This is a genomic window from Nocardia miyunensis NBRC 108239, from assembly GCF_001613065.1.
Taxonomy (GTDB): domain Bacteria; phylum Actinomycetota; class Actinomycetes; order Mycobacteriales; family Mycobacteriaceae; genus Nocardia; species Nocardia miyunensis.
Genome location: NZ_BDBQ01000069.1, coordinates 1 through 57,671 on the forward strand (window position 1 = coordinate 1; position 57,671 = coordinate 57,671).

The 57,671-nt window shown below is 68.6% G+C and carries 54 protein-coding genes (1 of these 54 running past the window's edge); 20 read left to right on the forward strand and 34 right to left on the reverse strand.

What is annotated here, in order from left to right:
- The 3 genes from NM2_RS28990 to NM2_RS29000 form a co-directional block, all read left to right on the forward strand.
- On the forward strand, positions 1-721 hold a 721-nt coding region (locus tag NM2_RS28990), incomplete at its 5' end, for a carotenoid biosynthesis protein (RefSeq protein ID WP_067675132.1).
- Between the two features lie 27 nt (positions 722-748).
- Complete coding sequence (locus NM2_RS28995; protein WP_067675136.1) at positions 749-1,486, forward strand: LppM family (lipo)protein; 738 nt, start codon at positions 749-751, stop codon at positions 1,484-1,486.
- 100 nt (positions 1,487-1,586) lie between these two features.
- A complete protein-coding gene (locus NM2_RS29000) occupies positions 1,587-2,768 on the forward strand; it encodes a glycosyltransferase family 2 protein (RefSeq protein ID WP_067675139.1) in 1,182 nt (393 codons plus the stop codon).
- A gap of 161 nt (positions 2,769-2,929) precedes the next feature.
- Here NM2_RS29000 and NM2_RS29005 read toward each other — a convergent pair whose 3' ends face one another.
- Both NM2_RS29005 and NM2_RS29010 read right to left on the reverse strand, forming a co-directional pair.
- Positions 2,930-3,652 carry a hypothetical protein gene (locus NM2_RS29005; RefSeq protein WP_067675271.1) on the reverse strand — a complete coding sequence of 241 codons (723 nt, stop codon included), beginning with the start codon at positions 3,650-3,652 and terminating at the stop codon, positions 2,930-2,932.
- A 102-nt stretch (positions 3,653-3,754) separates the two neighbouring features.
- The gene (locus tag NM2_RS29010) at positions 3,755-4,750 is read right to left on the reverse strand and encodes a methylenetetrahydrofolate reductase (protein WP_067675142.1); all 996 of its coding nucleotides are present in this window, start codon (positions 4,748-4,750) and stop codon (positions 3,755-3,757) included.
- A gap of 167 nt (positions 4,751-4,917) precedes the next feature.
- Between NM2_RS29010 and NM2_RS29015 the strand changes: the two genes are divergently transcribed.
- From NM2_RS29015 to NM2_RS29030, 4 genes are all read left to right on the forward strand, one after another.
- Positions 4,918-6,027, forward strand: a complete 1,110-nt coding sequence (locus NM2_RS29015; protein WP_067675145.1) for a polyprenyl synthetase family protein — start codon at positions 4,918-4,920, stop codon at positions 6,025-6,027.
- Positions 6,024-7,616, forward strand: coding sequence for a phytoene desaturase family protein (crtI, locus tag NM2_RS29020; RefSeq protein WP_084531662.1), 1,593 nt, complete (start codon positions 6,024-6,026; stop codon positions 7,614-7,616). Before NM2_RS29015 ends, crtI begins: the two co-directional genes overlap by 4 nt.
- A gap of 130 nt (positions 7,617-7,746) precedes the next feature.
- The gene (locus tag NM2_RS29025; protein ID WP_084531663.1) at positions 7,747-9,405 is read left to right on the forward strand and encodes an alpha-(1->6)-mannopyranosyltransferase A; all 1,659 of its coding nucleotides are present in this window, start codon (positions 7,747-7,749) and stop codon (positions 9,403-9,405) included.
- Positions 9,402-10,343, forward strand: a complete 942-nt coding sequence (locus tag NM2_RS29030) for a phytoene/squalene synthase family protein (protein WP_067675148.1) — start codon at positions 9,402-9,404, stop codon at positions 10,341-10,343. Before NM2_RS29025 ends, NM2_RS29030 begins: the two co-directional genes overlap by 4 nt.
- A gap of 30 nt (positions 10,344-10,373) precedes the next feature.
- On the opposite strand, the gene NM2_RS29035 is transcribed toward NM2_RS29030, so the two are convergent.
- Positions 10,374-10,742 (reverse strand): Rv2175c family DNA-binding protein, encoded by a 369-nt coding sequence (locus tag NM2_RS29035; RefSeq protein ID WP_067675151.1) that lies wholly within the window; start codon positions 10,740-10,742, stop codon positions 10,374-10,376.
- A gap of 119 nt (positions 10,743-10,861) precedes the next feature.
- Between NM2_RS29035 and pknB the strand changes: the two genes are divergently transcribed.
- Positions 10,862-12,829, forward strand: a complete 1,968-nt coding sequence (gene pknB, locus NM2_RS29040; RefSeq protein ID WP_157121377.1) for a Stk1 family PASTA domain-containing Ser/Thr kinase — start codon at positions 10,862-10,864, stop codon at positions 12,827-12,829.
- Here the strand turns inward: pknB and NM2_RS29045 are convergent.
- The 3 genes from NM2_RS29045 to NM2_RS29055 form a co-directional block, all read right to left on the reverse strand.
- The gene (locus tag NM2_RS29045; RefSeq protein WP_245718270.1) at positions 12,804-13,172 is read right to left on the reverse strand and encodes a hypothetical protein; all 369 of its coding nucleotides are present in this window, start codon (positions 13,170-13,172) and stop codon (positions 12,804-12,806) included. The two genes, pknB and NM2_RS29045, sit on opposite strands and share 26 nt — an antisense overlap.
- Positions 13,173-13,449: 277 nt before the next feature.
- Entirely contained in the window at positions 13,450-13,749 is a 300-nt protein-coding gene (locus tag NM2_RS29050) for a hypothetical protein (protein WP_067675157.1), read from the reverse strand.
- Between the two features lie 26 nt (positions 13,750-13,775).
- On the reverse strand, positions 13,776-15,161 hold the full coding sequence (locus tag NM2_RS29055; RefSeq protein WP_067675160.1) for a class II 3-deoxy-7-phosphoheptulonate synthase: 1,386 nt from the start codon (positions 15,159-15,161) through the stop codon (positions 13,776-13,778).
- A gap of 90 nt (positions 15,162-15,251) precedes the next feature.
- Between NM2_RS29055 and NM2_RS29060 the strand changes: the two genes are divergently transcribed.
- A complete protein-coding gene (locus NM2_RS29060; RefSeq protein ID WP_067675163.1) occupies positions 15,252-15,740 on the forward strand; it encodes a polyadenylate-specific 3'-exoribonuclease AS in 489 nt (162 codons plus the stop codon).
- 52 nt (positions 15,741-15,792) lie between these two features.
- On the opposite strand, the gene NM2_RS29065 is transcribed toward NM2_RS29060, so the two are convergent.
- From NM2_RS29065 to NM2_RS29110, 10 genes are all read right to left on the reverse strand, one after another.
- Complete coding sequence (locus tag NM2_RS29065) at positions 15,793-16,518, reverse strand: lysophospholipid acyltransferase family protein (protein ID WP_067675166.1); 726 nt, start codon at positions 16,516-16,518, stop codon at positions 15,793-15,795.
- Between the two features lie 134 nt (positions 16,519-16,652).
- Positions 16,653-17,738, reverse strand: a complete 1,086-nt coding sequence (locus NM2_RS29070) for an ROK family protein (protein ID WP_067675169.1) — start codon at positions 17,736-17,738, stop codon at positions 16,653-16,655.
- On the reverse strand, positions 17,735-18,280 hold the full coding sequence (locus tag NM2_RS50700) for a hypothetical protein (protein ID WP_174575693.1): 546 nt from the start codon (positions 18,278-18,280) through the stop codon (positions 17,735-17,737). The genes NM2_RS29070 and NM2_RS50700 overlap by 4 nt, the downstream gene beginning before the upstream one ends.
- A complete protein-coding gene (locus NM2_RS29080) occupies positions 18,277-19,551 on the reverse strand; it encodes an ArsA family ATPase (protein ID WP_245718271.1) in 1,275 nt (424 codons plus the stop codon). The genes NM2_RS50700 and NM2_RS29080 overlap by 4 nt, the downstream gene beginning before the upstream one ends.
- A 74-nt stretch (positions 19,552-19,625) precedes the next feature.
- The gene (locus NM2_RS29085; RefSeq protein WP_067675172.1) at positions 19,626-20,063 is read right to left on the reverse strand and encodes an SRPBCC family protein; all 438 of its coding nucleotides are present in this window, start codon (positions 20,061-20,063) and stop codon (positions 19,626-19,628) included.
- 46 nt (positions 20,064-20,109) lie between these two features.
- Entirely contained in the window at positions 20,110-20,505 is a 396-nt protein-coding gene (locus tag NM2_RS29090) for a polyketide cyclase / dehydrase and lipid transport (RefSeq protein WP_067675175.1), read from the reverse strand.
- 10 nt (positions 20,506-20,515) lie between these two features.
- Positions 20,516-21,679, reverse strand: a complete 1,164-nt coding sequence (locus NM2_RS29095; protein WP_067675178.1) for a glycosyltransferase family 4 protein — start codon at positions 21,677-21,679, stop codon at positions 20,516-20,518.
- A gap of 177 nt (positions 21,680-21,856) precedes the next feature.
- Positions 21,857-22,864, reverse strand: coding sequence for a hypothetical protein (locus NM2_RS29100; protein ID WP_067675181.1), 1,008 nt, complete (start codon positions 22,862-22,864; stop codon positions 21,857-21,859).
- A 30-nt stretch (positions 22,865-22,894) separates the two neighbouring features.
- Positions 22,895-23,905: an NlpC/P60 family protein gene (locus NM2_RS29105; RefSeq protein ID WP_084531670.1), complete on the reverse strand. Its 1,011-nt coding sequence runs from the start codon at positions 23,903-23,905 to the stop codon at positions 22,895-22,897.
- A gap of 187 nt (positions 23,906-24,092) precedes the next feature.
- Positions 24,093-24,677, reverse strand: a complete 585-nt coding sequence (locus NM2_RS29110) for a C40 family peptidase (RefSeq protein ID WP_067675184.1) — start codon at positions 24,675-24,677, stop codon at positions 24,093-24,095.
- A gap of 551 nt (positions 24,678-25,228) precedes the next feature.
- On the opposite strand from NM2_RS29110, the gene NM2_RS29120 reads away from it, so the two are divergent.
- Both NM2_RS29120 and NM2_RS29125 read left to right on the forward strand, forming a co-directional pair.
- Positions 25,229-27,040 (forward strand): DEDD exonuclease domain-containing protein, encoded by a 1,812-nt coding sequence (locus NM2_RS29120; RefSeq protein WP_067675190.1) that lies wholly within the window; start codon positions 25,229-25,231, stop codon positions 27,038-27,040.
- Between the two features lie 296 nt (positions 27,041-27,336).
- On the forward strand, positions 27,337-27,612 hold the full coding sequence (locus NM2_RS29125; RefSeq protein WP_040821092.1) for an Lrp/AsnC family transcriptional regulator: 276 nt from the start codon (positions 27,337-27,339) through the stop codon (positions 27,610-27,612).
- Between the two features lie 52 nt (positions 27,613-27,664).
- Here the strand turns inward: NM2_RS29125 and qcrB are convergent, their stop codons facing one another.
- From qcrB to ctaE, 4 genes are all read right to left on the reverse strand, one after another.
- The gene (gene qcrB / locus NM2_RS29130; RefSeq protein WP_067675193.1) at positions 27,665-29,293 is read right to left on the reverse strand and encodes a cytochrome bc1 complex cytochrome b subunit; all 1,629 of its coding nucleotides are present in this window, start codon (positions 29,291-29,293) and stop codon (positions 27,665-27,667) included.
- Between the two features lie 73 nt (positions 29,294-29,366).
- Positions 29,367-30,572: a cytochrome bc1 complex Rieske iron-sulfur subunit gene (gene qcrA, locus NM2_RS29135; RefSeq protein ID WP_174575694.1), complete on the reverse strand. Its 1,206-nt coding sequence runs from the start codon at positions 30,570-30,572 to the stop codon at positions 29,367-29,369.
- Positions 30,569-31,441 carry a cytochrome bc1 complex diheme cytochrome c subunit gene (gene qcrC / locus NM2_RS29140; RefSeq protein ID WP_067675196.1) on the reverse strand — a complete coding sequence of 291 codons (873 nt, stop codon included), beginning with the start codon at positions 31,439-31,441 and terminating at the stop codon, positions 30,569-30,571. Before qcrC ends, qcrA begins: the two co-directional genes overlap by 4 nt.
- 54 nt (positions 31,442-31,495) lie before the next feature.
- Positions 31,496-32,107, reverse strand: a complete 612-nt coding sequence (gene ctaE, locus NM2_RS29145; protein ID WP_084531666.1) for an aa3-type cytochrome oxidase subunit III — start codon at positions 32,105-32,107, stop codon at positions 31,496-31,498.
- A 429-nt stretch (positions 32,108-32,536) separates the two neighbouring features.
- Here ctaE and trpD point away from each other — a divergent pair, with 429 nt between their 5' ends.
- Entirely contained in the window at positions 32,537-33,592 is a 1,056-nt protein-coding gene (trpD, locus tag NM2_RS29150) for an anthranilate phosphoribosyltransferase (protein ID WP_067675201.1), read from the forward strand.
- Between the two features lie 201 nt (positions 33,593-33,793).
- On the forward strand, positions 33,794-34,444 hold the full coding sequence (locus NM2_RS29155; protein ID WP_084531672.1) for a YdcF family protein: 651 nt from the start codon (positions 33,794-33,796) through the stop codon (positions 34,442-34,444).
- A gap of 10 nt (positions 34,445-34,454) precedes the next feature.
- On the opposite strand, the gene NM2_RS29160 is transcribed toward NM2_RS29155, so the two are convergent.
- From NM2_RS29160 to cysD, 8 genes are all read right to left on the reverse strand, one after another.
- Entirely contained in the window at positions 34,455-34,907 is a 453-nt protein-coding gene (locus NM2_RS29160) for a MaoC family dehydratase (RefSeq protein WP_067675204.1), read from the reverse strand.
- Between the two features lie 43 nt (positions 34,908-34,950).
- Positions 34,951-35,553, reverse strand: coding sequence for a TetR/AcrR family transcriptional regulator (locus NM2_RS29165; protein ID WP_067675207.1), 603 nt, complete (start codon positions 35,551-35,553; stop codon positions 34,951-34,953).
- A gap of 225 nt (positions 35,554-35,778) precedes the next feature.
- Positions 35,779-36,702: a hypothetical protein gene (locus NM2_RS29170; RefSeq protein ID WP_157121378.1), complete on the reverse strand. Its 924-nt coding sequence runs from the start codon at positions 36,700-36,702 to the stop codon at positions 35,779-35,781.
- 148 nt (positions 36,703-36,850) lie between these two features.
- The gene (locus NM2_RS29175; RefSeq protein ID WP_067675213.1) at positions 36,851-37,984 is read right to left on the reverse strand and encodes a sulfotransferase family protein; all 1,134 of its coding nucleotides are present in this window, start codon (positions 37,982-37,984) and stop codon (positions 36,851-36,853) included.
- A gap of 13 nt (positions 37,985-37,997) precedes the next feature.
- On the reverse strand, positions 37,998-38,774 hold the full coding sequence (locus NM2_RS29180) for an SDR family oxidoreductase (protein WP_067675216.1): 777 nt from the start codon (positions 38,772-38,774) through the stop codon (positions 37,998-38,000).
- Complete coding sequence (locus tag NM2_RS29185) at positions 38,774-39,979, reverse strand: hypothetical protein (RefSeq protein ID WP_067675219.1); 1,206 nt, start codon at positions 39,977-39,979, stop codon at positions 38,774-38,776. Before NM2_RS29185 ends, NM2_RS29180 begins: the two co-directional genes overlap by 1 nt.
- A gap of 50 nt (positions 39,980-40,029) precedes the next feature.
- Positions 40,030-41,865 (reverse strand): adenylyl-sulfate kinase, encoded by a 1,836-nt coding sequence (gene cysC, locus NM2_RS29190; RefSeq protein ID WP_067675222.1) that lies wholly within the window; start codon positions 41,863-41,865, stop codon positions 40,030-40,032.
- Positions 41,865-42,770 (reverse strand): sulfate adenylyltransferase subunit CysD, encoded by a 906-nt coding sequence (gene cysD / locus NM2_RS29195; protein WP_067675225.1) that lies wholly within the window; start codon positions 42,768-42,770, stop codon positions 41,865-41,867. Before cysD ends, cysC begins: the two co-directional genes overlap by 1 nt.
- Positions 42,771-42,891: 121 nt before the next feature.
- Here cysD and NM2_RS29200 point away from each other — a divergent pair, with 121 nt between their 5' ends.
- Together NM2_RS29200 and NM2_RS29205 are read left to right on the forward strand one after the other, a co-directional pair.
- Entirely contained in the window at positions 42,892-43,836 is a 945-nt protein-coding gene (locus NM2_RS29200) for a helix-turn-helix domain-containing protein (RefSeq protein WP_245718272.1), read from the forward strand.
- A 599-nt stretch (positions 43,837-44,435) separates the two neighbouring features.
- Positions 44,436-45,716: an FAD-binding oxidoreductase gene (locus tag NM2_RS29205; RefSeq protein ID WP_067675292.1), complete on the forward strand. Its 1,281-nt coding sequence runs from the start codon at positions 44,436-44,438 to the stop codon at positions 45,714-45,716.
- Between the two features lie 141 nt (positions 45,717-45,857).
- Here NM2_RS29205 and NM2_RS29210 read toward each other — a convergent pair whose 3' ends face one another.
- Together NM2_RS29210 and ctaC are read right to left on the reverse strand one after the other, a co-directional pair.
- Positions 45,858-46,274: a cytochrome c oxidase subunit 4 gene (locus NM2_RS29210; RefSeq protein WP_067675228.1), complete on the reverse strand. Its 417-nt coding sequence runs from the start codon at positions 46,272-46,274 to the stop codon at positions 45,858-45,860.
- Positions 46,275-46,287: 13 nt separating this feature from the next.
- Positions 46,288-47,316, reverse strand: coding sequence for an aa3-type cytochrome oxidase subunit II (gene ctaC / locus NM2_RS29215; RefSeq protein ID WP_067675231.1), 1,029 nt, complete (start codon positions 47,314-47,316; stop codon positions 46,288-46,290).
- Between the two features lie 542 nt (positions 47,317-47,858).
- Between ctaC and asnB the strand changes: the two genes are divergently transcribed.
- Both asnB and NM2_RS29225 read left to right on the forward strand, forming a co-directional pair.
- Positions 47,859-49,784 carry an asparagine synthase (glutamine-hydrolyzing) gene (gene asnB, locus NM2_RS29220; protein WP_067675234.1) on the forward strand — a complete coding sequence of 642 codons (1,926 nt, stop codon included), beginning with the start codon at positions 47,859-47,861 and terminating at the stop codon, positions 49,782-49,784.
- Between the two features lie 192 nt (positions 49,785-49,976).
- Positions 49,977-51,620 (forward strand): purple acid phosphatase family protein, encoded by a 1,644-nt coding sequence (locus NM2_RS29225; RefSeq protein WP_067675237.1) that lies wholly within the window; start codon positions 49,977-49,979, stop codon positions 51,618-51,620.
- Between the two features lie 195 nt (positions 51,621-51,815).
- Here NM2_RS29225 and NM2_RS29230 read toward each other — a convergent pair whose 3' ends face one another.
- Entirely contained in the window at positions 51,816-52,568 is a 753-nt protein-coding gene (locus tag NM2_RS29230; protein WP_067675240.1) for an adenosylcobinamide-GDP ribazoletransferase, read from the reverse strand.
- A gap of 402 nt (positions 52,569-52,970) precedes the next feature.
- On the reverse strand, positions 52,971-54,884 hold the full coding sequence (gene cobT / locus NM2_RS29235) for a nicotinate-nucleotide--dimethylbenzimidazole phosphoribosyltransferase (RefSeq protein ID WP_067675243.1): 1,914 nt from the start codon (positions 54,882-54,884) through the stop codon (positions 52,971-52,973).
- 150 nt (positions 54,885-55,034) lie between these two features.
- On the opposite strand from cobT, the gene NM2_RS29240 reads away from it, so the two are divergent.
- Positions 55,035-55,400: a ClpX C4-type zinc finger protein gene (locus NM2_RS29240; protein WP_067675245.1), complete on the forward strand. Its 366-nt coding sequence runs from the start codon at positions 55,035-55,037 to the stop codon at positions 55,398-55,400.
- Positions 55,401-55,419: 19 nt separating this feature from the next.
- Here the strand turns inward: NM2_RS29240 and NM2_RS29245 are convergent, their stop codons facing one another.
- Positions 55,420-56,376 carry a helix-turn-helix domain-containing protein gene (locus NM2_RS29245; protein ID WP_067675248.1) on the reverse strand — a complete coding sequence of 319 codons (957 nt, stop codon included), beginning with the start codon at positions 56,374-56,376 and terminating at the stop codon, positions 55,420-55,422.
- Between the two features lie 86 nt (positions 56,377-56,462).
- Here NM2_RS29245 and NM2_RS49430 point away from each other — a divergent pair, with 86 nt between their 5' ends.
- Positions 56,463-56,627: a hypothetical protein gene (locus NM2_RS49430; protein ID WP_157121379.1), complete on the forward strand. Its 165-nt coding sequence runs from the start codon at positions 56,463-56,465 to the stop codon at positions 56,625-56,627.
- Between the two features lie 14 nt (positions 56,628-56,641).
- Complete coding sequence (locus tag NM2_RS49435; protein ID WP_157121380.1) at positions 56,642-56,812, forward strand: hypothetical protein; 171 nt, start codon at positions 56,642-56,644, stop codon at positions 56,810-56,812.
- Positions 56,813-57,083: 271 nt separating this feature from the next.
- On the opposite strand, the gene NM2_RS29250 is transcribed toward NM2_RS49435, so the two are convergent.
- Positions 57,084-57,671, reverse strand: the 3' portion of a protein-coding gene (locus NM2_RS29250; protein WP_067675250.1) for a DUF3043 domain-containing protein. The gene runs 72 nt beyond the window's last position; the window shows 588 of its 660 coding nt (coding positions 73-660); the start codon falls outside the window, past its right edge — the gene reads right to left on this strand; the stop codon is at positions 57,084-57,086.

Below are 57,671 nucleotides of genomic sequence, written 5' to 3' on the forward strand. Positions count from 1 at the left end.
CGTCGGCCGGGACCGGGTGACCGCGGCCGTGGTGCTGCTGTCCGCGATCACCGCGCTCGCGCACGCCTGGGCGACCCGCGGTCCGCGCTGGGCGGCCGGACTGCTGCTGATCGTGTCCGGACTCGGGCTCGCCGCCGAGATCGTGGGCGTGGCAACGGGATTCCCCTTCGGCTGCTACGCCTACGCGCACGACCGGCTCGGTCCCGAACTGGCCGGTGTGCCGCTGCTCGTGCCGCTGGCCTGGACGGGCGGGCTGTATCCGGTCTGGATCGTGGCCGGACTGCTGTGTCCGCCGGGATCACCGCGGGCGCGGACACGTATCCCGCTGACCGCGGTGGGCGCGGTCGGCTGGGATCTGTTCCTGGACCCGCAGATGGTGTCCGCCGGACAGTGGTCCTGGTGCTCACCGCTGCCCGGACTGCCGGGGACGCCGCACATCCCCTGGACCAACTATCCGGGCTGGTTCGCCGTCGCACTGCTGATGGCGGCATTACTGGAACTGCTGGACCGCACCGACGCCCCCGCGGACCGCAGGCCCGCTGTCCCGGTGGCGGTCTTCCTGTGGACCTGGCTCGGCTCCACCCTGGCCCACGCGGTCTTCCTGGGCCTGCCCGCCTCGGCCGGGTACGGATTCCTCGGACTCGGCCTGCTCGGCGTTCCGCTGCTGTACACCTCGGCCCGTCGCATGCCGGTCCGCTCGGCGGGCCATGGCACGATGTGACCCGTGCAGCCGAGTCCGACACCACCGATGCCCGACGTCACGAGCGCACCATCGCGCCGCGGCACGAAGACCCCGACGCGCCGTCGCGCCTGGTCGGCGGTATTACTGCTGGCCATGCTGCTGCCGCTGCTGGCAGGCTGCCTGCGGGTCCAGGTCTCGATGGGCGTGTCCTCGAACGACCGGGTGTCCGGCCATATCGTCGTCGCGGTGGTCCCGGCCAACGACAAGGACAAGGGCCCGCAGCTCAAGGCGCCGGGCACGCTGGCCGCCAAGGTCCGCATCGAGTCGTACAGCCAGGACGGGTACGTGGGCAGTCAGGTGTACTTCGACGATCTGACCTTCGGTGAGGTCGGCGAGCTCGGCGGTCTGTCCGATCAGACGCAGGGCATGTTCACCCTGCAGTTCGTCCGGACCGGCGACCTGGTCACGCTCAATGGCCGCGCGGACCTGAAGTCGGTGCCACCCCAGGGGTCGGACGTCCAGTTCACCGTCGCCTTCCCGGCCCGGGTGGCCACCACCAACGGCACCCGGGAAGGCGATTCCGTGGTGTCCTGGAAACTGCCCGCCGGCGATGAGAGCACCGTGCACGCCGAGGCCAGCTACGCCGACCCGAACACCCGCTCGTTCGCCGGGTGGGCCGGAATCGTCGGCGGTATCACCCTGGCCGTCGCCGCGCTGGTCGCCGTCATCGCCTACCTGAGCCGCAATCCGACCCCGAACTACATCGCCCGGCTGCGCGAGACCCGCACGCGCGAGAAGGTCTGACCCACCGCGAACGTGCGGTGGATGTCACATCGCGCCGCCCCGCGGGGATGTACCTGGCATCGGGGCGGAACGACCGCGGATACCGCGAGAACGGAAACGTATGAGAAGCACTCTGGTGACAGGAGCGGTCGCCGCCGGGACGGCCGTCTCATTGACGGGCTGTGCCCTGACGGTGCTGAACCGGCTCACCGTGCGGCGGCTCGGGGTCGTGGGCCCGCCGGTGATCGAACCGGTGACCGTATGCGTCCCGGCGCGGAACGAGGCGGCGCGGCTGCCGGGCCTGATCGCGGATCTGCGTGGGCAGCACGGAGTTTCGCGGATGCGCGTGTTGATCCTGGACGACGGGTCCGGGGACGACACCTACGACGCGGCGGTCGCGGCGGCCGGAGACGACGAGCGGTTCACCATCATCACCGCGCAGAGCGAACCGCGGCCGGGCTGGACCGGGAAATCCGCCGCCTGCGCCCGCCTGACCGAGATCGCCTGGGCGAGTGCTGATTCCGACGACCCGCCCGCGGGCGCGCTGATCTTCCTCGACGCCGACGTCCGGATCGGGGCGGGTGCGATCGCCGCCGCGGTGGGCGAATTGCGCCGCACCGGTGCGGGATTGGTGTCGCCGTGGCCGCGCCAGCTGACCGGATCGTTCGCCGAAGCGCTGGTCCAGCCGCTGCTGTGCTGGTCGTGGGCCGCGACGCTGCCGGTGCGCCTGGCGGGGCGCAGCCTGCGCCCCGCCACGGCGGTGTCCTGCGGGCAGTTCCTGGCCTTCGACGCGGCCGCCTACCGCGCGGCGGGCGGGCACGCCGCGGTCGCCACGCACGTCACCGAGGATCTCGCGCTGGCGCGGGCGGTACGCCGGACCGGACGACGCACCGTGCTGGTCTCCGCGGGCCGCATCGCGAACACCCGGATGTACCGGGGCGCAACCGAACTCGACACCGGATACACCCGATGGCTGTGGTCGGCCTACGGTTCCGCGGCGGGCAGTGCCGCGGTGGGCGCGACAGCCGCCCTGGCCTTCTGCGCCCCTCCCCTCGCGGCCGTGTTCGGCCGGGGCGTCACCCGCCGGATCGGCCTGCTCGGCTACGCCTGCGCGGTCGCGAGCCGCCTGACCGCCCGCTCCCTGGAATCCGGTGGGGCACTCACCCTCTCGGACATCCCCGCGGCGCTCGCCCACCCCTTGTCGGTGGCCGCCTACCTACGCCTGTCCATCCGCTCCCATCGCCTACACCGATCGGGAACACTCACCTGGAAAGGTCGCACCGTCGCCGAACGCGTCGGCTGATTTCGCGAATCCGATTGCCCGCCTGATCGTTCCGCCGTCGGGTTGACACGACACGGACGACGAACCGCGTGAGAAGTTGCGTGGCAGCCGCAACCAACGGCTGATTCGAACGAATCCGGTTGCCGCCCGGCTGTTTCGCCGGGCGGGCTCGGTGGAACAGGTCAGCTGACCCTGGTGACGCCCACGGTGGGCAGGAACAGGCAGGTTCGGTTGCCGTTGCGCACGGAGCCGAAGACGGCGGCCAGGACGGTTCCCGAGCCGGTGTCGACCGGGACCGCGCGCACGCCGCCCCGGGGCAGTGCCGTGCCCAGGAAGTTCTCGACGGCCTGCTGGGCGAGCGGGCGCATCGCGGGCGGCACCTGCGGCGGCACCATGGACGCGGCCACATCGGATACCGAGCCCATCTGGGTCAGTCCGCTCTGCCCGGTGTTGGTGTTCAACCAGGCCACCTGCATCCCGGAGGTGTCGGCGCCGTCGGGCCCCATCCCGTAGGGCACGAAGGCGAACATCGTGTGCCCGGCCTTGACGGCGGACAGATCCGTGCCCGGCACGCTCACCGTGGTCTTCGGCCACGGGCCGGGCACCGCGCCCGCGATGGCCGGGACCAGGCCCATCGTGCTCCCGTCCGCGCAGAACGCCGAGGCCGACGGATACAGGAACGGATCCATCCCGAACTGCCGCAATCCCTCGATCGCCTGCCGATACGCACCCAGCGCGTCGGTCTGCGCGACAGCGCCGTGCCAGGCCGTTTCCACCGCCGACGCGGCGTCGGCCGCGGACGGGCCCGGTGGCGCCGCCGACGCGGCGGTGAAACCGGTGCAGGCCAGCGCGGCGCAAGCGCCCACCGCACCGGCCACACGGACGAGACTGCGCAATACGGCCATCGGCATTCTCCTAGTAGTCACGGTTCCCGGGTCCTCACGGGTGCGCGTGACTGTACGCGCCGTATCAGCACATCAGCGGTTAATCCGCCCGCGAAACGCCGATCAAGCTTCGACCGGCTTCTGTGCCACGGTGTATCCGAGATTGGTGAGCACCTCGGTGGTGGCCTTGGCGAAGTTCAGCGTGATGAAATGCAGGCACGGCGCACCTTCGGCAATCAGCCGCTGACCGATCTCGGTGGCGATCTCGATACCGACCTCGCGCACCGCGTCGCGGTTGGCCTCGGGATCGTTGCCCGCGGCCCGCTCCAGCCGGGTCATCAGTGCGGTGGGAAGGGGGCGGCCGGACAGTTCCTCGGCGCGCTGCACGGTCCGCAGCGAGGTGATCGGCATCAGCTCCGGGATGATCGGCTTGTCGCCCTGCACCGGATCGAACGCGCTGACCCGATCCCGCAAGCGCAGATAGTCGTCCACGTCGAAGAACATCTGCGTGATCGAATATTCCGCGCCCGCACGGAGTTTCGCGCACAGGAAGCGGGTGTCGTGGTCCAGGTCCGGCGACCGGTGATGCCCCTGCGGGAACGACGCCACCCCGACGTGGAAATCACCCAGATCGCGCACCATGCGCACGAGTTCCTCGGCGTATTCGACGCCCTCGGGATGCCGCTGCCACTCCCCCAGCGGATCACCGGGCGGATCGCCGCGCAGCACCAGCAGATTGCGGATTCCGGCGTCGGCGTAGACGCCCACGATCGAACGCAGCTCGGCGACGCTGTGCGCGACGGCGGTCAGATGCGCGACCGTGAGCAGTGTCGTCTCCTGCGCCAGCTCCCCGGTGACCCGGGCGGTACGGTCGCGGGTGGAGCCGCCGGCGCCGTAGGTCATCGAGACGAAGGCCGGATGCATGCGCTCGAATTCACGTGCCGCACGCCACAGTCGAGCCTCGGCGGCCGCATCACGCGGTGGATTGAACTCCACCGAGAACGGAATGCTGCCGTCGGGCCGCGGCCCCAGACGCCCCACGACGGAGGGAGTTCCGGAAACCTGCGGCGGGCGGGGTCGGCCTGGGGTCGATCGTCCCCGTACGTTGTCGAAACTCACCGACCCAGTGTAGTGGGACGACCTCCCCGCTCGGCGGGGCCGTCCGCCGCGACCGGGGCGAAAGCCGACGCAGTATCGTTCCAATCCAGGGGCGCCCGCGCGTCCGAACCATATGCGTCAGCGTTTTTCACCGGTGCTGTCGCGGTAAGTCACCCTGGGAGGTTCCGTTGTCGGCCGATACCTCGACACGTCCGGGCCCGGCAGCGGATTCCGCCGGGTTGGTCAGCGCCGTCGCCGAGGCGCTGAATCGGTTCTTCGCCACGCGTCGCGAGATCGTCGCCGGGCTGGGCCCGGTCTTCATCGATGCGAGCGAGGCGCTGCAGAACTTCGTGCTGCGCGGCGGAAAACGCACCCGTCCGGCGTTCGCCTGGACGGGCTGGCTGGGTGCGGGCGGTGATCCGGACGGACCGCAGGCCCCGGCGGTACTGCAAGCCTGCGCGGCGCTGGAACTGGTGCAGGCCTGCGCGCTGATCCACGACGACATCATCGATTCCTCGCGCACCCGGCGCGGCTTCCCGACCGTGCACGCGGATTTCGAACATCGCCACACCGACCGCGAATGGGGCGGTGACGCAGGACATTTCGGCATCAGCGTCGGCATCCTGATCGGTGATCTGGCCCTGGCGTGGGCCGACGACATGGTCGCGGGGGCCCGGCTCGACCCGGCCGCGCGCGCCCGGTTCACCCCGGTCTGGGCGGCCATGCGCACCGAGGTGCTGGGCGGGCAACTGCTGGACATCCACGGCGAGGCGGGCGAGGACGATTCGGTGGAGTCGGCGATGCGGGTCAACCGCTACAAGACCGCCTCCTACACGATCGAGCGGCCGCTGCATCTGGGCGCGGCCCTGGCCGATGCCGATCCGCCGCTGATCACGGCCTATCGCACCTTCGGCACCGATATCGGCCTGGCCTTCCAGCTGCGGGACGATCTGCTCGGCGTCTTCGGCGATCCCGCCGTGACCGGCAAACCCTCCGGCGACGATCTGCGCGAGGGCAAGCGCACCGTGCTGATCGCGGAGGCGCTGCGCCGCGCCGATGCCGCCGATCCGGCCGCGGCCGAGTTGCTGCGCAACCGACTGGGCACGGATCTGACCTCGGACGAGGTGAGCCGGTTGCGCGAGGTCATCACCGGACTGGGCGCGGTCCAGGACGTGGAACGCCGCATCACCGAACTCACCGAGCGCGGCCTGGCGGCCCTGGCCGGATGTTCGGCGACGCCGGAGGCCAAGCGCCGGCTCGAGGCGATGGCCGTGGCCGCCACCAGACGCGTCGCATGAGGACGATCACCGGGCGCACCGACCGCGTGATCGTGGTCGGCGCGGGACTGTCCGGGTTGTCCGCGGCCCTGCATCTCACCGGCGCAGGACGCGCGGTCACCGTGCTCGAGCGAGCGGATCATCCCGGCGGGCGGGTCGGGGTGTATCGCGGGCCGGACTATGAGATCGATTCCGGGGCAACGGTTCTCACCGTTCCAGGACTCATCGATGAGGCGCTGGGGGCGGTCGGGCAGGACAGTGTCTCGCGGGGGCTGCGCATCCACCGCCTCGCCCCGGCCTATCGGGCGCGTTTCGCCGACGAGTCGGTCATCTCGGTGTTCTCGGATCCGGAGCAGATGGCCGCCGAGGTGGCCCGCGCCTGCGGTCCGGACGAGGTCGCCCGGTATCGGCGGCTGCGTGCCTGGCTGGCCCGCGTCTACGGGGCCGCTTACGGCGAATTCATGGACACCAACTTCGACTCCCCGCTCGACATGGTCACCATCGCCCGCAAGCGCGCGGCGCTGCGCGAACTGGTGCGTGCGGGAGCGTTCGGGCGACTCGGGCCACGGGTCGGGCGGATCCTGCGCGACGAGCGGCTGGCCCGGCTGTTCACCTTCCAGGCCCTGTACGCCGGGATGGCTCCCGCGCGGGCGCTCGGGGTGTACGGGGCGATCCCGCACATGGACACCTGCCTGGGCGTGTACTTCCCCGAGGGCGGTATGCGCGCGGTGACCGCGGCCCTGGCCGGCGCGTTCGTCGATGCGGGCGGGCGGCTCGAACTGGGCGTCGAGGTGACCGGGATCGACTACCGCGACGGCCGCGCACACCGGGTGCGCACCGCCGCGGGGACCTACGACTGCGATGCGGTGGTGCTCACCGCCGATCTGGGCTCGCTGCCCAGGTTCGGGATCAGCCGGCGGCGTCCGCTGCGCGCGGCGCCCTCGGCGGTCGTCGCGCACGGCACGATTCCGGCCGAGGTCGCCGCGCGGTGGCCCGTGCAGGCCCACCACACCATCGAATTCGGCCGTGCCTGGGACCGCACGTTCACCGAGATCGCCGCGCGACGCGGCCGGGGCCGGACGATGAGCGATCCGTCGCTGCTGCTGACCCGGCCCGCCCTCAGCGATCCCGGCCTGTTCATCGAGCGCGACACCCGGCACGAGCCGTTCTCGCTGCTGGCTCCCTGCCCGAATCTGGTTGCCGCGCCGCTGGATTGGCCCCGCCTGGGCCCGGCCTACCTGCGCGAGCTGCTGGGCGTGCTGGAACAGCGCGGCTATCGCGGCATCGCCGAACACTTCGCCGTCGACCATCTGGACACCCCGCGCACCTGGGCCGATCAGGGCATGATCGCCGGAACCCCGTTCTCCGCGGCCCATCTGTTCCGGCAGACCGGTCCGTTCCGCACCCGCAATCTGCCCCGTTCGGCGGACAACGTCGTCCTGGCCGGTTGCGGGACCACGCCGGGGGTCGGGGTGCCGACCACGCTGCTGTCGGGAAAGCTGGCCGCGCAGCGCATCACCGGTCGCACCGGACCCGATGCGGGCCGATTCCCGGCCGAGCGCGCGCACCGGACCGAATCGCCGAGCGCCACGACGGGAGTTGCCGGGTGAGTTACCGGCATGCCGACATACAATGCGTGCCGACCGGCGCGATAGTGTTCCCGACAGGACTATTAAACTGGCCCGCGACCTACTGACCGCGGTTCCGACCGCACGCGATTCCCGGGGGGAACGACGACCTATGCCGACCCCCGAACCTTCGACCGCCACCGCGGAACCCATCACCACCGCGGCCCCGGACACCGAGGCCACGGCGAGACCGCGCACCCTGGGCTGGTGGCTGCGTTTCGCCGGTGAATTCCTGCGCAGCCCCGAGGGACACGCCGCGTTCCTGGGTTTCTGGGGCTCGCTGATGATCACCCTCGGCGGCCTCGGCGCGGGCGCGGTGCGCCGCAACGACCCGCTGCTGGAATCCGCGCACCTGTCGTGGCTGCGATTCGGTCACGGTTACACGCTGGCGACGATCGTCGTCTGGCTGGGCGTGCTGTCGATGATCGTGGCGTGGGTCCGGCTGGGCCGCATCACGATCGGCTTCGACGACGGTGTCCGGCTGATCTCCGGTCTGCGCAACGGCACCGCACCGGACAGCCCGGTCACGCTCAACGAGTTGCGCGCGATCGTGGGCATCTGGATCTTCCCGCTGCTGTTCGCGGTGCCGATGTTCAGCCAGGACGTCTACTCGTATCTGGCCCAGGGCGCTCTGCTGCGGGACGGATTCGATCCGTACAAGGTCGGCCCGGTGGCCAATCCGGGCGTCCTGCTGGACAACGTGAGTCCGGTGTGGACCACCACCACCGCGCCCTACGGCCCGATCTTCCTGCTGCTGGGAAAGTGGATCACCACCATCACCGGTGCCAACGTCGTGGCCGGGACCTGGGCCATGCGGCTGGTGATGCTGCCCGGTCTGGCCCTGATGATGTGGGCGGTCCCGCATCTGACCAAACATCTCGGCGGTAAGCCGACGGTCGCGCTGTGGCTGGCGGTGCTCAATCCGCTGGTGCTGATCCACCTGATCGGCGGCGTGCACAACGAGATGCTGATGGTCGGCCTGATGGCCGCCGGTATCGCGCTGGTGCTCGAGCGTCATCACGTCGCGGGCATCGTGGTGGTCGCGATCGGGGTGGCGATCAAGGCGACCGCGGGTGTGGCGCTGCCGTTCCTGGTGTGGATCTGGATGATCCACGAACGTGAGCGCCGGGCCGCGAAGAACGAGGGCCCGCTACCACATCCGATCTGGACGTTCGCCAAGATCGGCGGACTGGGCATCTCGGTGTTCGCCGTGGTGTTCGCCGCCGCCTCGGCCGCGGCCGGGGTGGGCATCGGCTGGCTGACCGCGCTGTCGGGATCGAAGAAGATCATCAACTGGCTGTCGCTGCCGACGATCATGGCGCACATCGTCACCTGGTTCACGCCGTGGGCGCTCGAGCCGGTGCTGTTCTGGACCCGGTCGCTGTGCGCCGTCGCGCTGGTGGTGGCCCTGATCTGGACCTGGTGGCGGTTCAAGCTGACCGAGCGGCAGGCCGTGCTGGGCATTCTGATCGCCTTCGTCGCGATCATCGTGCTGTCCCCGGCGGCGCTGCCCTGGTACTACTCGTGGCCGCTGGCGCTGGCCGCCGGATTCGCGATGTCGACGATGACGCTGATGCTCCTGGTCGGGCTGTGCACGTGGTTGATGCTGGTGTTCGAGCCGGGTGGGGCCATCGGGCTGTACAACTTCTGGTACGTCGCGGCGGCCACCTTCGCCGCGGTGGTGGCGGCGTTGTCGCTGCGCAATGTCGACCCGCTGCGATTGCGCGCGGGCTCCGTCAAGCCGACCGGCAGCGTCCGATCACCGCGATGACGATGGTCGCCGCCGCGGAGGTCACGAGCGGGGAGCTGTCCGAGGCCTACCGGCACTGCCGGGGGATCGCCGCCGCGCACGGCCGGACCTATTTCCTGGCGACCCGGTTACTGTCGGCCGAGCAACGTCCGGCCGTGCACGCGCTGTACGCGTTCGCGCGCACGGTGGACGATATCGTCGATCACGAGATCGCCCCGGGCGCAACCGATTCCGCAGCGGTGGACCGGCTGGACCGGATCGAGGAGCAACTGCGCGCGCGGCTCGACCGTCGCGGCCCGCTCGATCCCGATCCGGTGCTGACGGCCGTCGCCGACACCATCACCCGCTATCACATTGCGCCGCAACACTTCTGGATCTTCCTCGAGGCCATGCGGATGGACGTGCCCGGCAGCGCGCGATTCCGGAACAGATACCGCACGATGGCCGAGTTACGCGACTACATGCGCGGTTCCGCGGCCGCGATCGGGTTGCAGCTGCTGCCGGTGCTCGGCACGGTCGTGCCGGTAGCCGAGGCCGAACCGGCGGCCGCGGCTCTCGGCGAGGCGTTCCAGCTGACCAATTTCCTGCGCGACGTCGGCGAGGATCTCGACCGGGACCGGGTGTACCTGCCGACCACCGAACTGGCCGCGTTCGGCGTCGACGAGAACCTCCTGCGGCACTGCCGCCGCAGCGGACGCACCGATCCGCGCCTACGCCGCGCCCTGGCCCACCTCATCGCCGTCAACCGAGCCCTCTACCGCACCGCCACCCCCGGCATCGCCATGCTGCACCCCCGAGTCCGCCCGGCCATCGACACAGCCGCCCTGCTCTACGCCGCGATCCTCGACGAGATCGAGCACGCCGACTACGAGATCTTCACCCGCCGGGTCGTCGTCCCCCGCCATCGCCGTCTCCACGTAGCGGCAGGGCACCTCCCGGGCGCGATCACCCGCAGGTGACGATAACCACCCCTCAGTAGGGCTCGCCGCTCAGAACGGGTCCGCCGCGGCTCGGCGGATCACTTCCCGGGCCAGGGGACCGTGCAGGGCGTCGATGGGGCGACCGGGGAGGGATTCGTCGTCGAGGTAGATCCATTCGAGGATCTCCTCGTCGGTGTATTTCGCATCACGCATGACCGTGATCAGGCCGGTCAGGTGCTTGGCAACGGCGCCGTCGGAGTCGAAGAAGTCCTCGGGGATGCCCGCGATGCCGTCGCGCCGGACCGCGATGATCTGATGATCTCGCAGCATCTGATGCACTCGGGTCACGGCCATACCCAGTTGCTCGGCCACATCGGGCAGGGCGAGCAGGGTCACAGACTCCGGCAGCACGTCATTGCTGCATGGAAATGCGCTCACGCGGACAACGGTAGTCTGCTGTTCGCGCCTATACGATCGGTGGTGCCGCCACCGGGGCGGCCGATGCTCATCAGTGAGAGTGTGCCGCCGTCGGTGGCACAGCGAGAGGTGAGAGCTTTGTGGAAGGCGGAGGACAGCAGTTGATCGGCCAGATGCTGGACGGGCGCTACCGCATCGATGCGCCGATCGCCCGGGGCGGCATGTCGATGGTGTTCCGCGGGGTGGACACGCGCTTGGACCGGCCGGTCGCGATCAAGGTGATGGATCCCCAGTTCGCCGGGGATCCGCAATTCCTGAGCCGCTTCGAATTCGAGGCGCGCGCCGTGGCCAAACTCAAACACCCGTCGCTGGTCGCGGTGTACGACCAGGGCGTCGACGGCGAGCACCCGTTCCTGATCATGGAACTGGTCGAGGGCGGCACTTTGCGCGAACTCCTGCGCGAGCGCGGCCCGATGCCCCCGCACGCGGTGGCCGCGGTCGCCGAGCCCGTGCTGGCCGCGATCGGCGTGGCGCATCGCGCCGGGCTGGTCCATCGCGACGTCAAACCCGAGAACGTCCTGATCTCCGACGCCGGTGAGGTCAAGATCGCCGACTTCGGGCTGGTCCGCGCGGTGGCGGGATCGAATATGACCTCCTCGAGCGTCATCCTGGGCACCGCGGCGTACCTGTCCCCCGAACAGGTCGCCAACGGCAACTCCGACGCCCGCAGCGACGTGTACTCCTTCGGCATTCTGATCTTCGAAATGCTCACCGGCGCAACGCCGTTCACCGGCGACACCTCGCTGTCGATCGCCTATCAGCGGGTGGAGAAGGACGTCCCGAATCCCAGCCGGTTCATCGAGGGCGTGCCGCCGGAATTCGACGAGCTGGTCGCGCGGGCCACCGCCCGCGAGCCCGCGCATCGATTCGCCGACGCCACCGAGATGGCCGCGGAGCTACGCCGCATCGTGCGGGAGCTGGATCTGCCCGCCTACCGGGTTCCCGCGCCGCGCGAATCCGCCGAACACCAGTCCGCCCGCTATCGCCCGGTCACGCCGCAGCATCCCGCCCCCGGCGAACCGGCCACCACCCGGCTCGCGGCCGAACCGGCCGGCTCGCCGCACACCCGCGTGCTGACCACCTCGCATTCGCGTGCCGAGCCGCCGAGCTACCCCGCACGGCCCGAAACGCGGGAGCCCTACTATCCCGAATACGACGACGACCGGAACCGTTCCCGTCGTCGGGTGATGATCTGGGCGGCGATCGTGGTGGCGCTGGCGCTGATACTCGGCGTCGGCGGCTGGTATCTGGGCGTCGAACGCTATTCGGCGGTCCCGGCGATCGCGGGCATGGACACCGCCGCGGCGACCACGACATTGCAGCAGGCCGGATTCTCGATCACGCAGCGCAACAAGGCCTCGGACACCATCCCGGTCGGCGGCGTGGTCGGCACGGATCCGTCCGCGGGCGCGCGGGTGCTCAAGGGTTCCACGGTCGCGATTCTGGTCTCCAGCGGCAAACCCCAGGTGCCGCGGTTCCGCTCGGGCCAGGATGTGCAATCGGTCGAGCAGTCCATCCGCGATCAGGGCCTGGTTCCGGTGGACAGCGGCGAGGTCGCCAGTACCGCGCCGAAAGGCTCGGTGGCGCAATTGAATCCGGTGCCGGGCACGGTCCTGCCCGCGGGCGCCGAGGTGAAGGTGTTCCGCAGCAAGGGATCCGTGCGGGTCACCATGCCCGATGTGAGCGGCAAGAGCGTCGACGAGGCCAAGTCCGAGCTACAGAGCGTGGGAATCACGGTGCAGGACACCAGAACCCAGTTCGACGCGCGGATGACTGCCGATCAGGTGATCGGCACCGATCCGGCCGCGGGAACCACCGCGCTGTCGGGCAGTACGGTGACGCTCATCGTGTCGAATGCGGTGCAGGTGCCCGACGAGGTGGGCAAGAGCGCGAGCAAGGCACGCTCGGAACTGGAGAGCCTGGGGTTCAAGGTGGTGCTGAATCAGGTGTTCAGCACCGATCGCGGCACGGTCCGCGTGCAGACGCCGTTCGGCGGCACCAATGTCGCGCCGGGCAGCACGATCACCTTGACTGTCCTGCCGTTCTGATCGGCGCTCCGACGCTCGCACCGGCCAGCAGGTCCGAACGGCTGATGCCGAGCCGGTCCGCCGCCAGATCGATGGCCTGGCCGAGCACTTCCTGCGAGCTGATTCCGACGACCTGGGACTGTTCCCGGCGTGCCTCACCGCGCGCCACCCGGATCCGGCACCGCCAGATGCCGCCGCCGTGATCGAGCTCCGGCCGTTCGATGACGACCGATACCGTGAGCCCGTCGACGATCGTCTCGTGCGTGACCAACTCGGTGGTGGCGGGAACCGGCCGATTTCCCGCACCGGTCGGATACCGATCCCGCCGCCGTTCGGCTGCGCGTCGGCCTATTCCTGAAAGCAATTCACCAGCTATCGGCATCGCGCGCATCGGGTCCTCCCACTGCAATTCACGCTATTTCCCGCTTTCGGTCCGCCGCGACGGCGAACCAATACTGAAAACCTAACGCACCAGTTCCGATACAGCAACAGTTCAGCTAACCTCAGGTTCCGCCGAATACCCGGATCCTTCACAAGGTTTTCGAAAGCCGCAGGGGCACAAAGAATTACACGCGCCAGCCCACTGCCGTGGACGGCGAACACAGATCACAACCGGGCCTCATGGCCCGGCCGCGCGGCACTCAGGCGACCGCGAGCAACGGGGCTCCGGTCTCCGGATCGTTGATCGCGACGACGTTGTCGGTGGTGAACACGTCCACCGAGACCCCGCCGATACTCGGGCTGATATTCGTCGTCACCTGCGCCGAAAACGCGGCCGGATCGTAACCCCAGGAGATGTTGAAGATCAGCAGACGGCTCCCGTCGCGCAACACCACCTCCGAGGGAATCCCGTCCCGGTCACGGTCGCGCAGCAACCGCAGGATGGTGCGATCGGCGGGATCCACCCGCAACACACCGGCCCCGCGGAATACGACGTTCACCGCTGCTCGCCCCTCCTCGCCGGCGATCAGCGCAGCATCTCGGCGACGAGGAAGGCCAGCTCCAGCGACTGCTGAGTGTTCAGGCGCGGATCGCAGGCCGTCTCGTAGCGATCCTCCAGATCCAGATCGGAGATGTCCTGCGCGCCGCCGAGACATTCGGTGACGTCCTCACCCGTCAGCTCGATGTGCAGACCACCGGGGTGGGTGCCCAGCGCATGATGCACCTCGAAGAATCCCTGCACCTCGTCCACGATCCGATCGAAGTGCCGGGTCTTGTACCCGGTCGAGGACTCGTGGGTGTTGCCGTGCATCGGATCGCACTGCCAGATCACCTGGTGGCCGGTCGCCTGCACCTTCTCGATGATCGGCGGCAGCACCTCGCGCACCTTGTTGTTGCCCATCCGGGCCACCAGCGTCAACCGGCCCGGCTCGTTGTTCGGATCGAGCCGCTCGACATATTCCACCGCCTGATCGGGAGTGGTGCCGGGACCGATCTTGAGCCCGATCGGATTGGCCAGCAGTTCCGCGAACGCGATGTGCGCACCGTCCAGCTGACGGGTGCGCTCACCGATCCACAGGAAATGCGCGGACAGGTCGTAGAGCACCGGATCACCGGCGGCGTTGTACGCCAGCCGCAGCATGGCGCGCTCGTAGTCGAGCACAAGCGCCTCGTGGCTGGCGTAGATCTTGGCCGCCTGCAGACTCGGATCCTGCACCCGGCAGGCGGTCATGAACCGCAGGCCGCGGTCGATCTCCTCGGCCAGCTGCTCGTACCGCGCTCCGGCCGGGGACTGCGCGACGAAATCCCGGTTCCAGTCGTGCACCTTGTGCAGGTCGGCCATGCCCGCGCCGGTCAGCGCGCGCACCAGATTCATCGCCGCGCTGGCGTTGGCGTAGGCGCGCACCAGACGCGACGGATCGTGTTCGCGCAGTGCGGCATCCGCGACGAGCGAGTTCACCATGTCACCGCGGTAGGACCGGAGGCCCTTGGCATCGGTGTCGGCCGAGCGCGGCTTGGCGTACTGGCCCGCGATGCGGGCCACCTTCACCACCGGCAGGCTCGCGCCGTAGGTCAGCACCACCGCCATCTGCAACAGGGTGCGGATATTGCCGCGGATGTGCGGCTCGGTGTTGTCGGCGAACGTCTCCGCGCAATCACCGCCCTGCATCAGGAACGCCTCACCACGCGCAACCTCGGCGAGGTGGCCGCGCAGCTCCTCGACCTCGGCGGGGACGCAGATCGGCGGGACGCTCTCGAGCACGGTGCGCATCCGCTCGGCCTGCTCCGAATCCCAGGACGGCTGCTGCAGCGCGGTGCGGGCCAGTGCGTCGTCGAGCCGACGACGCATTTCCGCGGGGAGCGGAGGCAACTCCGGCAGGCGATCGATCGGTACGTCGACGGTCCAGTTCACCAGACAAGGATAGATTCGGCCGCGAACGCGTGCGAACTCGGAGGTGGGGCAGCTCGCGAACGCGGGGCGAACACGCCGTAACCTCGACCGGTGCGCTACTTCTACGACTCGGAATTCATCGAGGACGGCACCACCATCGACCTGGTCTCGATCGGCATCGTCTGTGAGGACGGACGCGAGTACTACGCGGTCTCGAGCGAATTCGATCCGGAGAAGGCCGGGCCGTGGGTGCGGCGCAACGTGCTGCCCAAACTCCCCGCCCCGGCCTCGCCGGTGTGGCGCACCCGCCGTCAGATCCGCGACGACATCTACCGTTTCCTGATTCCGCGCACCGGCATCGAGCCCGAACTGTGGGCCTGGGTCGGCGCCTACGATCACGTCGCGCTGTGCCAGCTGTGGGGTTCGATGGTCGATCTGCCCACCACCATGCCCCGCTACACCAACGAACTTCGTCAGCACTGGGAGATGGCCGGACGACCGCCGCTGCCGCCGATCCCCGCGGACGCGCACGACGCCCTCGCCGACGCCCGTCACAATCTGGCCAAATTCGAGGCGATAGAAAAAGCGCGCCGCATGTGATGCGACGCGCTCTTCCGGGTGCGACGTGATCGAGGCCCGGGGTGAACCGGATCTAACCGGCCATCGACTCGGGCACCCGATCCGCATCGGGACGGCTGCCCGAGGGCACGCCCTTCTTCAGGCTGGACGCGTAGACGTCCACGTACTCACGCCCGGACATCCGCATCAGCTCGTACATGATCTCGTCGGTGACCGCGCGCTCCACGAAACGGTTGCCGCCCATCCCCTCGTAGCGGGAGAAGTCGATCGGCTTGCCGAACTCCACCGTGACCTTGCGCAACCGCCAGCGGAAAGGTCCGGGCGGGCAGACCTCGTCGGTGCCGACCAGCGCGACCGGAATCACCGGGACACCGGTCTCCAGCGCCAGTCGCGCGACACCGGTCTTGCCCTTGTAGAGCCGCCCGTCGGGCGAGCGGGTGCCCTCCGGGTAGAGCCCTACCACGCGGCCCTCGTTCAGCAGTTTGCGCGCGGTGTTCAGCGCGCTCTCCGCCGCGTCGGCGCCGCTGCGATCGATCGGGTACTGACCCGAGCCCGCGAAGAACCACTTCTGCAGACGGCCCTTGATACCGGGCGTGGTGAAGTATTCGGCCTTGGCCAGATAGGTGATCCGGCGCGGACTCATCAACGGCGTGAAAAGCCAGTCGGTGAACGACAGATGATTGCCCGCGAGGATCACCGGTCCGTCGGCCGGGATGTTCTCCACACCTTCGACCGTCGGCCGATTGAATAGATGCATGAACGGGCCCGGGAATACGTACTTCAGCAGCCAGTAGAACATTGCGTCCTTTCACCCCAGTCTGATTTCCGGGACCGGCGTCATCGCGGGCACCTCAGTCCGATGCCGACTCTACCGCCGGTGATGAGTTGTGACCAAGTTCGCAAGTGGGATTTCACATTACCGGAATACTGCGGTCAACGGCGGGCCCCCGCCCGGCCACCCGAAGCGGTCTCCCGGGTGCTCGAACGTGCGGATTCGCGCCCCGCCGCGGACGCGTCCGCGCCGTCCGCGCCGACCGTCGGCGGCCCCGTGCCCAGCGCCGTGCGAGCCAGTTCCGCGGCCCCGATCATGCCCGCGCCCTCACCCAGCTGGGTGGTGCGGATACGGGCCAGCGGCCGGTGCCTGGCCCCGGTGATCGAGGCCGCGTAGTGCTCGCGGGCCTCGTCCAGGAACAGCGGGGCCGAGGAGCTCACCCCGCCCGCGACGACCACCAGATCCGGGTCGAAGATATCGCTCACGAAGGCCAGGCCCAGGCCCAGCCAGCGCGCGAAATCCGCCAGCGCGTCGAGGGCGACCGGATCCCGGTCCTGCGCGGCGCCGGCGACCCGGCGTCCGGTCAGCGAGCCCGGATCCCGGGACACCTCCCGGGCCAGGATCGTCGAGCGGGTCGGGTCGGTGGCCAGGATCTCGATCGCGGTTTCCACCAATGCCGTTCCGCTGCAATATCTCTCCCAACAGCCGCGCTTGCCGCACGGGCACGCGCGGCCGTTGGGTACGACCTGTAGATGTCCCAATTCCGGTGCCACGCCGAAACTTCCGCGATACAGCTCACCGCCGACCAGCAGCGCCGCGCCGATTCCGGTGCCGATCGCCACCAGCACCCCGTTGTGCGTGCCGGCCGCCGCGCCGAAACGATATTCGGCCCACATCGCGGCATTGGCATCGTGTTCCAGGATGACCGGCAGTCCGAGCCGCTCGGACAACCGGCTCGCGACCGGCGAATCCTGCCACGGCAGATGCGGGGCGAAACGCACCGAAGTGCGTGTCTCGTCGACGAATCCGGCCACCGCCAGGCCGACCGCGTCGATCCGGTGCCGTCCGCACAGCTCGCGCACGGCGCGCTCGAGGCCGTCCTCGAGCGCGTGCTCCGAATGCGGGGTCGGGGCCTGCACGGTGTCGAGCACCTCGCCCGCGCCGTCGACGACCGACGCGCGAATGTTGGTGCCGCCGACATCGATTCCGACGGTCAGGGGCCGCTCCCGCCCGATGCGCGTGGTCATGCCTTGATCTGCACCGGGATCGAGATGTACCGGGGTCTGCTGTCACCCGATGACGTCGAGCTCGCACGCACCTCGGATTCGACCGTGCCGGAACGTGTTTCGCCATCGGGCGCACCGGCCGAGAAACTCCGCGCGTCGGGGACCGGATCGACCGGGTTCGCCCGCTCGTCCGGCGAATCACCCTCCGGCGCACCATCGTTCGGCGCGCCTGACGCGTGATCCCCGGCCCCGTCCGGGTCGGTCGGCATGACCGGTTCGACCGGGACACCGGCCAGCGCCTCGCGCAACACCGTCACGATGGCGGTGCCGTGCGCGGCGAGAGAGGCGACCATGTCGTGGTGCTCCCCGCGCATCAGTGCCGCCGCCGCGCACAGCGGGCACCAGCTGCATCCGGACCATTCCGCACCGCCGTCCGTGGCCGCGCGGCGCAGCACCGGCTCGACTCGCTCGAGCAGCACCTCGGCCAGCAGCCGCAGTTCCTCGGCGAGTTCACCGATGTGCGCGTCGTGCTCGGGACCGTGCGGTTCCCGGTAGTCGTTCATCGCGGCCATACCTCGGGGTCGGGGCGAAAGCGCACGACCAGCAGGCCGTCGTCCAGCTCGGCGCCGTCGACGGTACATCGCCGCAGCACCGGAGCCAGCCGCAGCCGACGCCGGATGCCGTCCGCTCCCACGATCAAATCGTCCTCCACTCGTCCCAGTCGCAGCGTCGCCGGGTCGACCACGGGCAACGCCAGCCGCAACGTGTACACCGATTGCAGCCCGCTGCCCGACTCGAGCCGCACCTGCGGCTCGCCGGACCGCGTGCCCCGGACCGCCGCGTCGTCGCCAAGCATAGGGTCTGCGCCGGCTCCTGCCCGATTACCACGCGTTTCGGCCGCCAACGCCGCGAGCGGTTCCGCACCGACCGGTTCGGACCCGCTGTGATGGGCGATCCGCACCGGCAGATCCGGGATGCGACGGCGCAGATCGGCGATGACGCCGAGTTGTTCGGCGCGCCGCTGGGCATACCACCGCACCGCGGGATGATCCGACGGCTCCGCCTCCGGCAGGGGCGGGAGCACCTTGTTAACCACCACCTCGTCCAGGCGCAGATCCAGCAGCGCCGCGGCCGAACGCACCCGAACCGATTCGGCGACCGCGACCCGCTCGGCGACGGTGATCAGCCGCATTCCGGTGCGGGACCGGTCGGCGAGCAGATCGCGCACCCGGGTGACCGCACCGGCGATCCGCTCGGCGGTCACGGCCAGGATCGCCCGCCGCAGATCCCGCCCGGCCGCGCTCATGGCGCGCGCGTGCGCGGGCCAGATCCGGTCCAGATAACCGAGCAGGGAGCTGGGACCCGTGACGATGCGCAACATGTCCGCGGTCGGCGGGCAGTCCACCACGATGACGTCCCAGTCGCCCTCGTCGGCGAACCGGGCGATCTCGCTGAGCATCAGCAGCTCCTGCACGCCCGGCAGGCCGGTGAGCTCGGCCGGATCCAGCGACCCCAGATCCACCCCGTGCTCGTGTCCCGCCCCGCCCAGCACGCGCACCACCTCGCGGAAGCGTTTCTCCAGCAGCGCAAGCGAATCCACCTCGATGACGTCCAGCCCGGGCAGGACCGAGGTCACCCCGGCGACGATCCCGGGATCGTGCGGGAACCGCTGCCCCAGCGCGTCACCGAGGGAATGCGCCTGATCCAGCGAGGCCAGCAGGACGCACTCCCCCGCGGCCCGATACGCCATCGCGGTGGCACAGGCCAGCGTCGTCTTGCCGACCCCGCCCTTGCCCGCGAACAGTTCCAGCCGGGTTCCCCGCGGCCCACCCACCGAGGACTCCCGGTCGGAGCCCGCGGGGCGAGCCGCGGCCCCGGCCGGGGAATCCGCGGAGTGCGCTGATTCGGTCAGTCCTCGACCCGCTTCTTGAGTTCCTTGAGCGCGGTGTCGGTGATGACCTTCTCCGCCTTGCGCTTGAACATGCCGATCATCGGGATGGTCAGATCCACGGTGAGTTCGTAGACGACCTGGGTGGTGCCGTCGGGCTGATCGATCAGCTCGTAGCTGCCGTCCTGGGCCTTCTGCAGATCACCGCTGGAGAGCTGCCAGCTCACCGCCTTGCCGTCCGGACGCCAGGTGTACGAGAGCACATAGGTGTCCTTGACGACGCCCGCGTCCAGCACGAACCGCGCGGTCCGGGCCCGGCCGTCGGGGAATGTGTCGAGGATTTCCACCGAGCGCGCCGCCGCCACCCACTCCGGGTACGACTCCAGATCGGCGATGACGGCCATCACCCGATCCGACGGTGCATCGATGATGATCGACCTCTGGGTCCGGTCGGCCATGACTGACAGCGTTTCCTTTCCGGCGTGCGGTGCGGGAGAACAGGATTCAGGAGATGAACTGGTCGGCCGACGCGTGCGCCGGGGGCTCACCGGCCGCGCGTCCGGCCTCCAGGCGCGCCTTGATCTCGAACGACATCTTCTTACCGGCGACCCGGCGGGCGCGGCTGGCCGCCACCAGATCACGCACGGCAACGGCCGGTTCGGCGTGCAGGAAGTAGTGCAGGATGACCCCGTCCAGCGACGGCTCCAGCCACACCTCCATGGTTCCGGTCAGCGCACCGCTCACCGTCCAGCGGATTCCCTTGTCGGCCCGGTCCTCTCGCACCTCGAGGGTGAGGTCGGGCCACCAGCGACGCCAGCGGCCGCGGTCGGCCAGAACCTCGCCGACCGCGCTTCCGGGAGCTGCGACGAAGGTTTGATCCGCCACCTGGATGCTGCTCATGCGCCTGAGCCTAACCCAACCGATCCGCGCCGCTCGATCGCACGTTCCCGTCCAGCAGGACGCGCAGCCGGTCGCCGAGCGCATCCCAGCGCCACTGGGTGCTCACCCACTCCCGCCCGGCCGCGCCCATGCTCGCCGCCGCGTCACGATCGGACAGGATCTCCACGATCGCCTCGCTTATCTGTGCCGTCGAACGCCCGTCCACGACCCGTCCGGTGCGGCCCTCGCGCACGGTTTCCGGTGCGCCGCCGGAATTTCCGGCCACCACCGGAACGCCGGTCGCTGACGCCTCGAGGTAGACGATGCCCAGTCCCTCCACGTCCAGTCCCGCGCCGCGGGTGCGGCACGGCATGGCGAACACGTCGGCGATCGTGTGATGCGCGGCGAGTTCGGCCGCGGGCACCCGGCCGGTGAACACGACCTGATCGGACAGTTCCATCGCTTGCACGAGCCCGCGCAACTTGTCCTCGTACGGGCCGCCGCCGGCGATCACCAGCACCGCGCCGTCCACCCGATCCCTGATCTCACGCATCGCCATGATCAACATGTCCTGGCCCTTGCGCGGGACGAGACGGGACAGGCACAGGATCGTCGGCCGCTCCCCCAGCCCGTAGCGGGCCCGAAGTTCACTGCGCGCGGCCGGATCCGGGCGGAACACCTCGCTGTCCACCCCCGGCGGCAGATATTCCAGGGCCGAGCGCGGACCGAAGGCCGCGGCGAAACGCCGTCGGGTGTACTTGCTGACGTAGGTGATCGTGTCGGTGGAGTCGCCGATCGCCCGCAGCGCCTGTCGCGCGAGCGGCAGCATCGACCAGCCCACCTCGTGCCCGTGGGTGCTGGCCACGATGCGCCGCGCCCCGGCGCGCCGCAGCAGCGGCGACATCAGGGCCAGGGGTGCGGCCGCACCGAACCAGACCGTGTCGCACCGCTCGTCGCGCAGCAGCTTGGCCGCGCGCCGCAGCACCAACGGCGTCGGCACCATCAGCGTGGTGGGATGCCGCACGACCTGGAACGGCTGTTCGGCGTCGAAGCGCAGATGCGAATCCCCCCGCCACCGCGGCGCGTACACCACCAGTTCGTCCGGCGGCAGCTGTGTGGCAAGCGCATGCACATAGGACTGGATACCGCCCGGTCTCGGTGGGAAATCGTTCGTTACCAGCAGGGTGCGCGCCATGCGGGGCAGTCTATTGACGTGTGCGCCCGCGACGCTGTCCGGGCTCACCTCCGATGAAAAGGGTTGCGGCGCACCCGTTATCCCCACCGGATTGGACAACCGAACACCCGGCGTCGATTTTCGCCGCCGCCCGGCCGACGGTTCGGGGCGAGTGCCGTCCGACCGAAATGTTCTGGGTCAGGCGGCTGCGCGGGCTTTGATCCAGTCGCGCCAGCGGCCGATGAAGTCGGTGCGGCCGATGCCCAGGGTATTGCGCAGGACGTCGTCGAGGGCAGCGGCGTCCTGGGGCCCGGTGGCCAGCTGACGGTAGAGGTCGACCAGCCGCGGCTCGCCGAAACGCTCGGCCACGAAGGCGTTCGCGGACCAGCCCTGTTCGTAGGCCAGTTCGGCGGCGTTGCCCGGGGTCGGGGCGAAGGCCGCGTCCGAGGGCAGATCCGCGGGCAGCGCACCGGCTCGGGCCTTCGCGGTCAGGGTCGGGGCGAGCTGCGCGAACGTGCGGTCGGCATCGCGATGCGCGGAGTATTCGGCGAAACCCTCCAGCACCCACTGCGGGGAGCCGTCCACCGTGACCGCGCGGGCGGCGATGTGCGTGAGCTCGTGCCGCAGCGTCTCGCGCAGGCCGTCGGGGCCCAGGCGACGCCCGGCGGCGGCGCTGAACACGATGCGCTGCCCGGTCGGGCGCGCGGGCGGGACGAACGGATCCGATACCGAGGCCGCCGCGACCTGGTCGGAGCCCTCGCCGGTGTCATGGGTCAACGCGGCGAACTCGGCCGAATCCGAGGCCACCGCGATCACCGCGTCCCGGGCCCAGTCGGTGCCCCACAGCTGGGTCACCTCCGCGACCGCCGCGCCGACGTCACCGGCCAGGGCGTCCACGTCGTCGCGCTGATAGGGATGGCCGAGCACCACCGACAGGCGACCGTCGTCGGCGCAGACCTGCCGGGTGACCACCGGCGCGTACGACTCCATCACCCGGCGTAGCTCGGGTAGTTGCGGATCGGCCGGAGCCGAGGGCACGGCCGCATCCGCGACCGCCGGCACCGGGCGAACGTGTAGCGCCGATTTCGGCAGCAACACCAGCGCACCACCGACCGCGGTCAACGCGATCACCATCGCGACCGTCGCGACGAACTCGAACCGCCGCTTGGCCGACAACCAGTTTCGAACCCGAGTCCACGCAGTCATATCAGCACGCTCGCGCTCACCTCTGTGTGATTAGGGCATCCCGATCCAGTACCGCCGCGCCCCGTAGAAGGGGAACGACCCCATCGGCGCCACCTTCACCGGGACGCCGAAAGTCGAAGCATGCAAGATCAATCCGTTGCCCGCGTAGATCCCCACGTGCGAGGCATCGGAGTAGAAGAACACCACGTCGCCGGGCTGCAACTGATCCCGCTGCACCGGGGTGCCGACCGTGGCCTGTTGCTGACTGGTGCGCGGCAGATTGATGCCGACGTGGTGGAACGCCCACTGCACCAGACCCGAGCAGTCGAACTGATCCGGACCGGTAGCGCCCCAGACGTATGGATCGCCGACCCGGGTCATCCCGGCGGCCAGCGCGCTGGTGCCGCTGCCGGGGACCAGACCGCGCAGCAGCGAGTCGCGGTCGAAGCCCGGCGGGAACAGCGATCCGGCCAGCGAGCTCTTGTCCCCCGCCGACAACGCCCCCCACGCCTGGATGACCTGGGCGATCGCACCCTGCAGGTCGGACCGCTTCTTCTCCAGATCCGCGCGCACCTCATCGGCCTTCTGCGCGGCGGTGTGGGCGACGTCGGATGCCTTGTGCGCGGTGGATTGTGCCGCGGTGGCCGCGGCGGTGGCCTTCGTGAACTGGGCGAGTTGCTCACTGGTCTGGGCCTGCAGCACGTCCAGGGTGGACATCTGATCCAGCAGCTGCTGCGGGGAATCGCTGGCCAGCACCGAGAACATCCGGTTGGTGCGCGCGCCCATATAGGCGGCCATCGCCGTACGGTCCACGGCCGGTTGATATTTGCGCACCTCGGCCTGGGCGGCGTCGACCACCCGATTCGCCTGGGTGAGCTTGGCGTCGGCGGTGCGTTCGACGCCGAGTTTCGCGTCGAGATCCTGCTGCGCGCCCAAGGCCTGCTGATTGAGTTGTTCGGACTGATGGGACAGGTCGATCAGCTTCTGGACGGCATCGCTGGCGCTGGTCGGCGGGGTGACCGGTTCGGCGAAGGCGCCGCCACCGGCCCCCGCGCCGAACATCAACGCGCCCACAGCTAATGACCCGCCCACCAGGCGTCTGGTCCGTCTGTTCCGATAGTGCGCGGTCACTGCCTGCAGGGCCCCATTCCGTGTTCCCGACTAGTCATCACGAAGGTCTCGATCAGGTTACGGAACAGCGACCCACGATGTCCAGCACAGCACAAAATGATCACGGTCTCTTCGGTGATCAGTAACGCCGCGCACCCGCGATCGGCATCGCGTGCAGAGGCGCGACCTTGACCGGCTGGCCGTAGGTGGACGCGTGCACGATGTTGCCGTTGCCGACGTAGATGCCGGAATGGCTTCCGCCGTAATAGGACACGACGTCGCCGGGCTGCAGATCGTTCAGGGCGACCGGGGCGCCCGCGGAGAGCTGGCCGTAGCTGGTGCGGGGAAGGTCGCGACCGGCCTGCGCGTAGGACCACTTCACCAGGCCCGAGCAGTCGAAGGCGTTCGGACCGGTGGCGCCGTAGACGTAGGGGTCGCCGACCCGGGACAGGGCGGCGTTCGCCGCGCGCTGGCCCACCGATTCGACCGGGGCGGGCGTCGGGGTGATGCCGGGGATGATCACGCCCGGCGGAATCACGTTCGGCGGGATGACGCCCTTCGGGATCGCCCCGATGACCTGATCGGGCACCTCGACGTTGCCGATCCCCGGAATCGTGACCGGCGCCGCCGTGGCGGGCACGGTGGACAGCAGCAGTGCGCTGAGGGTGGCAGCGCCGACGGCTCCGGCCGCAACGGCCCGGTGGGCATGTCGCTTGATCGCCATGATGCGATGTCTCCTCATCTGCCCCGCGGCGCCGCACCGGGTGGTGCGTCGAGCTCCGCGAGGTCTCGAGAAGATTACGAAGACATAACGGTGCGTTGTAAAGCCGCGAACACTCCCAGCAGATGCCGACCGCTTTTACCAGCATGAATTTCTGCGAGATATGTCACACCAATCACGAAACTATAACAACGCGATGTGACCTGGGCTTTCTCGAGGGTCCGCGATCCGATCGAAGCCGATGCCCCGAATATCGGTTTCGATTCGGTTCGATCGGGAAATCAGCACGTGGCGGTCGACGCGGCGATATGTACGCGACCGTACGGTCTGTACGGTATCGAGGCTCGCGAAGACCCGCCGCGGGCGAGCCCGCGCATGAGGCGCGAAATTTTCCGAAATCCGGTCCGATTCATGCGCAAACCGAATCAGTGTGACGCTGACCACTTTTATTCGTTTCGCGCTGAAATCATGCCCGTATAGGGGTATTACGGCGCAATCTCGAGGCATCCGCAGCATTCGCGATTCCTGTCGTACCCCGCCGATACGCTGCCGCCGTGTCCCTTCCCGCACCGCGCCCGGCCCAGCTGGCCTTCGACGATCTGGACACTCCGCTGTACGACATCACCTTCGTCGTGGTGGACCTGGAGACCACGGGAACCAGCCCGGACGGCGATGCCATCACCGAGATCGGCGCGGTCAAGGTGCGCGGCGGCGAGGTGCTGGGCGAATTCGCCACCCTGGTCGATCCGGGCCGCGCGATCCCGCCTCAGATCGTGCAGATCACCGGTATCACCACCGCGATGGTCCGCACCGCGCCGCGGATCGAGGCGGTGCTGCCGGGCTTTCTGGAATTCGCGGCCGGAGCGGTTCTGGTCGCACACAACGCCCGTTTCGACATCGGCTTCCTGAAGTCCGCCGCGGCCCGGTGCGCGACCGCCTGGCCCGCGTTCCAGGTGCTGTGCACGGTGCAGCTGGCGCGGCGGATCCTGCCCCGCGACGAAGCGCCCACCGTGCGCCTGTCCGCACTGGCCGAACTGCTCGGCGCGCAGACCCGCCCCACCCACCGCGCGCTCGACGACGCCCGCGCCACCGTCGACGTCCTGCACGCGCTCATCGGCCGGGTCGGCAATCTCGGTGTGCACAGCCTGACCGAACTGGCCGACTATCTGCCCGCGGTGACCCGGCGACAACGCTCCAAACGTTTCCTCGCCGCCGATCTGCCGGCCGTGCCCGGGGTCTATCTGTTCCGCGGCCCCTCGGACGAAGTCCTCTATGTCGGGACGGCGGTGAATCTGCGTCGCCGCGTCCGCACCTATTTCACCGGATCGGAGACCCGCCCGCGCATGCGCGAGATGGTCGCCCTCGCCACTCGCGTCGAACACGTCCCGTGCGCACACGGACTGGAGGCCGGTGTGCGCGAACTGCGACTGCTCGTCGCGCACACCCCGCCCTACAACCGACGCTCGAAATTCCCGCAGCGCGCCTGGTGGATCACCCTGACCGACGAACCCTTCCCACGCTTCGCCGTCACCCGCACTCCGACCCGGGATTCCCTGGGGCCGTTCGGATCCCGCGCCGCCGCGACCGAGCTGACCACCACCATCGCCGAGTACTGCGGCCTGCGCACCTGCACCACCCGCATCCCCCGCAACGGCCACCACGGCGCGGACTGCCCACCGGCCACGGTCGGCGGCTGCCCGGCGGGCAGATCCGGAACACTCACCGCCGCAGGCGAATACGCGCCAGCGGCGCAGGCGGTGCGCGATCTGTTCGCCGGGCGCTGCGACCTGCCGCTGCACGCCATGCGCGAACGTCTCGAAACCTGTTCCGCCGCAGAGAATTTCGAAGTCGCCGCGCGGGTCCGCGACCGCACCGTCACGGTCGTGCGCGCCCTGCGCCGCACCCAGCGGCTCGCGGCGCTGGCCCGCATCGCCGAACTGGTGGCGGCACGGCGGGCCGAGGCGGGCGGATGGGATTTCGCGGTGATCCGCTACGGCCGCCTGGCCGCCGCCGGATCCGCCGCCCGCGGCATCCCGCCGATGCCGGTCGTCGACGGTCTCGTCGCATCCGCCGAAACCGTCGTCCCGACCCGCCTGGACGCCGCTGCCGCATCCCTTCCCACCCTGCCCGGAACCGACGCTGCCGACGAACAGTCCTATCCCCCGCTCCGCGGCGCACCGCCGGAAGAGACCGCCCTCATCGCCACCTGGCTCGAACGACCCGGCACGCGAATCGTCCGGACCACGCACGCCTACACCGAACCCCGCCTCGGCGCGGGCCCCTGGCTGATCTGGATGGACCGCGCGGAGGCAGCGGCCCGCACCGAATCGGCGGGCCGCGAGTACCTCACCGGCACCGAATCCTGACTGCTCCGCCAACCCTGTCCCCATCCGCACCGCGGTACGTGGCCTCCGCTCAGGACGCCCATCGGCCTGTCGCAGCGGCTGCCCGACCGGGATACCGCGGCTACGGAATCGGGCGCGGCGAACATGCCCGCCCGCTGCGAGAACCTCCGCAGCTGGCATCGCACGGTGTTCTCCGGCCCGCTGAGGGTCCGCGGAACCGCCGGACGCCGAGAGCGACCGTTGTCCGGAGTCTCCTCCGATTACCCGGCACAGCGTCTTCCCGCTGGTCCGGAACGCGCCCCAACTAGACTCACGGCATGATTACCGCGATCGTATTGATCCACGCCGACGCCGCCCGCATCCCCGAGACGGCGCAAGCGCTGGCGGATCTCGAAGGTGTGGCCGAGGTGTACTCGTGCGCGGGCGACGTGGACCTGATCGCGGTGGTGCGGGTGCGCGATCACGAGCAGATCGCCGAGGTGGTCACCGGGCACGTCAACAAGACCGCGGGCGTGCTGCGCACGACCACGCACATCGCGTTCAAGTCCTACTCCCGGGCCGAGGTCGAGGCCGGCTTCTCCATCGGCGAATGAAAAGCGAAGGCCCCGAACCGTTTCCGGTTCGGGGCCCAGCTACCGAGCGAACTCAGTGGTCGTGCTTGCCGCCGCCACCGGCGTTCTGATCCTGGTACTCGGCCAGGATCTCGAGCTGCTTGTGGTGCTGCTCGCTGTCGTAGGCGGTCTGGTCGGCGGCCTGCGCCGGCGGATCGGCCCGCAGGAACGATCCGGCGCCGGGCTTACCGGCCCAACCCAGCTTGTTCATCTTCTTGGGCACCACAGCGCCCTGGTACTCCAGCGGAATCGGGTGGCCGTGACCGTCGACCGGACCCAGCGGCTGGTGCACCTCGATGTACTCACCGTGCGGCAGACGCTTGATCACACCCGTCTCGATGCCGTGCTCGAGCACCGCGCGGTCCGCACGCTGCAGACCCAGGCACAGCCGGTACGCCAGGAAGTAGGCGATCGGCGGCGCGACCAGCAGGCCGATGCGGAAGATCCACGTCGTCGCGTTCAGCGAGATGTCGAACTTCAGCGCGATGATGTCGTTGACGCACGCCAGGGTCAGCACCAGGTAGAACGCCAGGGCCATGGCCCCGATCGCGGTGCGCACCGGCACGTCGCGAGGACGCTGCAGCAGGTTGTGGTGCACGTCGTCGCCGGTGAGCCGCTTCTCGATCCACGGGTAGGCGATCAGCACCATGAACACCAGGCCCATGATCAGGGCCACCCAGACCGGCGCCGGAACGGTGTAGCGGCCTAGGTACAGCTCCCACGGCGGCATCAGACGCGCCAGACCGTCGGTCCACATCATGTAGAAGTCCGGCTGTGAACCCGCGGAGACCTGGGACGGGTTGTACGGACCCAGGTTCCAAATCGGGTTGATCTGCAGGACGCCACCCATGATCGAGACGATGCCCAGGGTGAACATGAAGAACGCACCCTGGTCCGCGGCGAACACCGGGACGATGCGCGCGCCGACCACGTTCTTCTCGGTGCGGCCCGGTCCGGGGAACTGGGTGTGCTTCTGGTACCACACCAGCGCCACGTGGGCCGCGATCAACGCCAGCATGATGCCCGGGAACAGCAGCACGTGGGCGATGAACAGACGCGGGATGATGATCGTGCCCGGGAAGTCACCGCCGAAGATCAGCCAGTGCATCCAGGTGCCGATCACCGGAATACCCATGGTGATACCGCCGAACGCGGCGCGCAGGCCGGTACCCGAGAGCAGGTCGTCCGGCAGCGAGTAGCCGAAGAAGCCCTCGAACATCGCCAGGATCAGCAGCAGCGAGCCGATCACCCAGTTCGCCTCGCGCGGCTTGCGGAACGCGCCGGTGAAGAAGATGCGCAGCAGGTGGATGATGATCGAGCAGGCGAACAGCAGCGCCGCCCAGTGGTGCACCTGGCGCACGAACAGACCGCCGCGCACCTCGAAGGTGATGTCCAGCGCCGACTCGAATGCCCGCGACATCGAAACACCGCGCAGCGGCTGGTACGAGCCGTTGTAGACGACCTCGGTCATCGACGGATCGAAGAACAGCGTCAGGTAGATACCTGACAGCAGCAGGATGATGAACGCGTACAGCGCGATCTCACCGAGCAGGAACGACCAGTGGGTCGGGAAGACCTTGTTGATCGAGCGCTTGACGAACGCCGCGGCGCGGTACCGCTCGTCCATTTCGTTGGCCTGTGCGGCCGCTTTACTCGGGCTCATTCCTGCACCTCGCTAGCGCTCGGCACAGGAATGCGCCCGGCGCGCTGTGTTGATGATTCGGTCGCAAGCTCCCTCATGAACGACGCTCCCAGTAGGCCGGGCCGAGCGGCTCGATGAAGTCGCCGTTGGCGACCAGGAAGCCCTCGGAGTTGACGGTGATCGGCAGCTGCGGCAGAGCCCGAGCGGCAGGGCCGAAGATCGGCTTACCCCAGTGGAGGGCGTCGAACTGCGACTGGTGGCACGGGCACAGGATGCGGCTGTCCTGTTGCTCGAACAGCGAGGTCGGGCAGCCCAGGTGGGTGCAGATCTTCGAGTAGGCCCAGTAGTCGCCGTAGTTGAAGCTCTCCTGCCCCTTGCGCTTGACGGCCCTGGCCGCGTCCTCGGGACGGAAGCGGATCAGCATGACCGCGTTACGGACGCCGCGCAGCGACTGGAGGGTGTCCTCGGAATTACCGCGCCACTCCTCCTTCCAGGGGAACACCGTCTCCATGCCGCCCGCGTCGAGATCCTCGGCGCGCACCAGCACGATGTCCTCCGGACGTCCGGTGTCCTTGCGCAGGAAGACGGTCTGACCGGCGTAGTCCGGGGTCCAGCCCGACACCCACAGCGGCGACTTCTTGCCCTGCGCCCACGGGTTCTTGATCAGGCCGCCGACGAAGACGAACAACGCGCCCACGCCCAGTACGCCCAGGCCCAGGCCAGCGGTGCGGGTGATCAGCTTGCGGCGGCCCAGGGTGGAGGTCTCCAGCGCGTCGCCCAGCTGAGCGCCGAGGGTACGACGTTCCACCTCGGGCGAGGGACCGTCGTGACGCGTCTGGATCGCGATCTCCGGCGGGATGAACTTCTTGCGGATCAGCACCATGGCCACGCCGATGGCCAGCACCGCGACGCCCAGCAGCAGGCCGTACAGCGGAGTGGTCAGCGAGTAGATGCCCGCACCGGACTCGTTCTCGCCCTTGTACCGCCACGGCCAGAACAGGAAGACCCCGATCAGCGCGAGACCGGCGAGGGTCGACACGACGAACCAGAACGCCACCTGGCGCTCGGCCCGCTTCTCCGCACGCGTGCCCGGAACCGGCCAGCGCGGAGCGCGGTAGACGACGTCGACGCCGTCCCGCTTGGTGCCGAGCTCGACCAGCTCGTCGCGGGACATCGCGTCGAGCTGCTCCTCGGTCGGGTTCAGATCGTCGAGGGAAGTAGCGGAACCGCCATCGGCACCTGAAGTGACGGCACCGCCGTCGTCCGGCCGACCCATGTCGTTGTGCTCCTTGTCTGTCATGAGCGGGATCCGATCCACATCGCCGCACCGACCACACCGACGATGCCGATGATCCAAATGGCCAGGCCCTCGGTCGCGGGACCGAAGCCGCCGAGGCCGTAGCCGCCCTCGGGCGTGGAGGTGGTGCGGTTCTTGATGTAGGCGATGATGTCGCGCTTCTCGTCCGGCGTCAGCTGCCGGTCGGAGAACTTCGGCATGTTCTGCGGGCCCGACAGCATCGCGGTGTAGATCTGCTGCTCGCTGGCCGGGGTCAGCGGCGGGGCGAACTTACCGGAGGACAGCGCGCCGCCCTTGCCGGTGAAGTTGTGGCAGGACGCGCAGTTCATCCGGAACAGCTCACCGCCGGCGCCGAGATCGGCGCCCTTGGTCAGCGATTCCTGGGCGATCTTGCCGTCCGGATCGCGAACCACCGACGGACCGCCGCCGTTGGCGGCGACGTAGGCCATCAGCGCGTCGGTCTGCGTCTCGTCGAACTTCGACTCCTTGCGCACGATCTGCGCGGAGTTCGACGGCGCGGGCATCCGGCCGCTGGAAACCTGGAAGTACACCGCGGCCGAGCCGACGCCGATCAGGCTCGGACCACGATCCTTCACACCCTGCAGATTCGCGCCGTGGCAGGTGATGCAGGAAGTGTCGTAGAGCTGCTTGCCCTGACGGATCAGGGCGGACTGATCCTCGTCCGCGGTGGCGACCTGCGCGTGGGGGGTCAGTGCCGAGGCAGCGAAGCCGGCTCCTACCAGAGCCATCAGAAGAACCAGCCCGCCGGCCAGCTTCCGGCGCATCCGGCGCTGCTTGCGGGTCTTGGTGGCCTGCGCGTTCCCGGCCCCGCTGTGGGGCTCTTCAGGCACTGACGGGGGAGATGAACTCATCTGTGTCCCTTTTGGAGTAGACGGAACCGACTGATGCTCGTGCTGTGCGCCGGGCTAGCGGACGAAGTAGATCGTGGCGAACAGCCCGATCCAGACGATGTCGACGAAGTGCCAGTAGTAGGAGACGACGATCGCCGCGGTGGCCTGCGCCGGAGTGAACTTGGAGACCTTCGTGCGGATCAGCAGGAAGATGAACGCGATGAGACCGCCGATGACGTGCAGGCCGTGGAAGCCGGTGGTGATGAAGAACACCGAGCCGTAGACGCTGCTGGCGATCGAGGTGCCCTCGCTGTAGAGGCCGTGGTACTCCGTGGCCTGGCCGCAGACGAAGAACAGGCCCATGATGAAGGTCACGACGTACCAGCGCCGCAGGCCGAACACATCGCCCTTCTCCGCGGCGAACACCCCCATCTGGCAGGTGAACGACGACGCGATCAGCACGGCCGTGACCGGCACCGCGAGCTTCATGTCCAGCTCGGTCGGCTCCGGCGGCCAGTTGCCGTGGGCCTGCGCGCGAGCGACGAAATACATGGCGAAGAGGCCGGCGAAGAACATCAGCTCGCTCGACAGCCAGATGATGGTTCCGACGCTGACCATGTTGGGCCGGTTCAGCGAGTGCACACGCTGGGTTATGGCCGATCCTGGTGTCCCTACTGCGGTCGTCACGCGGGTAAGTATGACCCGTCGTAGTACGACGGGAGTACTCGGGTTCGAATCTTGCTGGCCGATGTCGGAATTCGCAGGGCGGGACGTAGTCTCGTCCCGACTTCGGCGTATCCGGTGCGAAAGGTGATATTGCCTGGTAGCAGCGGTTTCCAGGGGTCGGAAGATGCGCGGGCCACCCGATGCGGCTCGCGCGGGCGCGATTTCCATGGTGATGTTCCGGCGGGCGCGGCGGCGCCGAACCGGACGATTGCGGGTGTTCGCGCATGGCGAGCCTGGCGCAACGTCACGACGGCATCGCCGTGGGCTGGGACGCCCTGCAGCCGCCGCGGACCTGATCGCCCGGGTGGCCGTGTGGAGAAACCACTTGGCACGTCCCATTAGGCTGATTGTCCGGTAGCCGGAATGCGGCACATGCGACGGGAGAGGTTGATGAGCGCGCGCAGCTGGCCCCAGATTCTCGGGGCCCTCACCGACGGGGTCGACCTGACCACGGAGGAAACCGCGTGGGCGATCGATGAGATCTTCTCCGACAACGCGACCCAGGCGCAGATCGCTGCGTTCGGCGTCGCGATGAAGATGAAGGGCCCGACCCCCGCGGAACTGGCGGGCCTCGCCGACGCCATGCTCGGACTGTCCCGCCGCGTGCCGATCGAGGGTGCGGCGATCGATATCGTCGGCACCGGCGGCGATCGGTCGGGCACGGTCAACATCTCCACGATGTCCTCGATCGTGGTGTCGGCGGCCGGAATTCCGGTGGTCAAGCACGGCAATCGGGCGGCCTCCTCCAAGAGCGGCGGCGCGGACGTGCTCGAGGCGCTCGGGGTGAAGATCGCGCTGGGCCCGAAATCGGTGGCGCGGTGCGTGCGCGAGGTCGGCATCGGTTTCTGTTTCGCCCCGATATTCCATTCCGGCCTGCGCTTCGCCGGACGCGCCCGCGCCGAGATCGGCATCCCCACCGTCTACAACGTGCTCGGCCCATTGACCAACCCGGCCCAGCCGCAGGCCGGACTCATCGGCTGCGCCTTCGCGGACCTGGTCGGCGTGATCGCCGGAGCGTTCGCGGAGCGCGGGAAGAACGCGCTGGTGGTGCGGGGAAACGACGGCCTGGACGAGATCACCACCGCCGACACCACCGACGTCTGGGTGGTCACCGGGGGCAGGGTGTCCGAGACCACCGTCGACCCGACGCGTCTGGGCATCGAGCGGGTCCCCCCGGAGGCGCTGCGCGGTGGTGACGCCGAGATCAACGCCGCCATCGCCCGCGAGATGTTCGCCGGCGCTCCCGGCGCGGTCCGCGACGCGGTACTGCTGAACTCCGCGGCCGCGATCGTCTCGTACGAGCTCACCCCCGAGTCCGCGAGCGGCGATATCCACGATGCGCTGGCCGCGTCGCTGGCCCGGGTGGCCGATGCCGTGGACAGCGGTGCGGCCGCGAACCTGCTGGAACGCTGGGCGGCGCTGAGCAACGAACTCGGCGACGACTGAATCGCAGGATCCGCGCGGCGCACGACCGAATCACGCTCGTTCACAGTGGGATTCATCACCCGGTCTGGGGCCTGCACAGATTCGCTTCGCGTCCTTCGGAATTCGGCGTGGATTTCCGTGTTCGTAGCAGGGCCGCGGGTTTCGGGGTGATCATCGAGGGGCTTTGATCATCCTGCTGTGGCAGATCTCCCGGGAGGTCCGATGTTCATCCGGTTCCGTCCTGAACCTCGCTCACGCACCGCTACGACCAGGCGGTTACTGCTCGCCGCCGCCGCGACGACCACGATCCTCGGAGCCGCCGGTCCCGCGGTCGCCGACCCCGTCCCCCCGAATCCGCTCGCGAATATCCCCGCCGATGTGCTCGCGGCGTCGCACCCCAGCTCGATGCAACTGCCCGGCCTGCCGCTGACCGCCGGATACAGCTCCGATACCGCCATCGTCATCCTCGGCTACGGCCTGCAGCCGGACGGCAGGATGCGGCCCGAGCTGATCCAGCGGCTCGAGGCCGGATACGTGCAGGCGATCCTGGCTCCCGCGACCCCGGTGATCGTCACCGGCGGCAATCCGCACAACGGCGTCACCGAGGCGCAGGCGATGGCCGGATGGCTGGTCGCACACCGTATTCCGGCCAGGCGCATCCACCCCGAGACGCGGGCCGAGACAACCGTGCAGAACGCGCGGTACTCCCATCATGTGATGGATTCCATCGAGGCGCGCCGGGCGGTCGTGGTCACCTCCTCGAACCACGTCGGCCGCGCCGTCGGCGATTTCGTCGGCGCGGGCATCCCGGTGATCGGCACCCTCACGCCGGATCAGGCTCCGCTGCGGGCGATTCCGTTCCTGCCGCGATAGCGCCCCGATCTCAGGACATGTAGCGAACGATGCTCTCGGCGACGCAGGCCGGTTTGTCCGCACCCTCGAGTTCGATCGTGACGCCACGTTCGGCCTGGACGCCGCCGGGGATCTCCCGCACCGAGTCCAGGCTGACGCGGGCGCGGATGCGACCGCCGACCGGAACGGGGGTGATGAACCGGACCTTGTTGAGCCCGTAGTTGATTCCCAGCCGCACCCCGCCGACGCTGGTGGCCTGATTCACCAGCGGCACCGACAGCGACAGGGTCAGGAATCCGTGCGCGATGGGCCCGCCGAACGGCCCGTGGGCCGCCTTCTCCGGATCCACGTGGATCCACTGGTGGTCGCCGGTGGCGTCGGCGAAGGTGTCCACGCGCTGCTGATCGATCGTCATCCAGTCGCTGACACCGATCTCGGTGCCCACGGCGGCGGTGAACTCTTCCAGATTCGCGAACTCGGTCATTTCAAGCGCTCCTTCGGTTCTCACCGATCACGTTAGCCTTTACTCACGGCTTGCCCGGCGACCGGGCGAGCGCCGCGTCCAGCAGGGTTTCCGCGGCCACGCGGGCGTCGGCCCCCGCGACGCCGTCACCGTCGATCTGGGTGACCACGGTGGCGCCCTCGACGAGCAGGAGCAATTGCCTGGCCACGGGTGCCGGATCGGCCACTCCGGCCTCGGTCAGCAACTGCTGCAACAGTTTTCGATATCGCATCAGATGACCGCGGGTGATGTCCCGGGCACTGTCCCCGCCTCGGCTGTCCGCCGCGTAGTTGACCACCGCGCAACCGCGGAAACCCTGTTCGGCGAACCAGCGCGTCAGCAGGTCGAACAGCGCCGTCACCCGGGCGCGGCCCGCGGGCACCTCGGCCAGACCGGCGGCCAGCCAGGCGTGGACGCGATCGCTGCGTTCGCGCACCACCGCCTCGGCCAGCCCCTCCTTGGACTCGAAATAGCGGTAGATGGTCAGGGGTGAGGCATTGGCGGCCGTCGCGATCTCGCGCATACCGACAGCGGCGAGACTGCGCTCGTAGAACAGCCTCGCGGCCACATCCAGCACCCGGGCGCGGGTGGCATCGGGATCGATCGTCTCTCCGGCCTTGACCGGCATCGGATCACCTCATTTCGGTATCTCCGGCACGAGCGCGGCGGGAGCCCGGACCGGTCTGCGCAGCAGGGTACCCGCGAGCGTCGCGGCCCCGATCCGCAGGACCGCCGCCACCACTGAGGCGGTGCGACATCCGACCCTGATCGCCGCTCCCATACCCAGAAGATAACTATAGTTACCATCTACGGTAAGCGGCGAAAGCCCGCTGTCGCTCGGGGAGCTGCGAAGTCAGCGCGGGAACTGGACGAGGACGCGCATTCCGGCGGGTTCGAGAAGAACGACGGTGGGGATGAGTTCCGAACCGCAGTCGTGCGGCTCGCGGACCAGATCGGCGAGGATGCCCGCGGCATCGGTGTCGGCTCGGGCGAAGTAGAGGTGGTCCTCGCACGGGAAGGCCGCGACGAAACGATCACCGCCGATCAAGCCGGCCACCCGATCGGCGAAACCCGGCACGGCCAGCGCGGCGGCCGGCATGTGGCGGGAGTCGATGCCCTGGAAGTGCACGACCCGTTCGCGGGCGGTCTCGCCGCGCAGTACCGTGCGCAGGCCCTCGCCCAGGTTCGCATTCGCCTCCGCGAGAACGTCGTCGAAGGTGAAACCCGTGTCCTGCACATGTTTTTCGAGCACCCAGTGCATGCCGAGCGAGCCCTGCGGAGTCGGCGCGACACCCGCGACCACCACGTACAGCTGTCCGGGAATCAGCTCACGCGAGGCCATCAGCGGCGGCGGCTCGCTCGTGGTGCGCAACATCGGAATCATCAGCGGCTCGTCGGAACCGGCTTCGCGATCGGTCCGATTCGCGCGCTGGCGCTCCTCCTGCTCCAACTGCCGCTCGGCCTCCTGCCGGGCCCGCTCCGCGGCGGCCAGGGCCTGATCCCAGCCGTCCGGTTCGGGCCGGGCGAAGGCCGCGGAGACCTCGCGCAGATTCGGGAAGTTCTTGCGCAGGAAACTCTCGTCGGCCTCGGTGGGCGCCCAGTCCGAGGCGATGCCGGTGACCGATTCCGCGGTCATCCCGTGCTGGCGGATCACCGTCCGCCACGCCTGCCGGTACCCGTCCTCGACGAGCACCGGAACGGTCGTATCGGCCATCTGCCCGGAATCTCCGTACCGGAAGATGACGATATTGACCTCGTCGCGCACAGCCTCACTCACCACAATCTCCTCCGGCCCCGAATCCGCCCACAACAAAGGCGATTTCGGAACTTAGGCGATATCCGACGGACACGCCAAAACGATCATCGCCGGTGGGCGGGTCGCGCCGGCGCGGACCGCCCGGATCCGCGCCGCAACGCCCCCTCGATCAGCCCGAGAAGTGCGCCCTGACCTGATCCTCGGTAAGTCCGTAGTCGGCCAGCTCGTACCGGTGCGCGGGTTTGCGGTCCCCGCTGTGGCTCTCCTCGTCCAGGGCGGTCATCCCCGCCCGCGCGGCATCGGTGAATTCGATACCGAACTTCCGGTAGATCGACTCGATCGTGCCGAGCGGATCCGCCCGCAGATCGGCGAAGTCGACATCGATGAACTGCGCCGGATCGTGCCGCGCACGCGCGGCGGTGAACTCGCGCAGCCCGCGCGACCACAGCTCCAGCTGCGACTCGCCGATCCGTTTGCCGGAGAAGGTGTTCGACCATCCCGAGGTGGCATGTTCGGACAGACTGCACGCCGACGCCAGGACGGTCACCGGATCACGGTGCGTCTGGATGATCAGCGCGTCCGGATACACCGCCAGAAGCGCGTCCAGGGCGAACAGGTGACTCGGGTTCTTCAGAACCCAGCGCCGCGCGTCGCCGAGCCCGATCAGCTGCAGATTCTCGCGATGCCGGGTATAGGCGTTGGTCCAGTCCTGCCGTCGCAGCCAGTGCGAATAGGTCGGCAGATAGGCCAGGGTCTCGTAGGCGATGGATTTCGCGGTCTGCCGCAACAGCTGCCAGCACTCCTCCACCTCGGCGGCGGACATGTAGTGCAGGCCCATGAATTCGGGATTCTCGATGTGATGCTGCGCGAATCCGGCATCGATCTGCTGGAATATCGGGTTCTGCGACCAGGTTTCGCGCGGCGGGCGCGGCTGCGGATATTCGGTCAGCCACATTTCCAGGGCCTGATGCTGCGGATCGGCGGCGAGCAGCCGGTGCAGTGCGGTCGTGCCGGTGCGAGGCAGCCCGGTCACGAATATCGGCCTGGTGACCGGGGTTTCGACGTACTCGGGATGAGCCTTCCAGGATGCCTCGCTCAGCGCGCGGGCCACCAGGGCGCCGCGCAGGAAATAGCGGTTCATCTTGCTGCCGAGTTCGGTCAGATCGGCGTCGCGCCGATACGACTCCAGCAGGACGCCCAGCGCCTCGGTGTAGTCGTCGGCCCCGAAATCGGTGAGCCCGCAGGCTTTCGTCGCCGAGGCGTGCAGATCCTCGATCGTGCCGACGTCGGTACGTACAGTCATATCTTCGATTCCTTCAAGAATGGTATTCGCCGCAGTTGACGTCGAGGGTCTGGCCGGTGATGGCGCTGGACCAGTCGGAGGCGAAGAAGACCACGGCGCGGGCGATCTCGTCGGGTTCGGGCAGGCGCTTCAGGTCCGAGCGGCTCGCGGTCTGCTCGTACACCTGTTCGGGGGTGATGCCGTATTTCTTCGCGACCTCACCGAAATACCATTTCAGCTGATCGCTCCAGATATATCCGGGCGCGACGGTGTTGATCCGAATTCCCTTGTCCCCCAGCTCGGTCGCCAAGGTCTGCGACATCGCCAGCAGCGCGGCCTTGGCGACTTTGTAACTGCCGTAACGGGGTTCGGAATGGCGCAGCACCATCGAATTGATCATCACCACCGAGCCCCGCGACTCGGCCAGCGCGTCGGTGAACGCCTTGGTCACTCGCAATCCGCCGAGCACCGTCAGTTCGACGCTGTCCCGGATCTGCTGAAAATCGGTGCGCTCCAACGGCTTCATCGAAGGCACCGAGAACGCGTTGTTCACCAGCGCGTCCACTCGGCCGAAGGTATCCACCGTGCGGGTGATCAGATTCGCGACCGCGTCGTCGTCGGTGATATCGGTCGGCACGGTCAATGTCGTGCCGCCCGCGGCCTCCACCTCCGCCGCCACCGCGGCCAACCGCGATTCGGTCCGAGCGGCGAGGACGACCTTGGCCCCCTGCGCCGCGGCCTGCAGGCAGATCGACCGCCCCAACCCGGGACCCACACCGCTGACCACGACCACCTTGTCCGCCAGCAGCATCACAGCATCCTCTCCGCGAAACCCCGCTGACGTTCGGCAATCCGTGCCCGCCAACCACTCTCATCGATCTTGTTGGTCTCGTAGTACGGCAGATGCGCGGCGACCTCGTCCAGTGCGAGCAACTGCACGGTGGGACCGTCGGCGTCGGTCATCGCCCGAGCCACGCGCTGCCAGCGGAACTGCAGGATGCCGCGGCGACGTCCGGTGGTCTCGATCCAGTTGGCGATACCGGGATTGCCCGCCGAAACCACCATGCGGATCACGCCGTCCGGATCTGCCTGCGCCTGGGCGCTGTTCAGGCTGGTCTGATGGTTCACGTAATCCAGCGAGATATACCAGCGGCTGCCGAGCTGAAAACCCTGATAGGGCGCATCGGATTTCGGCACCGTGATCAGCAGCGCCTGATCCGGCGCCAGATCGAAATGCCCGACCGAGGAGAACTGCGTGCTCAGGCCGCCGGGAGTGAGCCGGGGTTCGGTCAGCGTATTGACCGGCAGGTCCAGATAGAACCACTTCGGGAAGTTGAACCAGGTGTGGATACGCTGCACCAGCGCCCGCGCCGCGGCCCGGTAACGCTTGCGCAACCGATCCAGATCCGCTGCGGCAGGGGCGGTTCCGACGGTGTCCACCCGCTCGATACGAATGGTTCCCTTGCGCTCGTTCGCCCAGTCGCCGTACACCTCGCGCACCGCCAGCATCGAAGCGCCCTCGCCGAGCACGAAATAATTCGGTCCCGGATCGGCCTTGGGCGGCCCGAATCGCAGCCGGTAACCGCCGTCCGCATCGATCCGCAGGCGGCGGTCGTCGAACGCGTCGTCGCCATCGGGCACATCGGTGGCCGTGTAATCGCCCTTGAGCACCTGGAAACTCAGATCCACCGTGCTGCCGCGGATTCCGGTGAGCAGATATTCCGCACCGGGCTCGACATTCGCGTGATAGTAGAGCGTATCCGGATTGTCCAGACCCATCTTGGTGTACGGGCCGGTGGAGGTGACGAACTGCGGATGGCTCGTACCGTGCACCCCGGACAGCTGCAGCACCGCGGCGATACTCCCGGCGAGATACTCGTACCCCTCGGCGAGATCGTCTTCGCTGTCGATGAAATCGGCTGCGGCAATCAGTCTTTCGGCCTCGGCGATGGCGGCCCGGAACGGCTCGGTGAGCGACGGTTCGGGTGTGTTCGCCTCTGCGGGTGGGTTTTCCATTCGGTTCCTGATTCGTCGGAAATGGTCGTGGGAATGACGGTGTGCCGCTGCTACGGTCGCAGCAGCGAGTCGAGAATTCGGGTGGCGACCTCGGCCGGTGTGCCGTCCTCGGGTGTGATGACGACATCGGCGTGTTCGGGACGTTCGTACGGCGAGTCGATTCCGGTGAAATCACGGATCTGCCCGGCCCGCGCCCGCGCGTACAGGCCCTTCGGATCGCGGCGCTCACACACTTCCAGCGGCGTGTCGACGAAGATCTCGTCGAACGGCAGACCCCGGTCCGCGTGCACCTGCCGCGCCTGCTCCCGCTGCTCGGCGAACGGGCTGATCAGCGAAACGATCACCACCACACCGGCATCGGCGAACAGGGCAGCGACCTCCGCGACGCGCCGGATGTTCTCCCGGCGGTCCGCATCGGAGAAGCCCAGATCCGCGTTCAGACCGTGCCGCAGATTGTCACCGTCGAGCAAATAGGCCGGGCGACCCGAATTCACCAGTCGCCGTTCCAATTCCACGGCGATCGTGGACTTCCCGGAACCCGACAGCCCGGTCAGCCACAGGGTCGCCCCGGCGCTGGCCCGCTCGGCGCGCTCGACCGCCGAACTGTGCCAGACGATCTCGTTGCGCCGGCCGGTCTCGCGCGCGACGATCATGCCCGCGGCCACCGTCCGATTGGTCACCTCGTCGATCAGGATGAAACTGCCGGTGCGGCGGTTGTCACGGTACGGATCGAACATCAGCGGCACCCGGCCGCTCAGCCGCACCCGGCCGATATCGTTGAGCGCCAGGCCGTCCGCGTCCTCGACGCGATGCAGGGTGTTCACGTCGAGGCGATAGTCCAGCTCGCTCACCCGCACCCGCGCGGACTGGGCCGCGGTGCGGATGGTGTAGTCCGTGCCCGGCCGCAACACCGCCTCGTCGTCGAACCAGCACACCGTCGCATCGATCTCCCGATCGATATGGGGCCGGTTGGCCGGACGCGCGAGCATATCCCCGCGCCCGATGTCGAGTTCGTCCTCCAGCGACAGCGAGATGGCCATTCCGGTGAACGCCTCGTCCACCTTGCTCCCGCCCGGACCCCAGATTCGCGCGACCCGGCTGGTCCGCCCCGACGGCAGCACCACTACCTCATCGCCCGGTTTGAAGATGCCGCCCGCGACCGTCCCGGCATAGCTGCGCGGTTCATCCGCAGAGGGCCGCAACACATACTGCACCGGCAGGCGGGCGTCGATCAGATTGCGGTCCGAGGCGATGTGCACATCCTCGAGATGAGCCAGCAGCGGCGCGCCCGGATACCACGGCATCCGCGCGGAGGATTCGACCACGTTGTCGCCCAGCAGGGCCGACACCGGGACGAAACTCAGATCGCCGACGGTCAGCTTCGCGGCGAAATCGGCGAATTCCGAACGTATCTCGTCGAACCGCTCGCGCGAGAAGTCCACCAGATCCATCTTGTTGACGCAGACCACCAGGTGTGGAACGCCCAGCAGCGCGGCCAGGAACGCGTGCCGCCGGGTCTGCTCGACCACGCCCTTGCGCGCGTCGATCAGGATCAGCGCCAGATCGGCGGTGGACGCGCCGGTCACCATGTTCCGGGTGTACTGCACGTGTCCGGGGGTGTCGGCGATGATGAATTTCCTTCGCGGCGTGGCGAAGTAGCGGTAGGCGACGTCGATCGTGATGCCCTGTTCGCGTTCCGCGCGCAGCCCGTCGGTCACCAGCGCCAGATCCGCCGCCCCGTCGCCGCGTTGCGCGCTGACCCGTTCGATGGCCGCGAGCTGATCGCTGAACAGGTTCTTGGAGTCGAAGAGCAGACGGCCGATCAGGGTGGACTTGCCGTCGTCGACGCTACCCGCGGTCGCCAGCCGTAACAGATTGCGGCTCATCAGAAGTAGCCCTCTCGCTTGCGATCCTCCATGCCGGACTCGGAGATCCGGTCGTCCGCGCGAGTCGCCCCGCGTTCGGTCAGCCGGGTGACGGCGGTTTCGGCGATCACCGCGGCCGGATCGGCGGCCTCGCTGCCCACACAGCCGGTGCAGGTCGCGTCGCCGACGGTGCGGAAGCGCACGGTCGCCTCGAAAACCGGCTCACTCTCGCGCGGGGTCAGAAAGCGGTTGTCGGCCAGCAGCATTCCGTCGCGCCGGAACACCCGCCGCCGATGCGCGTAGTACAGCGAGGGCAGGTCCACCGCCTCCCGGTCGATGTACTCCCAGATGTCCAGCTCGGTCCAGTTGGACAGCGGGAACACCCGAATGTGCTCGCCCGCACGGTGTCTGCCGTTGTAGAGATTCCAGATCTCCGGCCGCTGCGCCCGCGGCTCCCACGCGCCGAACTCGTCGCGGAAGCTGAACACCCGTTCCTTGGCCCGCGCCTTCTCCTCGTCGCGGCGCGCCCCGCCGAACACCGCGTCGAAGCGGTGCTCCCCGATCGCGCGCAACAGGGTTGTGGTCTGCAGCCGATTACGCGTCTCGCCCGGACGCTCATGCACCCGGCCGGCATCGATGTCGTCCTGCACCCGGGCCACCAGCAGCCGGGCCCCGGCCCGCTCCGCGGCGCGGTCGCGGAACTCGATCACCTCGTCGAAATTGTGGCCGGTGTCGATGTGCAGCAGCGCGAACGGCAGCGGCGCGGGCCAGAACGCCTTGCGCGCCAGCTCCAGCATCACAGCCGAATCCTTACCCCCGGAGAACAGCAGCACCGGCCGCTCGAAGGTCGCCGCGACCTCGCGGAAGATATGCACCGATTCGGCCTCGAGGGCCGCCAGATGCGACAGCTCGTATCCCGTCCGCATCACACTTCTCACCCACTCACCGCGACGGATCGTCTACACCACGCATACCTGGATCCGGCCCGTCCGGCAGAATCCTGATCGGAGTTGCGATGTCGAATATTCGACGCTATCGTTCGATATTGTGACACCGACGATAGGCCCGAAACGCCGCGCCGGTCAAGAACCTGTTCCAGAAAGTGGTTCGGCCGCGCCCGCCTCACCGCCCACGCACCGTGTCGTCCAGGTGATCGGACTGCTGTCCCGGCACGTCGGGGACCATCTGTCGCTGGCGCAGATCGTCCGCGAGACGGACCTGTCCCGCGCCACCGCGCACGCGGTACTCGCCCAGCTCACCACCGATCACTGGACGGTGCGCGACGCCGACGGCAATTACGGGCTGGGCCTGGGCCTGCTCACCGTCGCCCGGCGCGCCGAGGCCGCCTTCCCGCTGCGACGCCTGGCCCTGGCCCCGATCCGCGAGTTCTCCGCACGTCAGGGCATTCCGGTGTTCCTCGCCGAACGTGAGGACGGGGCGATCGTCATCACCGAGGTCGCGGGCACCCCGACGCTGCCGTGGATCCGGCCGGGCCGCCGCCTGCCGCTCGCACCGCCGGTGGTCCGCGAATTCCTGGCCTGGGCGCCCGATGCCGACCGCGAGACCTGGCTCGGCCATGCCGATCCGGCGCATCGCGAACGCCTGGTCGCGGTCCTGGAAGCGGTGCGCACCCGCGGCTACTCGGTCGAGCGCCTGGCCGACGACTCGGCCCCCATGCTCGAAGCGCTTGCCGCGCTGCGCAACTCGCCCGTCACCGATCCGCTGCGAAACCGGCTCGGCGCGATGATCGCCGATCTCATCACCATCGACTACCTGCCCGACGAACTGGGCCCGGTCAACGCGGTCGTCACCGTCGCGGCCCCGATCTTCCTCGGATCCACGGTCGGCGCCGCCGTCGTCGCCTGCCCCGACACCCGCCTGTCGGCCGAGGAACTCACCGCCCTCGGCACCGCGACGCGCGAAGTGGCCGATTCCCTCACCGCGGCCCTGCGTCAGGACACCGGGCCGATGCGCATTTCCCCGCCCATCTGACGACGACACCATCCCCGGGGCGATACACCCAGCAGGTCCAACCGAAAGCACCCACCACCGCGACGACCACGCCGCGGGCCCGCCGCCCAGCCCGGCTGACCACACCCACCCAAGCTCAACCGACGCCGCCATCAGTTCCGCCGAGAACCCTGTCACCGGCCGAACGCCCACTGTCCGGCCCGGCCGACGACGCCGTCCCGGCTCAACCAACGCCGCCGCCAGTTCGGCCGACAACACCTGCCGCCCAGCCTGGTCGAACGCTCCCCCCCGGCCCGGCCGACGATGTCTGCCGCCCGCTCCGACCGAAATGTGCCCCGAACCGGCCGACAGCGTGCCCGCTCGACTCGGTCCCGCGGTTCACCAGAGGTCCCACGAGTATCCCGAGCACCAATTCGCCCAGGTGCGGCCCACCGCGACCGGCGCCGGGTCCGAGACCGCAGGCGAGACCGGACCGGACCGCCGCGCAGGACGCCTAATCACCTGTGGCGCACCGGAATCGCCCAGTTCAACCTGCCCGGGAATATGTTCACCGGCGAGTCTTCGATCCGCCACACCTTCGGGGCAGACGGGAGGGGCGATCTGTGGTTATCTTGGAGGCCATGAGCACGTCGCTGGCCGCCCTTCCGGAGGAATATCTACCGCGCGATACCGCGGATGTCGTTCGCACCGTACGAGATTCACGACCGCAACCGCTGACCATCCGCGGCGGCGAGCGCAGCAGCGATAACGAGGACGAGCCCGGCCCGCCCGACCGCCGCATCGTCATGTCCCTACGCCGGATGAACCGGGTACAGGCCGTGGACGCCGAGGCACGGCAGGTGCGGGTGCAGGCCGGTGCGCGGCTGTCGGATATCGACCGCACCCTCGCGGCGCACGGATTGGGCCTGCCCATCGTCGGCGACCACCGGGAGATCACCGCGGGCGGTTTCGCCGCGGTCGGCGGGCTGTCTACCGCCTCGCACCGGTACGGCATGTTCAGCGACAATGTCCTCGGGCTCGAATACGTCGATCCGGAAGGCAGATTCGGCACCTGCGGGCGCACCCATCACGCCGATCGCTTCCACCGCATTCTCGGCGGTGCGGGCCGCACCGGCATCATCACCGCGCTCACCCTGCAGGCCGTCGAGGTCGACAAGGATCACACCTGGCTGACCTCGGACGCGCACCGCTTCCTGGATTTCGACGGTTTCGTGGAGCACACCCTAACCGCGATCGAGCAGCCCGGCGACGCGATGTTGCAGGTCGGCCGGTGGGTCGACACCGCGCCGCTGCGGGTCTCGCGTCCGGTCGGCACCGGCAACATCCAACTAGGCACAGTGCGTTTCGGCCAGTGGTCCAGCCTGCACCCCACCACCGCGACGCCCTCGCTGCGGGCCCGCCGCGAACTCGGTTCCCGCGCACGCAAATCCCTCGGCGCGATCGCCTCGGCAGCGGGCGGGCGCGCGGGCATGCCCGTGCGCAACGCGGCCGCCGGTGCGCTGATGTTCTCCCCGAAGGTGCTCACCCTGCGCGATGCGGAATACCTCGCCGATACGGTGATCAGCACCTCCGAACGCGGACCCGCCTACCGCGCAGCGGTTTTCGCGCCGCTGTCGACCTACACCGCGGTCTTCCACCGACTACACGATCTGTTCTCCGAACACCGCGAACGCAACGAGTGCTTCACCGTGATCTCCGCCCTCACCTACGGCGTGCGCTCCCCCTACCTGCACGAACTCGCCGACGAAGACCACGGCTTCATCAGCTTCACCTGCCGCCTCCGCCCCGCCACCGCCTTCACCGGCCGTTCGGGCACCGCCGACGCCCTCCGCGAGATCAACACCGCGATCGACGACATCTGCCGTTCCGAACGCGCCCGCCGCTACCACGCGGCCGAATAACCGCCTGCCCTCCGGCGGTACGCGTGCGAGTAAACACGCGTACTGCCGGATGGGTACACCGGAAACGAGAGACAACAGCCGAAGGCACGACATGAAAAGCGGCCCCGGTCCAGTGGACCGGGGCCGCTTTCGCTGCGAAGACTAGTGCTTCTCGGGACCGATGTGGTACTCGAACACCAGACCGGCCGCCGCGGTCAGGATGCAGATGACGCCGATGGCGATCAGCCAGAGCTGGAAGAACGCGAACCCGATGGCGGTGATCGCGGCCGCGCCGGCCAGGCTGACGGGCCAGAAGCTACCGGGCGAGAAGAAGCCCAGATCGCCGGCGCCGTCCACGATCTCGGCCTCCTCGTAGTCTTCCGGACGCAGGTCCAGACGACGGGCGACGAAGCGGAAGTACGTGCCGACGATGAGGGTCAGGCCCGCGGTCAGCACGATCGCGGTGGTGCCCGCCCACTCCACACCGGTATTGGACTGGCCGGTGAAGAAGGCGTAGATGACGGCCACGATGATGAAGAACACCGTGAGCAGCTCGAAGATGCGTGCTTCGACCTTCATGTCAGTTCAGTCCTCAGTTGCTCTGCTGGGCCTCGGTCGCCGAACGCAGGGTGCGGTCGGTGTTGAACGGGTGCGTGGACACCGCCACCGGCGACTCGCCGATGTCGGCCAGCGCCTCGGCATTGGTCTTCCCGGCCTCGCGGTCGGCCATGTACTTGTCGAACTTCTCCGGCGTCACCGCCCGGACCTCGAAGTTCATCATCGAATGGTACGTACCGCACATCTCCGCGCACCGGCCGACGAAGGCGCCTTCCTTCTCGATCTTGGAGATCTGGAAGATGTTGTCGGAGTGGTTCTCCTTCGGATCCGGCATCACGTCGCGCTTGAACAGGAACTCCGGCACCCAGAAGGAGTGGATGACGTCGGCCGAGGCGAGCTGGAACTCGATGACCCGGTTGGTCGGCAGGACCAGCACCGGAACCTCGGTGCTGGAACCGACGGTCTCGACCTTGTCGTAGTGCAGGTAGCTGATGTCGTTGCCGGGCAGGCCGTGGTCCGGGCCGGGCTGCGCGTGGCCGTCCTTGCGGCGCTCCTTGTACTCGTCGATGATCTGCTGGTCCAGGCCCTGACGGGTGTGGTCGACACCGTCGTAGACCTGGCCGTTCTGATCGACCTTCTGGTAGCCGAACTTCCAGTTCCACTGGAACGCGGTCACATCCACGACCACGTTCGGATTGGACACCTTCTCGGCCACGTAGTTCTGCACGACGACGGTGAAGTAGAACAACACCGCGATGATCACGAACGGAATCGCGGTGTAGGTCAGCTCCAGCGGCACGTTGTACCCGGTCTGGCGGGGGAACTCCGGGGAGTTCGGCTTCTTGCGGTGGAAGGTGACGGTCCAGAACGTCAGACCCCACACCAGCACACCCATCGCCAGCGCGGCGATGACCGACCAGGTCCACAGCTCCCGCATCTTGGTCCCCTGCGGGGTGACACCCGAGGGCCACCCGAACCGCAGCACGGGGTTGTCGATCGAGCAGCCGGATACGGCGATGACAGTGATCCCCAGGGACACCGCCAGCCCGGCCCGCCGAAGCATGCGGCCTCGTCCGCCGGAGGTAGCGCCCCCGTCGGGCCGCGCCCCTATCGCTTCGCTCGCCTTGTGCGCCACGCTCAACGCCTTCCTGGTCGTCCATCCGACTCGGCGCCGCCCGGGTGGGCCGGACGGCACATTTTCAGCACGTTCGGAAAACTCACCGGCAGACCGCGCAAACGCGCGGTCGACCTCGGGAGTTCCCGAGTACTACGCAGCGTAGACCAAACCGGGTACCGCGTTGTGCGCGGGTCGGATTCGACACTCCGAAGAGGGAGACTGCGACGTAGACCGGTTCGACCGGTCGACTTTCGACCGAGGTTACGGCGTTGCGGACCCTACTGGATGCCGCGACCCGAACGATACCGGCGGGTAGGGCCCGCCTCTACCACGGAATCCTCCATGTATGACACCACTCCCGGGGGCGGGGGATGCCGATTCGAGGCAGAATGATTCCGGAATCATTCCGCGGTACGGCATACTCGCGGACTGGGTTTCGATCTGCTGCCCGCCCTACCCCCGATCCCGGAAATGAGGTTCCTCACGCCGTGTGTGGCCTGCTCGGATTTCTGACCGCCGATGTGGCGACCGACGAGGTCGTGCATCAGGTGTACGAGGCGCTGCAATGTGGACGTCACCGGGGGCCCGATGAGCGCGGTACCTGGCACGACGAGCACATAATCCTGGGCTTCAACCGCCTGTCGATCATCGATATCGAACATTCGCACCAGCCGCTGCGCTGGGGGCCGCCGGAGAATCCGGAGCGGTACGCGCTGGCGTTCAACGGGGAGATCTATAACTACCTCGAGCTGCGCGAGCAGCTCAGCGCCGAGCACGACGCGCGGTTCCGCACCGAGGGCGACGGCGAGTCCATCGTCGCGGCGTACCACTACTGGGGCACCGAGGCGTTCTCCCGGTTGCGCGGCATGTTCGCCTTCGCGATCTGGGATACCGAGACCCGGCAGCTGGTCATCGCGCGCGACCGGTTCGGCATCAAACCGCTGTTCGTCGCGACCGGGCCGGGTGGCACCGCGTACGCGAGCGAGAAGAAGAGCCTGCTCGAGCTGCTCGAACCGCTGGGGCTGTCCCGGTCGATCGATGTGCGCGCGGTCGAGCACTACACCGTGCTGCAGTACGTGCCCGAGCCCGAGACGCTGCACGCGGATGTCCGGCGCCTGGAGTCCGGCTGCTACGCGACGCTGACGCCGGGTGAGCAGCCGAAGATCACCCGCTATTTCGAACCGAAGTTCCGGGTGCGGCCGTTCGCGCCGGACAGCGCCGAGTCTCGGTATCGGGAGATCTCCGAGGTCCTGCGGGATTCGGTCGCCAAACATATGCGCGCGGACGTGACGGTCGGCGCGTTCCTGTCCGGCGGCATCGACTCCACCGCCACCGCCGCGCTGGCGATCCAGCACAACCCGAACCTGCTCACCTTCACCTCGGCGTTCGAACGCGAGGGCTACTCCGAGGCCGACGTGGCCGCCGAGACCGCCGACGCGATCGGCGCGAAGCATTTCATCCGGACGGTCAGCCCGGAGGATTTCGCCGGGGCGATCCCCGAAATCGTCTGGTACCTGGACGATCCGGTCGCGGATCCGGCGCTGGTGCCGCTGTACTTCGTGGCCAAGGAGGCCCGCAAGCACGTCAAGGTGGTGCTCTCGGGCGAGGGCGCGGACGAGTTGTTCGGCGGCTACACCATCTACCGGGAACCGTTGTCGCTCAAGCCTTTCGAGTATCTGCCGGGCGCTGCGCGGCGGCTGCTGGGCAAGCTGTCCGACCGGATTCCCGAGGGCACCCGGGGCAAGAGCCTGCTGCATCGCGGATCCCTCACCCTCGAGCAGCGGTACTACGGCAACGCGCGCAGTTTCAGCGACGCCCAGTTGCGCGCGGTGCTGCGTGACTTCCGGCCCGAATGGACCCACCAGGACGTCACCGCGCCGATCTACGCCCGCTCGCGCGGCTGGGATCCGGTGGCGCGGATGCAGCATCTGGACCTGTTCACCTGGCTGCGCGGGGACATCCTGGTCAAGGCCGACAAGATGACCATGGCGAACTCCCTCGAGTTGCGGGTGCCGTTCCTGGATCCCGAGGTGTTCGCGATCGCCGAACAGCTACCGTACGAGCAGAAGATCACCTCCGAGACCACCAAGTACGCCCTGCGCCGGGCGCTCGAGGAGATCGTGCCGCCGCATGTGCTGCACCGCCCGAAGCTGGGCTTCCCGGTGCCGCTGCGGCACTGGCTGCGCGGTCCGGAGCTGTACGACTGGGCCGCACAGCAGATCGCCGAATCGCAGACCGACCATCTGCTGGACAAGGCCGCGGTCACCGCGATGCTCACCGCGCACCGCACCGGCACGGTGGATCACAGCCGCCGGCTGTGGACGGTGCTGGTGTTCATGGTCTGGCACGGCATCTTCGTCGAGGACCGCATCAAGCCCGCCATCGAGGAGCCCACCTACCCGGTGCGCCTGTAACGGTCGCTGATCGACCGGTCCGCCGAGCCGTGCGACATCCCCCGATCAGCATGAAGAATCGGGGGGCCGAGCGTCGCCACCACGATCGAGGGCCGGGCTCGTACGGAAACCCGGTCCGAACGCCTCGCCGGTTCACCTGGTATTCGCCGCGTCGTAGCCTCACCAGCACCGGACCGGAGTTAGGTGGAACGCATGGCGGAGAACCCGGGCCCCAGCAGCGACGAGACCGCGCCGGACGCGGCGCCGCAGGCCACGAACCAGGGCGTCAGCCGACGACGTCTGTTCGGCGCGTCGGCCGGCGCCGCGGTCGCCGGGCTGGCGGTCGGAGCGGGCGCGGCTACCGCGCTGCGCGGCAACGGCGAAACTCGGGCCGCCGAGATCTGGCCGCGCACACCCGATCTGGTCATGAGCGCGGACGGCACCGCGGCACCGCACGTCTCGGGCCTGCACTTGCAGTTCGGGGCCGACGCGGCGCACGAAGCGGTCATCTCCTGGTACACGACCGATTCGGTACGCAATCCGGTGGTGCGGTACGGCACCGCCGCCGCGGGATTCGGCACGACCGTGCCCGCGCAGACCCGCACGTATCGGGACGGCAAGTCCGGGGTCGAGATCACCGCCCATCATGTGCGGCTGACCGGCCTGTCCCCCGATACCGACTACGTCTACGCCGCGGGTCACGACGGCGCACCGCCCGAATTGGGCACGCTGCGCACCGCGCCCAGCGGGCGGGCGGCGTTCCGGTTCACGAGTTTCGGTGATCAGGGCACGCCGACGCTGGGCAAATTGGTCAACGGCGCGTACGTCAACGACAATCTCGGCTCGCCGTTCGCCGGTGACGTCACCGCCGGAATCGAGCGTGTCGCTCCGCTGTTCAATCTGGTCAACGGCGATCTGTGCTACGCCAATCTGGCCACCGATCGCATCCGCACCTGGAACGACTGGTGGGCCAACAACTCTCGCTCGGCCCGCTACCGCCCGTGGATGCCCGCACCCGGCAATCACGAGAACGAACTCGGCAACGGGCCGATCGGATATCAGGCGTTCCAAACGTATTTCACCGTGCCCGATGCGGGCGGCGAGGATCTCACGCGAGGTCTGTGGTACTCGTTCACCGTCGGCGGAGTGCGCGTCATCGCCCTGGCCAACGACGACATCTGCTATCAGGACGCGGGCAACAGTTATGTGCGCGGCTATTCCGGGGGCGCCCAGAAGCGTTGGCTCGAGGCCGAATTGGCGACGGCGCGCGCGGATCGAGGCATCGACTGGGTGGTGGTGTTCATGCACCAGACCGCGATCTCCTCGGCCGACAAGTTCAACGGGGCCGATCTGGGGATCCGGCAGGAATGGTTGCCGCTGTTCGACAAATACCAGGTCGATCTGGTGCTGGCCGGGCACGAACACCATTACGAGCGTTCCCATCCGGTCCGCGGCGTTCTGGGCACCGACACCCTCACACCGAAACCGGCGGACACCCGTACCGATGTCATCGATACCAGCAAGGGCACGGTGCATCTGGTGATCGGCGGCGGCGGGACCTCCGCACCGTCCAACGCCATGTTCTTCCCCGGCGAGCAGTGCCGCGTCGTCACCGCGGTCGGTGCGACGGACTCCGGCACCGGTAAGAAGACGCCCGTGTACATCCAGGAGCAGGCCCCCTGGTCGGCCTTCAAGGATTCCGAACACCCTTACGGTTTCTGCGCCTTCGATGTCGACCCCGGCGAACCGGGCGGCATCACCACCATGAAGGCCATCTACTACGCCCTCACCGGGCCCACCAACACCCTGAAGGTCGTCGATCACTTCACCCTGACTCGCCCCCGCTCGGACCGCTGACCGCGGCCCTCGGTCTCCGCCCGCGGCGGCGAGCGGCAGTCGGCGCGTCCTCGCCCCGGTCGGGCAGGAATCCACCGCGACGCGACCCGCGACGGCGTCAGCCACCCGGCACCTCCGGCTCCACGGGTGTGGTGGTTGCAACCGATTGCGGGATCATTCGAGAGTCGAACGGGCACACTGTGTTTCGATGCGCCATCAGCGACTGCCGAAGGTGGCGACGACGAGCGTGAGCGTGGTACTCACCTCCAGCGCGGCGCCGAGGACGTCGCCGTTGAGTCCGCCGAACCGTGCGACGCAGTGGCGGACCAGGATTCCGGCGGCGACCAGGCCCACCGCGACGGCCAGGATACCGAGCCACCATCGGCCCGGGACGGCGAAAAACCCCGCGGCGAGGGCGATCACGGCCCACGGCAGGGCGATCCGCGGCGATTGCGTCCCGGCGACCAGCGCCCCGAATCCCGAACCGGGGGCGGGTTCGTAGCCGCGGCGACAGGCCAGCACCACCGCGACCCGCCCGATCACCACCGCCGCCGCGATGGCCTGCCACCGCCCCGATCCGGCCAGTGACGCACACGAGAACGCCTGAGCACCGATGGCGAATATCGCCGCGGCAACACCGAACGGCCCCGCCCCGCCGCTTTTCATGATCTCCCGCGCACGTTCGGGCGGCCCGTAACTGCCGAGCCCGTCGAAGGTGTCGGCCAACCCGTCCAAATGCATCCCCCGCGTGCTCAACGCGAGCGCCCCCACCGTGACCAACCCGGCCACCGCGAAACTCGTTCCCGCAGTAGCCAACAGCCACATCAACCCGGCCGCCCCGGCCCCCAGCACGATCCCCACCACCGGAGCCATCGCGATGGCCCGAGCCGCAACCCGCCGATCCACCTCACCGGGCCCGGCCACGGGCAGCACCGTCAACCACGAGAACGCCAGCCGAATCCCGTTCACCGGCAACCCTTCTCATCCAGAGAACGATTCCTCCGCCACGACGGGACACCGCCCGCGCGCACCGGACCCCATCGAACAACCGGAACAACCACATACCCCGCCGAGCGCGACGACATCCACCGCTCATTCGGACTGATCACCTGCACAGCAGACGATTTCCGCCGGACAACACGGGGTGCCGAGCACAACCACGCCCCGCGCACGTTCAGTCGGCTCCTCGACACAGCAGACCACTCCGGCCGCCGGACGACATGGTCGTCCGAGCACAGCGGCGTCCACTGCTCATCCGGTCGGATTGCCCGTGCAACAGGCGTTTCCGGCCGGACAACGCGGCCCGCCCCGGGCCTGCCGCAGGTCGGCGGCAGGGAGCAGGATTCGACGGGGGTCATCGGCCGGTGTCGATCAGGGCGCGGCGGGGGCGGTGTCGTCGGCGGTGCTGACTCCGGCCTCGCCGAAGGTGGCCATTTCCGTGAGGGCGGCGACCGCGCCGCGCAGGATGGGCAGGGCGGTGACCGCGCCGGAACCCTCGCCGAGGCGCATCTCCATATCCACCAGGGGTTCCAGGCCGAGTTTGGTGAGGGCGGCGCGGTGGGCGGGCTCGGTCGAGCGATGGCCCGCGACCCACCATGCCGACGCTCCCGGCGCGAGCGCGTCGGCGAGCAGGGCGGCGGCGGTGACGACCACGCCGTCCAGGATCACCGGCGTGCGGCGCACCGCGGCCTGCGCGAGATATCCGGCCATCGCGGCCAGATCCGCGCCACCCGCGACCCGCAGCAGGGCGACCGGATCCTTCAGATGCGGACGGGCCCGCCACATGGCGTCGCGGATCGCGGCCGCCTTGCGCATCCAGCCCGCATCGTCGACGCCGGTGCCTCGGCCGACGGCCAGCACCGGTTCGGTATCGGTGAGCGCGGCGATCAGAACCGTTGCGGGCGTGGTGTTCCCGATGCCCATATCACCGGCGATCAGCAGATCCGCACCGCCGTCGATCTCCTCGTCGGCGATCGCGCGCCCGGCCGCCAGCGCGGCGTTCACCTGCGCCTCGGTCAGCGCGTCCTCGCGGTCGATGGCCCCGCTCGCCCGTCGCACCTTGTGCGCCGAGACCGCCGGATCGGTATCGGCGTCGACGGCGATGTCCACCACGCGCACGGTCGCGTCCGCTAGCCGAGCCAGGGCGTTCACCGCCGCGCCGCCCGCCAGGATATTGGCCACCATCTGGACGGTGACCTCACTCGGATAGGCCGAAACCCCGTGCCGCGCAATGCCGTGATCGCCCGCGAACACCACGATCCGGGCCCGCTCGAACTGCCGCGGCGGGCAGGTCCCCTGACATGCGGCGACCCAGTTGCCCAGCGTCTCCAGCCGCCCCAGCGCACCCGCGGGCTTGGTCAACTGCGACTGCCGTTCCTGCGCCTGCACCCGGACGTGCTGATCCGGCGGCGCGACGATCCCGAAAACCGGCGCCGCACCGGACAGGTCGTACATCGGATCGGCAGCGCCGGGAATCGCGGGAGGTATTGCGACCGAACCGTTTCCCGAATCCTGCTCCGCTACACCGGACCCCGCCGCGTCTCCGGCAGCCAGCGCTGCCGCACCCTGCGCAGCGGTCTCGTCCTGCGCAGGGCCCCCGTGCGGCGCGATGGACCCGCTCTGCGCGGTCGCCCGGCTCTGCGCAGTCACCTCGTCCTGCGTCGCGACCCCGCTCTGCGCCGCGTCCCCGGCCTGCTGCGTGCCGGGCACGACCGAAGTCACTGCCGCAGTGGCATTTTCAGCCTCGCGGACCCGCACCGGAACACCCGCGACAACGAGGTACACCTCGTCACACAACGCCGCCACCCGCTGGTTGAGCGATCCGATCTCATCGGCGAACAACCGCCCGGACCGCGTACCCGGCAGCACGCCCAACCCGGTCTCGGGACTCACGATGACCAGCGGCTGCTCGTATCCGGCGATCGCCGCGACCAACTCCGCGACATCGGGCGCGACGGTCCCGCGCGGCGACTCCCATGCCGCCCGCGCATCGATCCGCCCGGTCAGCCAGGTGCCCAGATCATCGATCAGCGTCATCGGCGTCGGCTCGGCCAGCGCCCGGACCGGATCGCCCTCGACGACCTGCCAGTCCGCGGGCCGCCGCTCCCGATGCGCCGCCACCCGGTCGGCGAAATCACCGTCGGCGGGATCCACCGCGGCGGTCGCGACATACCGGACGGGACCGGCTCGACCGGCCAGTTCCTCGGCGAAGGCCGATTTCCCGGACCGTGTCCCACCGAGTACCAGCGTCCGGAGCGGGCGCTGCCTCGAAGCATCGTTCAACACGCCAGAACGGTACCAATCACCTCCTCACCACGACATGCGCGCACCGGCACCACGCACGGATCCCCAGACCTCTTGTCAGGATTCGCCTGACAGATCCATACTGTTGTCAGGCAATACCTGACAAGATGTTCCCGTCCCGAGGAGGGCTCGATGACCGCACCGACACCCGCACCACCCCGATGCTCCTTCTGCGGCAAGGCCGCCACCGAGGTGAGCACTCTCGTCGCCGGTCCCGGCGTGCACATCTGCGACGAATGCATCGGACTGGCCGCGACCATCACGGAGAATCGCCGCGCCTCCGACACCCCCGCTCCCCTGCAGATATGGGAGGCGATGTCGGACGACGAAATGCTCCAGCACATTCCGCGGGTGGCGGCGGTCGCCGGTCAGGTGGAGGAGAATCTGCGCGACTGGGTTCAGGAGTTGCGCCGCCGCAAGGTCACCTGGGCCCGCATCGGCGGCGCGCTCGACATCACCCGGCAATCCGCCTGGGAACGCTTCTCCGGCGAGGAGTGAAACCGCCCCGGCGCGGGACTCAGGATCCGAAGCGACGACGATATTCGGTGGGCGCGATCCCGACCTGACGCTGGAAGTGGTGCCGCAACAGGGCTCCGGAGCCGAACCCGCAGCGGCCCGCGATGGTCTCGAGATCCAGCGCGGATTCCTCCAGCAGCTGCTTGGCCAGCAGAATGCGTTGCGAGGTCAGCCATTTCACCGGTGTCGTCCCGGCCTCGGCGGCGAAGCGGCGGGCGAAGGTGCGCGTCGACATGGCCGAGCGGGAGGCCAGATCCTCCACGGAGTGCGGCAGTTCGAGATTTTCGTTCATCCAGCGCATGGTGTCCCCCAGACTGTCCGAATCACAGTCGGGGACGGGACGTTCGATGAACTGCCGCTGCCCGCCGTCGCGCTGCGGCGGCACCACCATGCGGCGGGCGATCTTGTTGGCCACGCCGCTGCCCAGTTCCCGGCGGACCAGATGCAGGCAGGCGTCGATTCCGGCCGCGGTGCCCGCACTGGTGATCACCGAGCCCTCGTCGACGAACAGCACGTCCGGGTCGACCGTGGCCTCGGGATACATCTCGGCGAGCTGATCCACGTACCGCCAGTGCGTGGTGCAGGTCCGCCCGTCGAGCAGTCCGGCCGCACCGGCCAGGAATGCGCCGGAACACACCGTGAGCACGATCGCCCCGGCCGCCGCCGCATCGCGAACCGCCTGCACCACAGCGGGATCGAACCCCGCCCCCGATGCGAACGGGAAGGCCGGAACGGCGACCAGGTCCGCACCGCGCAACTCGTCCAGGCCGTACTGCGGGGTGACGGTGATACCGGGCGAACTCGACGCCAGCGGCCGTCCGGCCTGCGCGCCGCACACCCGGAAATCGAACAGCGGTAGTCCGTCCTCGCGGCGGTCCAGTCCGAAAACCTCACAGACGACCCCGAATTCGAACATGGCGAGATGTTCGTTGAGCACGACGGCGACCTTGGAGAGCACCCCATCAGTGTACGTGGCTGAATATTGATGAAGTATGTCGTTACCGCCACTGTTGGCGGCAAGTGCATGAGCACAAAATTACTGCCATGGCTATTTTCGTACTGTTCCTCCTGGTCATCGCCGCACTGTCGGCCTACCTCAACTACCGGACCGGTGCACACCCCACCGGATCATCGGATGTCGTCGACCGCGACGCCGCCCGGATCGACCACGAACTGCGCGCCATCATCGGCGTCCGCGAGCCCCGCTGAAAGGCAGGCACGCCATGACCATTCGCGAACGACTGCACCGAACCTGGACCGTTGTCGGCGAATTGACCAGCCAGCTCTGCACATTCATCCCGCAACCCCCCGAACGCACCGGAATCCAGCCCGAGGACACGGCGCGTTTCGGGATCCTGCTCAGCACAACCAACAACATCCGCGAACACGGCTGAGCGCATTCGGAATTCGAGCTCGTTCGATGCGATCGACCGAAGGCCACAGCGCGCAGTTCCCCGCCCGTCCACCGGACTGATCCGATCGGATCCGGATAGTCACACTGCCGGATCCGCCGCACGCACGACGAACCAGCCGATATACGAATCACCCTCGCGGAGAACGTTCAACTCTTCAGACGCGATCCGTGCCGGACAGAACCGGGCGGTGCGGCTGACCGCAGCTGCCCATGAGTCGCACCGAACGGGTCCAGGTCGACCCGGATCGGGATCAGACGCTGTCGCCCGGATTGACCCGCGGCTTGGGCATCCGCATCCGCCGGATCTGCGAGGCGCGCACGAATGCGTACCAGCCCAGCTGCAACGACGAATTCGTGCTCGCGGGGAAACGCTCACGCACCCGGCGGTTGATGATGCGGCCGAGCACGACGCCCTCACCGGCCATGAACACCATCATCACCAGCATGGCCAGCGTGACGTAGATCTGCACCGCCGGATTCAGGAACATCGCCACGATCAGCAGCAGCGCCAGCGGCATGAACAGACCCACCAGATTGCGGCGGGCGTCGACCAGATCGCGCACGTAGGCGCGGACCGGACCGCGATCGCGCGGCGGCAGGTACTGATCCTCACCCGCCGCCATGCGGGCGCGCCGATCGGCGGCGGCGGCACGACGCTCGGCGGAAGCGGCCTTGCGGTCGGCCTTCGTACCCCGCGTGGCCTTGCGCCGGGCGCGCGCTTCCTTCTGCGTCATGGGTGCGGGGGCCACCGGGCCACGACGCTTACCCTCGGCATCCCGCCGCTTGGGGGTCGGACGACCCTTACCAGCGGTGGCCGTGACAGGCGCGGTCGACGCGCC

Coding starts and splice junctions, on each gene's coding strand:
- cysD (WP_067675225.1), bottom strand. CDS start 42,770: ATGCGGACGGGATACGAGCTGTCGCATCTGGCGGCCCTCGAGGCCGAA.
- NM2_RS49435 (WP_157121380.1), top strand. CDS start 56,642: ATGACCATTCGCGAACGACTGCACCGAACCTGGACCGTTGTCGGCGAA.
- NM2_RS29100 (WP_067675181.1), bottom strand. CDS start 22,864: ATGACTGCGTGGACTCGGGTTCGAAACTGGTTGTCGGCCAAGCGGCGG.
- NM2_RS49430 (WP_157121379.1), top strand. CDS start 56,463: ATGGCTATTTTCGTACTGTTCCTCCTGGTCATCGCCGCACTGTCGGCC.
- NM2_RS29175 (WP_067675213.1), bottom strand. CDS start 37,984: ATGACTGTACGTACCGACGTCGGCACGATCGAGGATCTGCACGCCTCG.
- NM2_RS29160 (WP_067675204.1), bottom strand. CDS start 34,907: ATGACCGAGTTCGCGAATCTGGAAGAGTTCACCGCCGCCGTGGGCACC.
- NM2_RS29155 (WP_084531672.1), top strand. CDS start 33,794: ATGTTCATCCGGTTCCGTCCTGAACCTCGCTCACGCACCGCTACGACC.
- NM2_RS29085 (WP_067675172.1), bottom strand. CDS start 20,063: ATGGCCGACCGGACCCAGAGGTCGATCATCATCGATGCACCGTCGGAT.
- trpD (WP_067675201.1), top strand. CDS start 32,537: ATGAGCGCGCGCAGCTGGCCCCAGATTCTCGGGGCCCTCACCGACGGG.
- NM2_RS29165 (WP_067675207.1), bottom strand. CDS start 35,553: ATGCCGGTCAAGGCCGGAGAGACGATCGATCCCGATGCCACCCGCGCC.
- NM2_RS29070 (WP_067675169.1), bottom strand. CDS start 17,738: ATGACCACGCGCATCGGGCGGGAGCGGCCCCTGACCGTCGGAATCGAT.
- cysC (WP_067675222.1), bottom strand. CDS start 41,865: ATGAGCCGCAATCTGTTACGGCTGGCGACCGCGGGTAGCGTCGACGAC.
- ctaC (WP_067675231.1), bottom strand. CDS start 47,316: ATGCTTCGGCGGGCCGGGCTGGCGGTGTCCCTGGGGATCACTGTCATC.
- NM2_RS29180 (WP_067675216.1), bottom strand. CDS start 38,774: ATGCTGCTGGCGGACAAGGTGGTCGTGGTCAGCGGTGTGGGTCCCGGG.
- NM2_RS29105 (WP_084531670.1), bottom strand. CDS start 23,905: ATGTTCGGCGCGGGGGCCGGTGGCGGCGCCTTCGCCGAACCGGTCACC.
- NM2_RS29000 (WP_067675139.1), top strand. CDS start 1,587: ATGAGAAGCACTCTGGTGACAGGAGCGGTCGCCGCCGGGACGGCCGTC.
- NM2_RS29210 (WP_067675228.1), bottom strand. CDS start 46,274: ATGAAGGTCGAAGCACGCATCTTCGAGCTGCTCACGGTGTTCTTCATC.
- NM2_RS29005 (WP_067675271.1), bottom strand. CDS start 3,652: ATGGCCGTATTGCGCAGTCTCGTCCGTGTGGCCGGTGCGGTGGGCGCT.
- NM2_RS29065 (WP_067675166.1), bottom strand. CDS start 16,518: ATGTTCTACTGGCTGCTGAAGTACGTATTCCCGGGCCCGTTCATGCAT.
- NM2_RS29185 (WP_067675219.1), bottom strand. CDS start 39,979: ATGGAAAACCCACCCGCAGAGGCGAACACACCCGAACCGTCGCTCACC.
- crtI (WP_084531662.1), top strand. CDS start 6,024: ATGAGGACGATCACCGGGCGCACCGACCGCGTGATCGTGGTCGGCGCG.
- NM2_RS29205 (WP_067675292.1), top strand. CDS start 44,436: ATGAGCACGTCGCTGGCCGCCCTTCCGGAGGAATATCTACCGCGCGAT.
- NM2_RS29110 (WP_067675184.1), bottom strand. CDS start 24,677: ATGGCGATCAAGCGACATGCCCACCGGGCCGTTGCGGCCGGAGCCGTC.
- NM2_RS50700 (WP_174575693.1), bottom strand. CDS start 18,280: ATGAACGACTACCGGGAACCGCACGGTCCCGAGCACGACGCGCACATC.
- NM2_RS29090 (WP_067675175.1), bottom strand. CDS start 20,505: ATGAGCAGCATCCAGGTGGCGGATCAAACCTTCGTCGCAGCTCCCGGA.
- NM2_RS29025 (WP_084531663.1), top strand. CDS start 7,747: ATGCCGACCCCCGAACCTTCGACCGCCACCGCGGAACCCATCACCACC.
- qcrC (WP_067675196.1), bottom strand. CDS start 31,441: ATGAGTTCATCTCCCCCGTCAGTGCCTGAAGAGCCCCACAGCGGGGCC.
- NM2_RS29125 (WP_040821092.1), top strand. CDS start 27,337: ATGATTACCGCGATCGTATTGATCCACGCCGACGCCGCCCGCATCCCC.
- NM2_RS29030 (WP_067675148.1), top strand. CDS start 9,402: ATGACGATGGTCGCCGCCGCGGAGGTCACGAGCGGGGAGCTGTCCGAG.
- NM2_RS29095 (WP_067675178.1), bottom strand. CDS start 21,679: ATGGCGCGCACCCTGCTGGTAACGAACGATTTCCCACCGAGACCGGGC.
- qcrA (WP_174575694.1), bottom strand. CDS start 30,572: ATGACAGACAAGGAGCACAACGACATGGGTCGGCCGGACGACGGCGGT.
- qcrB (WP_067675193.1), bottom strand. CDS start 29,293: ATGAGCCCGAGTAAAGCGGCCGCACAGGCCAACGAAATGGACGAGCGG.
- NM2_RS28995 (WP_067675136.1), top strand. CDS start 749: ATGCCCGACGTCACGAGCGCACCATCGCGCCGCGGCACGAAGACCCCG.
- NM2_RS29225 (WP_067675237.1), top strand. CDS start 49,977: ATGGCGGAGAACCCGGGCCCCAGCAGCGACGAGACCGCGCCGGACGCG.
- NM2_RS29240 (WP_067675245.1), top strand. CDS start 55,035: ATGACCGCACCGACACCCGCACCACCCCGATGCTCCTTCTGCGGCAAG.